The organism is Gloeocapsa sp. DLM2.Bin57 (assembly GCA_007693955.1).
Lineage (GTDB): Bacteria > Cyanobacteriota > Cyanobacteriia > Cyanobacteriales > Gloeocapsaceae > Gloeocapsa.
Genome location: RECR01000079.1, coordinates 1 through 51,432, shown reverse-complemented (window position 1 = coordinate 51,432; position 51,432 = coordinate 1). Strand labels below are relative to the sequence as shown.

Genomic DNA, 51,432 nt, shown 5'->3' with positions numbered 1-51,432 from the left:
TCTTCCTTGTCTCACCTTCGCCAGAATCTCATTGTCAAAAACCTACACCTGTGAGGAGATGGGGAGAGGGGGAGAGGGGGAGACTTCGGAGACTTCGGAGACGGGGGGAGTAGGGAGCTTCTGAGTATGTTATAGCAGTACCCAGGAGTCAGGAGACAGGAGACAGGAGTAAGAGGCTTGCTACGTCTAGGTTTCACGATTTTAGAATGTCCTAACTAATGTGAGTACTGCTATACATAGAAACAATAAAACCTAACCCCTAACCCCGTTACACCTAAATTTGTTGTTTTGTAAATATAATTACTCTGGCAATTAATTCAGGGTTAAAATAAGAATAGAAAAGCTTAAATATCGTTTCTAAATAGTAAGAAACCACTGAAAATGTCTTGATAGGATAAGGGATATAAAGTCAAGGCATTGTAAAAAAACTTAATAAAATATCGTAACAAAAAAGCGAAGGAGCAGCAACAAATCATGGTAAATACTATTAGTAGTGAAGCAACTGCGAGCAAAACAAAAGACAACGCTTTTATACTCTGGTTTGAAGACGTAGGATTAGAAGATATCTCCTTGGTAGGTGGTAAAAACGCTTCCCTAGGGGAAATGATCAGACAATTAATCACCAAAGGAATTAACGTACCGACAGGGTTTGCTACTACAGCTTATGCTTATCGCTATTTTATCAAAAAAGCAGGACTAGAAAAACAATTACGTCAACTCTTCTCTGATTTAGATATCGAAGACGTAAATAATCTCAGGGAACGTGGTAAACAAGCGCGATCGATGATGCTCAATACACCTTTCCCTAAAGAATTACAAGCGGCGATCGCTACGGCTTATTTTAACCTCTGCAGACGTTATGGGGAAGAACCAAAAATCAGTCCAGGATTAACCGCAGAAGAAAAAATCTACTGTCAACAACTTAGTTATAATACAGATGTAGCAGTAAGATCCAGCGCTACAGCAGAAGACTTACCAGATGCTAGCTTCGCAGGGCAACAAGAAACCTATCTCAACGTACACGGAGTTAGTAACGTTATTGAATCCTGTCATAAATGTTTTGCCTCAATCTTCACAGACAGGGCGATTTCTTACCGCACTAGTAAAGGTTTTGACCATTTTGAAGTAGCTCTTTCTGTAGGTGTGCAAAAAATGGTACGCTCAGATTTAGCTAGTTCAGGGGTAATGTTCTCTATCGACACGGAAACAGGATTTAATAACACCGTCTTTATCACCGCAGCCTATGGTTTAGGAGAGACAGTGGTTCAAGGTGCAGTTAATCCCGATGAATTTTTTGTCTTTAAACCCACCCTTAATCAAGGTTATCGCCCTATCCTCAAAAAACGTCTAGGTGGTAAAGAAATCAAAATGATTTATGACCTAGGTGGAGGTAAACAAACTAAAAACGTACCTGTATCCGTCTCAGAACGAGATAAATACGCGATCAATGATGAAGAAGTACTGCAACTAGCTAAATGGGCTTGTATCATTGAAGATCATTATTCCCAAATTCGCGGTGTTTACAGCCCGATGGATATTGAATGGGCTAAAGATGGTGAAACTAACCAATTATTTATCGTCCAAGCCCGTCCAGAAACAGTACAATCTCGTAAATCTAGTACCGTACTGAAAAACTACCAATTAAAAGAAACTAGCCCAATTCTAGTCACAGGTAGAGCAGTAGGAGAAATGATTGGTCAGGGTAAAGCTCGTGTTATCCTCGATGTAGATAAAATCGGCGAATTCCAAGCAGGAGAAGTACTCGTTACTAATAAAACTGACCCCGATTGGGAACCGATCATGAAAAAAGCTAGCGCGATCGTCACTAATCAAGGGGGAAGAACTTGTCACGCGGCGATTATCGCTCGGGAAATGGGAATACCCGCGATCGTTGGTTGTAACAACGCCACAGGAGTACTAAATACAGGGGATGAGATTACTATTTCCTGCGCTGAAGGTGAGGAAGGTAAAGTCTATGAAGGTTTATTATCCTTTGAAATCCTCGAAACCGCTGTAGATAACCTACCACGTACCCGTACTCAAATTTTAATGAACGTAGGTAATCCCGAAGAAGCTTTTAGTCTTGCTTCTATTCCCTGTGATGGAGTAGGTTTAGCTCGCTTAGAGTTTATCATCGCTAACCATATTCGGGTTCACCCCCTAGCTTTAGTACATTTTGACCAACTTGAGGATAAACTAGCTAAACAAGAAATAGAAAAGATAACTACTGGTTATCCAGTGAAAACCGATTTCTTTATCGATAAATTAGCTCAAGGTGTAGGCGCGATCGCCGCTGCTTTCTATCCCAAACCCGTCGTAGTGAGAATGTCTGACTTCAAGAGTAACGAATACGCTAATCTTTTAGGTGGTAAACAATTTGAACCCACAGAAGAAAACCCCATGATTGGTTGGCGTGGTGCATCACGTTATTACGATAAACAATATCGAGAAGCCTATGGGTTAGAATGTCTTGCTCTCAAACGTGTGCGCGATGAGATGGGTTTAACCAACGTTATCCCGATGATTCCTTTCTGTCGTACTCCTGAAGAAGGACGAAAAGTACTAGCAGAAATGGCTAAACATGGCTTAAAACGCGGTGAAAATGGCTTAGAAGTCTATGTCATGTGCGAAATACCTAGCAATGTTATCCTAGCTGATGAATTTAGCCAAATCTTCGACGGTTTCTCCATTGGATCTAATGATTTAACACAACTTACCCTCGGGTTGGATCGCGATTCTGCTTTAGTTGCTGATATTTTCGATGAACGTAACGCCGCGGTTAAAACTATGATTGAAATGGTGATTACTAAAGCTAAAGCTAATCAACGTAAAATCGGTATTTGTGGTCAAGCACCTAGTGACTATCCTGAATTTGCGCGCTTCTTGGTGGAATTGGGTATTGATTCTATCAGTTTAAACCCTGATTCAGTGCTGAAAACTCTCTTAGAAATAGCCGCAGTAGAAACAAGTCAAGGTTGACTAAAAGTACCTTTTGGCTTAGGATAAGCTCAATAATGCTGTTGGGGTACATTGTTTGTGCCCCTTCAACCATTGGTCACATTATAGTTTAGAGTGAATCATTGAGTCAAATAAGCTTAGGGGCGATTTGCCTAATTTTATTAGTATCTCAGGGAATTGCTACCCTGATTCTGCTGTCTCGTCTGCTACCAGGGTTAAGGCGTCAACCTCCTCTCCAACCCCAAAATCCTACACCTGAACAGTTGGCAAAGGTGAGTATAGTAGTTCCTACTCTCAATGAAGCTGCACGTCTAAATCCCTGTTTAGAGGGGTTAACTCGCCAAAGTTACGAAGTACGAGAGATTATTTTTGTAGATAGTAATTCTCAGGACGGCACTCCCGAAAAGGTTAAACAAGCTCAACGTAAAGATCCCCGCTTCCGTTTAATTAATGATCCTCCTTTACCTACGGGTTGGATCGGTCGCCCTTGGGCTTTACATAATGGCTTTTTAGCTAGTTCTCCTAAAAGTACCTGGATTTTGGGTATTGATGCTGATACCCAACCTCAACCCGGTTTGGTAGCTAGTTTAATTACTACTGCTGAAAGAGAAGGTTATGACTTGATTACTCTGGCTCCTCAATTTGTCCTAGAATATCCCTTAGAATGGTGGTTACAACCCGCTTTGTTGGTAACTCTACTCTATCGTGCTTTTAGCCCTGGAGGCGGTGAAACCATTCCTGAGCGCATTATGGCTAATGGACAATGTTTTTTCTGTCGTCGTTCAGTTTTAGAGGCTGTAGGGGGTTACCAAAGCGCTGCTAGTTCTTTTTGTGATGATGTTACTCTAGCTCGTTATATTGCCGCCGCTGGTTATCGCGTGGGCTTCGCTGACGGCTCTAATTTAATTAAGGTGAGAATGTATCAGGGTTTCCAGGAAACTTGGCAAGAATGGGGGCGATCGCTTGATCTCAAGGATGCTTGCTCTCCCCAATCTCTTTGGTCTGATCTTTGGCTTTTAGCTAATGTTCAAGCTCTACCTATTCCTATTTTAATCTTTTGTGCCATTTTATTGAGTTATGGGTTGAGTTTTCCCACTCTGATGGCTCTTTTTGCGCTTAACCTGTTTTTAATTATTTTACGCTTAGTAATTACTATTTCTATTACCAAATCTTATGCTAATCTTTCTTGGTGGTTTTGGCTCTCTCCTCTAGCTGATTGCTTAGCTTGGTGGCGAATTTTTCTCTCTGCTCGTCAAATTCCTCGCCAATGGCGTGGGAGAGTTTATGGATAATTGTTCCCACTTCCTAACCCGCTTCCTTCAGTCTGACAACTTTACGAGCATCCATAGTTAAATTGGGGCGCTTTAGTCCCCAACTTAATTTATTCAAAAGAAGGACGACGGCTATTGCGACGACTTTCACCACTATTACTGCGATTTTCCCGAGGTTTAGCCTTATTAACCCTCATTTCTCTACCCATCCATTCTGCCCCATCAAGGGTTTCAATAGCTTTTTCTTCTTCTTCGTCAGTTTCCATTTCTACAAAACCAAAACCTCGCATTTTACCAGTTTCAGGATCTGTAGGTAAATAGACTCTTTTTACTGTACCATAATCTTGAAAGACGTCTTTAAGATCTTCCTGAGTGACGTCATAGGATAAGTTTCCAACGTAGATTGACATATTCAGTCTCCAAACTCTAAAAAATAACCGTCAAGATTCTAGAGGTCGGAAACAAGCCTGTGGGAATAAATAAAACAAACACTGCAACCGATTCTATATATCTTTTAACAATTAAGCTAACACAATGTATTAGCTTTTGAAACAAAAATTAACAAAAGTTTTGAAAATTCAGAGTTTACGCAACCAAAGATAATGACGAGTACTCTGACTCAAAGGTGTTGTTAATTCTTGTATTGTTTCGATTTTACCAGATAAACTAGTTAAAGTTTTGAGTAATTCATTATTTTCCTCTTCGGACCAAAAACCGCGATAAAGAATAGCTTGACCTCCAGTTTTAAGTAGAGGTAAAGTATATTCTGTACAGACAGTAGCTGAGCCTACAGCCCTGATTAAAGCCAAATCATAAAAATTTTGATATTGTTTGTCTTTGGCTAACTCTTCAGCGCGAGAGGCGATCGCCGTTACATTAGTTAAACTCAAATGTTGAGAGAGGTTATTCAGGAAATTAACTTTTTTGCGGGTAGAATCGAGTAAAGCAACTTGCCAATCGGGAAAAGCGATGGCGATAGGGATACCAGGAAAACCTGCACCTGTACCAATATCGATAACTTGTAAAGGTTGAACAGTTGGGAAAGAAGGAGAGATTACCCCTGCTAAAGAATCCCAGAGGTGTTTTTCCCAGAAATCCCGAGGACTAGTAATTCGTGTCAAATTAAATTGACGATTACCCTCTAAAATCCCTTCATAAAGTTGTTGAAACTTTTGTTTTTGATAGGGAGTAGGTAACCAACCCAAAGTTTGCTCCCAAATTAAATCGAGTTCAGGTAATTTATCCATTAGTTACTATTGAAACTTGAGTTAACACGCCTTGTTTAATTTCCCAACATTGATCAGCGATCGCCAAAAAATCATTAACATCATGACTAACTACTAATAGAGTCCAATGTTGTTTTAACTTAGCCAACAACTTAGTCAACTGTCGTCGCATTGACCAATCTAAACCCGCTGTAGGCTCATCGAGTAAGAGAATATTGGGTTGACGAATCAATTGTACAGCTAAAGAGAGACGTCGTTGTTGTCCACCACTGAGAGAATGGGGGGAAGTTTCCCAAGAGAGATGATCCAGACTGACCTCTGTAAGTACTTGAGCGATTTGTTCTCTACGTATTTCAGGATGACCTAGACGCAATTCTTCAAAGATAGTGCTACCACAGAAATGACGTTCAGGAAATTGAAAAACAATACCGCTAAGTTGTTGCAACTCAGTTGAGTTTAACTCTTGAGTGCGCCAGAAAATTTGACCTTTACTCTTAGTAGCCAAACCCGCTAGTATTTCTAAAAGTGTGGTTTTACCCGAACCACTAGCACCGACAATCAAGCCTAGTTGTTGGGGGGCTAATTCTAGACTGACATTGTTCAGAATAGGAGTAGGACTAGCCACAGGATGATAAGATATATTCTTTAAATAAAGCATTACTAAGAAGTTAAGATATATTTTCCCCTAATTTGATGATATTATAATTAATAATATATGAAGACAAATTTAACTAAACTTGACTTTAATCAACCTTGTTAGATTTACTACAAAACGTACAAGAAATTATCAGACGTTGGTGGTCTGAATTTACCCTTCAGACTAAACTCATGGCGGCTGCAACACTCGTTGTCTCTCTAGTTATGAGTGGATTGACCTTTTGGGCTGTTAATAGTATTCAACAAGACGCTCGTCTCAATGATACTCGTTTTGGGAGAGATTTGGGGTTATTACTCTCAGCCAATGTAGCCCCTTTGATTGCAGAAGACAACTTAACAGAGGTAGCGAGATTTTCCAGTCGCTTTTTTGGAAGTACATCTAGTGTGCGTTACATTCTCTACGCTGATCAACAGGGGAGGATTTTCTATGGTATTCCTTTTTCTGATCAAGAAGTCAGGAATTCATTAAGAATCGAAAGAAGAATTCAATTACCCCCTAATTACGAGGAACATTCCGATTTTCCCTTAGTGCGTCAACATTTAACCCCTAATGGTCAAATTACTGATGTTTTTGTCCCCTTAAATCACGAAGGAAGATACTTAGGGGTGTTAGCTATTGGTATTAATCCTAATCCCAAAATGGTTATCTCTTCTAATTTAACCCGAGATGTAACTATTGCTGTATTTATTTCCATTTGGGCTATGGTTATTTTGGGTGCTGTTTTCAACGCTTTAACCATTACCAAACCTATTAAAGAGTTATTAGTAGGGGTTAAAAATATTACCGCGGGTAATTTCAAACAAAGGATTAATCTACCCCTGGGAGGGGAATTAGGAGAATTAATCATTAGTTTTAACGAAATGGCGGAGAAATTAGAGAGTTACGAAGAACAAAATATCGAAGAATTAACCGCAGAAAAAGCTAAATTAGAAACCTTAGTAGGGACGATCGCCGATGGAGCTGTTTTAATCGATACTAATCTCAATATGATTTTAGTCAATGATACAGCTAGACAAATTTTTGGTTGGGATAATCTGAATTTAATTGGTAAAAACGTCATCAACTTTCTTCCTGAAGAATTAACCAATCAGTTACAAGATACCTTAGATAAAATAGCCTCTGACACCATCACTCATACCCAACCAGAAGCGACAGATATAGCAACAGTTACCCCTACGAGTGGCGAGTTTCGCATTACCCTGAATCATCCTCATAAAAGAAGTTTACGAGTGTTATTAACCCAAGTTTTAGATCAATATCGGGAAGTTACTAAAGGGGTAGCAATGACGGTGCAAGATATTACTAAAGAAGTAGAACTCAACGAAGCAAAAAGTCAATTTATTAGTAATGTTTCCCACGAGTTAAGAACACCTTTATTTAATATAAAATCCTTTATTGAGACTTTATTTGAATATGGGGAAGATTTAACAGAAAATCAGCGTCGAGAGTTTTTAGAAACGGCGAATCATGAAACGGATCGTTTAAGTCGTTTAGTGAATGATGTGTTAGATTTATCCCGTTTAGAATCTTCTAAAATTTATCAATTTGACGCGATCGATTTAGGACAGTTGATTGAACAAACTCTGAGAACTTATCAACTCAACGCTAAAGATAAAGGAATTAATTTAACCCAAGAAATAGAACCACAATTACTCTGTGTTTGGGGTAACTATGACTTGTTATTACAAGTATTGACTAATTTAGTGGGGAATGCTTTAAAATTTACTAAATCTGGTGGTCAAGTAACTATACGCGCTTATCGAGTGCAAACTGTAGAAAAACCCCTAGTGAGAGTGGAGGTTTCTGATACTGGTATTGGTATAGATCAAGAGGATCAAGAGGCAATATTTGATCGCTTTTTCCGTGTAGAAAATCGTGTTCATACTTTAGAGGGAACGGGTTTAGGTCTTTCCATTGTCAGAAATATTATTGATAAACATAACACGACGATTCATTTAATTAGTGAAGTAGGCGTTGGTACAACTTTTTGGTTTGATTTAGTTGGTTATCAACAATATACTACCGTGAAAACTGAAGTAGAAGAATGTACAGAAGCTAAAATTTAAGATGATGTTCGCTAATTCCCGTTTTATCTCAGAAGAAGAATATCTTTTGCAAGAGTCTATCAGTCAAGTTAAACACGAATATAGACAAGGTATAATTTATGCTATGGCGGGAGCAAGTAATAATCATGTACTGATTGCTTTGAATATAGCTAGTTTACTTAAAAATCATCTTCGGGGTACGGGTTGTCGCACTTATATATCTGATACTAAAGTCAAAATAGAATCTCTCAATACATATTATTATCCAGATGTAATAGTTAGTTGTGATGAGAGCGATCGCAGTTTAGCTAATTTTTTACTTTATCCTTGTTTAATCATAGAAATATTATCAGAAACAACAGAAGCTTTTGACAGAGGAGATAAATTCGCCGATTATCGTCAGCTAGAATCTTTGCAAGAATATGTCTTAATCAGTCAAAAACAACCTTGTCTGGAATCTTTTCGGAGAAACTCCCAAAATCAATGGTTATTATCGGTTTATGGTAGTGGAGACAGAGTAAGATTAGAGACAGTTAAATTTGATTGTTTATTAAACGATATTTATGAAGACATCCAATTTTAAATTATGAAACCTTCTCTTCCTTACCAACCATTAATCTTAAGAATTTTACATGGTCTAAACGGTATATTTGTTATTCTAGCTATTATTACTGCTTTTTGGACTTATGACACTTATGATGGGCGATGGGGTAGAATTAATCTACCTAAGTACGAAGCTATTGAGGGTATTCATGGTACTTTTGGATTATGGGCTTTATTAGTTTTTCCTCTATTAGTTATCTATGTTTTTCGACGGGGTCATAAAAAGTTAATTCAATCTGATTTTGTCCCTAAAATTAGTCATAAAATTGGTCAGCCTCTTTGGTGGTACACCTTACATCGTTTAGTTAATACTTCAATAATTTTTGCTCTTAGTTTTGCCTTGTTTTCAGGTAAAATGATGTCTGAAAAATGGCTACCTCAAGGAGAATTAAATCATTTTTGGTATTATGCCCATTTACTCTCTTGGTTAATTATGGTATTGTTTATTTTGCTTCATTTGCTCATGATTGTTAAAATAGGTTCAACGCCTTTATTATTATCTATAATTGATTGGCATTTTCGTCCTGTGGATAATCCTCGCCATTGGCAAATCAGAAATATATTAAGTCGAACTTCTAGTAACAATTTATTTAAGCTATTAGAGGGGATAGTCTTAATAATTATCCTAGCTGCCTGGGTTATTTCTTGGTTAAAATAAAGTTATAAATTATCTTTTTTGTGCTATAAATCAATTATAGATAACCACTAGATTAACTTTCGTGACTGTAACTCCTATTACACCTGTTACCCCTATATTTGCTAGACATGAAACCTTCCACACTCGTTACGGATGGTTAAAAAAAGGATTTGACTTAGCTAGTGAAGATTCCAGCATTTTTAACGCTGATAATGCACCCCTACGGTTAGGAGTAGGTAAAAATATGGTTAGATCCATCCGTTATTGGTGTCACGCTTTTAAAGTTCTCGAAAATGATCAACCCACCCCATTTGGTAACCAATTACTCAGTGATCAAGGTTATGATCCCTATTTAGAAAATCCTGCTTCTTTATGGTTACTCCACTGGTATTTATTAAAACCAACTTGTCAAGCTGCTGCTTGGTATTATACCTTTAATTTATTTCGAGGAGGAGAATTTTACGAACAAGACTTAACACAAGGTTTAAAGTCATATCAAGAGAATTTAGGCAAAATAACCGCAGATTCATCCCTAAATAAAGATATTTCCTGCATTTTGCGGATGTATGTTCAACAAACTTCAAGCAAAGGATTAATTGAGGATTCCATTGATTGTCCTTTTAGTCAACTAGGGTTGATTCATACCGCGGGAGAAGCAAAGCGTTATACTTTCCGTATTGGTGCAAAAACCACTTTACCCGCAGACATTATCGTCGCTACCTGTTTAGAATATTCCAGTTTTGATCATTCTGGTGCTAAAACCTTAAATATTTCTCGGTTACTCTATGATGTCGGAAGTCCGGGAAGAGTATTTAAACTAACAGAAGAAGCATTATGTTCAGCCATTGAGAAGGTAGCTAGAGATAATCCCAAAATTACTTTATCAGATACCGCAGGCTTAATTCAACTATCCTTCCAAGCTGATGATCCTTTACAATTAGCTAAGGAGATTCTCGATCATTATTATGAGTAAGTACCTCTCTCAATACATTACTATTAACCGTCGTTATGCTCGTTCTGTCAACCTAGAACGCGATATCGATAGCTTAGAGATGCTAAAAGGGTATATTCCCACTGAAAGGGCTATAAATACCCTAAAACGCATCATTAATGGTCTGCAATCTCAGGAAGGAAACCGCGCTTGGACGATTACTAGTGTCTATGGTACAGGAAAATCAGCCTTAGCGCAATTTTTAGCATCTCTGTTAACTCAAGAGAATCATCAATTACGTAACAAAGCTTTAGAAATTGCCAAGCAGACATTAGGAGAAGCGAGTCAAGACTATCAAACCTTAGCTGAAAGTTTACCCCCAGGTGGTTATCTGCGCGCAGTAGCAACAGCAGAAAGAGAGTCAATCACTCATACCATCATTCGCGCTTTAAATAGGGGAATAGAAAGCTATTGGACAGCGGCAGAACGCCAAAACATCCCCATTATCACTAAATTAACAGATTTAACTCAAAAAATCAGCACAGGTAATCAGATTCCTAGTCAAGATGTACTCAGAGTTATTCAAGAACTCGCTAAAGCCTCAAAAGCAGGGATTTTTATAATTATTGATGAATTAGGTAAAAGTTTAGAATATGCTTCTTATAACCAAGGCGCAGAAGATTTATATTTATTACAACAAATCTCAGAATTACCCAAAGATCATGATTATCCCGTTTTTCTACTAGGAATCCTCCATCAAGCTTTTGCTGATTATAGTCAAAGATTAGCGACAATTCAGCGTAACGAATGGGCAAAAATACAAGGTCGCTTTGAAGATATCCCTTTTACTGAGTCAACTTCAGCGATGATGCGACTAATCGGACAAGGGATTGATCAAACCCAAGCTGAAGGCTTTCAATGCGCGATTCATAATACCGCCGGAGAATGGTTTAATAGCTTAAAAAATGTGCTGAAAGGAGAAGAAATAACTCAAGAAATATTATTCAAGGTTTACCCTTTACATCCTGTTTCCGCTTTAGCTTTACCTACTCTGTGTCAGCGTTTCGCCCAAAACGATCGCTCATTGTTTACATTTCTTACCAGTAGTGAACCTTTTAGTTTTAAAAACTTTCTCACTGAAACCACCATTGATCATGAACCTTTCCCTACCCTTAAACTAGATAGAGTCTATGACTATTTTATTGAAGCAGTGGGAGTAGGGTTAGCAAATCGTCCTAATTTACAGCGATGGGTAGAAATCCAAGATTTAATCACCGATTCTAAAAGTTTAGAACCTGATAGCTTACGAGTTTTAAAGGTTATTGGTATTTTAAACTTAATCACCACTACTGGTGCAAATCGGGCAACCCGTGAATTGGTAACCTTAGCCATGTGTGATAGTCCCACAGATTACCAACAACGGGAGTATTGGAGTATTGTAATTGATGATTTACTCACAAAAGGCATTATAACCCATTTTAGACAGTTAGACGAACTGAGAATCTGGCAAGGATCTGATTTTAACGTTGATAGCGCGGTTAGTACAGAAATCGCCCAAGCAAGGGGATCTTTAGTGGAATTATTAACCAGTTTACGTCCTCTTAATCCTTTAATTGCTCAACGTCATAGCTATAAAACAGGTACATTACGCTACTTTGAACGACGTTATCTAGATCATAGTCAAAACTTAAACCAGTTGCAGTTAAATAGTCCAGAAAGTGATGGTTTAATCGGTTATTGGTTGAGTGAACAAAATCCTGATCATGTTCCCGTGAATACAGCTGATGGTAAACCGTTTTTATTAGTGATTGGGGATAAGTTAGATTTACTACGCATTCGCACTCTTGAATATGCGGTTTTAAAGAAGATTCAGTCTCATTACCCTGAGTTGCAAACAGACGGAGTAGCTAGAAAAGAGGTACGCTATCGAGTCACAGAAGCAGAACAATTGCTAGATGATATCTTAACTCAAGCTTTTGATTTTTCCCTGAATCCTAACCCTAGTTGGGTACAAGGAAAACAATATACCTTCAAAGCGATCGCTGAGTTTAACTTAACTTTATCTCATGTCTGTGACCAAGTTTATCACCAAACACCCATTATCTGGAATGAGTTGATAAATCGCCGTGAATTAACCTCTCAAGGTACAAAAGCAAGAAGAGAATTAATCACAGCGATGATTGAACATCCCGAAAAGGAAAGGTTAGGTTTATCAGGTTATGGACCTGAAGTTAGTATCTATTATTCACTTTTAGCAGATACGGGTATTCATCGTCAAGTTTCGCTTAACTCTTGGGGTATCCATTCTCCGGAACCTTCATCAGGAATTAATTCATTTTGGCAAGCGATCGATGATTTTTGTACCAATGCAGTTGATAAACCCCAAACTTTAGATAAAATCTCTGATTTACTCGCACAACCTCCTTATGGTATTAAACAAGGGGCAATTCCTATTTTAATTGCAGCAGTAGTTCTTGATCATATCGATGATCTTGGCGTTTATCAAGACGGGACATTTATTCCTGTGCTAGGAGTAGAACATTTTGAGTTACTGGTAAAAGATCCTTCTCGTTTTGCGGTCAAATATTTTGAAGTTGTCGGTTTACGTTCAGCAGTTTTTAAAGAATTAGAGTCTATTTTACGTAACCCTAACCTGAAAAAAACAGGAAAATTGCGCAATGCAACCCTATTAACCGTGGTAACTCCTCTTTATCAGTTTGTTAAAAAGCTTCCTGCTTACACTAGACAAACTCAGGAATTAAGCAAGGAAGCATTAGCGGTACTCAAAGCCTTACAACAAACTATTGAACCCGATGAATTAATCTTTACTCAGCTTCCTCTTGCTTGTAATTTAGCCCCAATTGCTAGAGAAGATCATCATGATCAAGAAATTGCTAAAACTCTCCGTAGCAGATTAACTAAAGCCTTACGAGAAATTTATACCGCTTACGAAAAGTTATTAAGCAACTCTCAAAGCTTATTGTATGATGCTTTTGGGGTAGGAAGTAAGGAAACACAGTTAAGGGAAGATTTACGATTTAGAGCAAAATATTTAGCAGGAAAATGTATAGAACGTAATTTAAGAAGTTTTGTTCAAGTTGCCCTGGATGAGGATAAATCTGATAGCGAATGGTTAGAAGCTTTACTCATGGTAATAGCAGATAAACCCCCTGAATCATGGACAGATGAAAATGTAACCGCTTTTGAGATTAAGTTAGCAGATTTAGCGCGCCGATTTAAGAATATAGAAGCATTGCAAGATGAAACAAATAATTTAACCAATGTAAATGTTGGATTTAATAGTAAGCGAATCACTGTTACTAATCCTGATGGAGAAGAAATTCATCGTCTGGTTTGGGTTGATAATACGAATCGAGATACAATCGAAGAATATGTTGAGCAAATTTTAAATATCTTGCCCGATAATGAACAAATCCGCCAAGGAGTATTAGCAGGGTTAACCGAAAGGATCTTAAATAATCAGTCAGCAAAACAAGACAAAGAGTCTCAAAGGAATTGAATTTATTAAACCTAAACCCCACTCATTCCCAATCTAAATGTATGACGATATCTGTAAATTCCTGGCTAAAAACTTTAGTAGGGATTTAGCCCAATGGTTGATAGGTGAATCTATATCTCTGACAGAAATTCAACAAAGCTGAACTTAATGTAGAACCAATTCGCGCCGATAGTTTAATCTTTTTACAATCGGAAGATATTATACTCCACATTGAATTTCAAACCTCAGCTAGTGATAATATTCCCTTTCCTATGGCTGACTACTTCTTGAGGATTTATCGTCTTTTTCCACAAAAACGGATTTATCAGGTAGTAATCTATCTGCGTCAGACTAACTCGGAATTAGTCAAGAAAGATACTTTCAATTACCTGAAAATGCAACATCAGTATAATGTGATTCGTCTATGGGAAATACCAACAACAGATTTATTAAACTCCCCTGGATTACTACCTTTTGCGGTTTTATCAGGGGGAAAAAATCCTGAACAGGTATTGGAGACGGTAGCTAAAAGAATTGAAACCATAACAGATACTAGAGAAAGAAATAATTTAGCAGCATCCACAGCAATTATTGCAGGTTTGGTTTTAGATACAATGACAATAAAGAGATTATTGAAGGAAGAGATTATGAAAGAATCAGTAATTTATCAAGAAATAGAAGCGATCGGCGAAGCTAAGGGTTTACAACAAGGGTTACAACAAGGGTTACAACAAGAAGCGGCTAACCTAATTCTCAAATTACTAAAAAAACGTCTAGGGGAAATTTCTGAAGAGTTAACCACACAAATTAATAGTCTTAGTGTAGAAAAATTAGAAAGTCTCGGAGAAGCTTTGTTAGATTTTAACACTCAAGAGGATTTAGTTGATTGGTTGAAGCAAAATTAATCAGCCCAAAAAAACTTGGTCTTCTGAGGTTAACTTAGATCTTGTATCTGAAGGCAAAAGTTGCTGGTTGAGGTAGGGTGTCGGGGATTTTTTTCAGTATTTATACTTATAGTGCGAGTATGTTGCTCGCTTATATTTAGTTTGGGCGTTGAGGAAACCAGAGTACAGCCCTGATAATCCCTTGAGAAATTGATCGTCCTGTCACACCCTTAGTTATTTAATTCAGCTAAAAAGTAGGGTATATGAAATTTTCTAAATTTTTTTGGTAAAACTGTTAATTGGTTCTCTTTTTCGGGAATAATACAGTTATAAGTGAAAAACAATTATTTTCAATGCCAAAGCAAAAAGTCAGACATTTACTAGGTATTTCAGGTGGGAAGGATAGCGCAGCCTTAGCTATTCTACTCCATAAAGAAATTCCCGAGATGGAATATTTTTTTTGTGACACTCATAAAGAATTACCAGAGACATATGAATTTCTGGATCGTCTCAAAGCTAGATTAGGTATCAAAATTCACTATTTAAGTGCAGAAAGAGGTTTTGATCATTGGTTAGCCATTCATGATGGTTTATTACCATCTCCTAAGATGCGCTGGTGTACAGTCAAAATGAAAATCAAACCCCTAGAAGATTTTGTAGGAGAAGATGAAGCCATTAGTTATATTGGTATTCGCGCTGATGAAAATCGAGAAGGGTATATTTCCACCAAACCCAACATTAAACCAGTATTTCCCTTTAAAGAAAGAGGATTAGTTAAAGCCGATATTATTCGCTTACTCGAAGATAGTGGCATTGGTTTACCCGATTACTATCGCTGGAGGAGTCGTTCAGGCTGTTATTTCTGCTTCTTTCAACGCAAGTATGAATGGGTGATGTTAGCCCAAGAACACCCCGACTTATTCGCCCAAGCGGTTGAATATGAATCAAATCACAAAGACGGGAGAACCTATACTTGGACAGAAGGGGAAACCTTACTAGAACTTTTGCAAAGAAAAGAAGAAATTATCGCTAACCATGAAAAAGCGATGCAACGTGAACAAAAAGCCACACCCAATCGACCTTTAGCAGAAGCATTAGAACAAGTATTAGAAACAGAAGATGAGGAATTACCCTGTTTAATCTGTCATTTGTAAAGGAGTATTAATTGAACTTTAATGATTTACTGCTGAAAGCAGATGAAAAGACATTACAGCAATTATTAGGGAATGCAACTTTTAAACTATTGAAACTTTTAGAACCTGATTTAAACCCTAGTAAACTAAGAGAAATTTTATTAACTCTTTATACTCCCGCACAACTTTTACTGTCTAAAAAAAAGCGGGACTTACTGTTTGATTTAATCACTCCTGAACAAGGAAAAATACTTACTGTTCTTCTAAATGCACCTCAAGCTAAAAATGACTATCTAGCTTTAAAAAAACTGACAATTAAGGATAAATCAGAAAGCAAAAAATACTTATTAAACTTTTTTGAGATAGCTAATTATCCTCAAGAAAAAAATACCATAACAATACCATCAACCCAAGAAAATACTCCTAACTATGCTTTATTTACTCATCAAAGACAAGCAGCTAAAAAAGTTCAAAACTATTTAAGTAAATTTCCTCGTCGTGTTTTACTTCATTTACCTACAGGTGCAGGAAAAACTCGTACCGCCATGAATATCATAGCAGATCACCTTAGAAATAATGAACCAACCCTAGTAATTTGGTTAGCATATAGTGAGGAACTATGTGAACAAGCAGTCACAGAATTTCAAAAAGCCTGGAGTTTTTTAGGCAATCGAACTATTTCTACTTATCGTTTTTGGAGTAGCTATAATTTAGACTTAGAACAAGCCCAAGATGGTCTAATTGTAGCAGGATTAACTAAAGTTTATAACGCTCTTAAAAAAAGTATTAATTTTATCAATCAACTAGGGAGAAGTTGTTCATTAGTTGTCATCGATGAAGCCCATCAAGCGCTCGCTCAAACTTATAAACTAGTACTCGATGCTTTAGTTATCCCCTATGAAAACACAGGCTTATTAGGATTAACCGCTACTCCAGGACGCAGTTGGGTAGATATTGATCAAGATGCAGAATTAGCTAAATTCTTCGCTAAACAAAAAGTTACTTTAGAGATTGAAGGATACCCAAACCCCATCGATTATCTAGTTGACCAACAATATTTAGCTAAAGTTAATTATCGTCCCTTATTATCTACAACAGGTATCAAACTTAGTCCACGAGACTTAAATAAAATTAAGACAGCATTAGACATCCCTCCATCTATTCTTAATTCCTTAGCAGAAGATGAACAACGCAACCTCAGCATTATTCAGACAGTAGAAAAATTAGCCCAATATCATCAACGAATCATCGTTTTTACTATTTCTGTTGAACACGCCCATCTGATCAGTTCAATTTTACGGTGGAGAGGATTTGACGCTAATTGTCTAACTGCAAATACCCCCAAACCAGAAAGAGAACAGCTAATTAATAGCTTTAAAGACGAAACTAAACAACCCAAAATCTTGTGTAACTATGGTGTTTTAACTACAGGCTTTGATGCACCTAAAACTAGTGCTGCTATTATCGCGCGTCCTACTAAATCCCTGGTACTCTACAGTCAGATGGTAGGGAGGGCGATTCGAGGTGTCAAAGCAGGAGGAAACGCTACAGCTGAAATTGTTACGGTTATTGACCCTCAATTACCAGGTTTTAGTTCAGTAGCAGAGGCTTTTCACAATTGGGAAGATGTTTGGTGATATTTAACTAATTAAACAATTTTCAACTTATTTAGGAGACTAACTCAATGACTAACTTTCATAATATCGTCCCTCCTCATCTAGTAATCCAAGCGATGCGTGATAATGGCTATAAAAATGCGGCTTACGCTTTAGCAGAATTGATCGATAACGCTATTCAAGCCGGAGCATCTCAAGTAGAATTACTCTGTGGAGAAAAGAAACAACAGATTGAACAAAGAAAGCGTCCTCGAATTGACCAAATCGCTGTTTTAGATAATGGTTGTGGTATGGATGCTAAAATTTTACGCCTTGCTCTTCAATTTGGCAACGGAACTTATTTAGAGGAAAGTAAACATACAGGTATTGGACGTTTTGGTATGGGTTTACCTTCTTCTTCTATTTCTCAATGTCAACGGATAAACGTTTGGTCATGGCAAAATGGGGTAGAAAATGCTCTCTATACTTACCTTGATTTAGATGAAATTAATAGGCAACAAATGAGCGAAGTTCCTGAACCTATTTATAAACCAATTCCTAATATCTGGTATCGAGTTGGTAATCATTTTGGTCAAACTGGCACATTAATAGTCTGGTCACAAATAGATCGTTGTCTATGGCGAACAGGCAAAGCAATTATCGATAATTCTGAACTTTTAATCGGGAGAATGTATCGTAAATTTATCAATAATAATCAAGTCAATATTCGGATGGTAGCCTTTGATTTAGACGATGTAAATAAGATAATTTACGAAAAAAATGCCCTACCTAATGATCCTGGTTATTTAATGGAAAAAACCTCTTGTCCTCCTCCTTTTGATAATCAAGCGATGTTCCAACCTTGGGAGGGTGATACTTGTTATGAAGCGACTTTTGCTGTTAACTTTAAAGGTAAACAACATGAGGTTAAAGTGCGTTTTTCCTATGCTAAAGAAGAAGCGCGTCAAACTGAATCAGGTTCTAATCCAGGTAGTACCTCTTATGGAAAACACGCTAAGAAAAATATTGGTATTTCTATTGTGCGTGCAGGTAGAGAATTAGAACTTGATACAGGAGTAACTAATGGTTATGAACCAACAGAAAGATGGTGGGGGGTTGAAGTAGAATTTCCTCCAAGTCTTGATGATCTTTTCGGAGTTACTAATAATAAACAATCTGCACGAAATTTTACCGAGATTTTGCAGACAGATATTAAGTCTTTATCAGATGATGCTCAGAGTTTTAGTAAACTTAAAGAAGAGTTACAACAGAATGAAGATCCCAAAGAACCTCTGCTAGAAATAGCCCATAAAATTAATAGTCAATTAAGGATAATTCGTGGCTTATTAAAAGCACAAACTAAAGGAACTCGTAGCGGTGAAAAACGCCATGATCCCTATAAACCGCAAAAAATAGCTACAAGCGTTACGAAAGAACGTAAATCAGAAGGTTATCAAGGTAAAAGTGATCAAGATGAAAACTTACCTCAAGAAGAACGCAAACAAGTAATTAAAGAAACTTTACTAGAAGAGGGAATCAGTGAAAAACAAGCGGAGTTATTAGCAGCAACTACAGTAGAAAATGGCTTAAAATATCAATTTGCCAAAGGGTATCTTGACAGTCCAGCTTTTTTCTCTGTTAAACCAAGAGGTGGGGTAATCCTTATTACGTTAAATACCGATCATCCTGCTTATGACAATTTAGTAGATCTTTTAGAAAAAGATGTAGAAACAGATGATTTAGAAACCTTGCGTTCTCGATTAGTTAATGCTTTAGATGGGTTAGAATTATTATTAATGGCTTGGGCAAGATACGAAGATGAACAACCAGATGGCGAACGTAAAAATAAAGTTCAAGAAACCCGAATTGATTGGGGAAGAATTGCTAGAAGGTTTTTAGAAAATAAAGCATAGGTATGAGTTTACTGTGGCAAAAAATCGAAAATTTAAGTAAAAATGCCCAAAGAAAAGTTATTCTCGCTGCTCCTTTTATTAAAGTATCTGTCTTAAAACAAATCTTTAGTTATCTCAATCCAGGAATCAAGATTGACTGTGTAACAAGATGGCTACCTGAAGATATCTTAACAGGAGTTTGTGACTTAGAAATATGGCAAGTAATTCAAGCTTACCCCACTGCTTCTTTGTGGCTCAAAAGTGATTTACACGCTAAATATTATAGTTTTGATCAGCGATGTTTAGTGGGTTCAGCTAATTTAACTGCAAAAGGACTAGGTTTAGCTAATTTAGCTAATTTAGAACTGCTGGTTCAATTGTCCACTAATGAGCCTTATTTACAAGACTTTGAACAGGAATTATTTACAGGTGCTCTAGAAGTGACTGAGGATTGGTTTGATTCTTTTCAAGAAATGATAGTTAAATTAAAAGACATAAACCTGACTATTCCTTTAGCTGTAAATCAGTTAGTTATTGAGTCAACAATTTCTACTATTCCTTCAGAAGCTTGGCTACCTAAACTGAGAAATCCTGAAGAACTTTATCTAGCTTATTGTGGAGATTGGGATAATTTAACTACCATTGCTCGTGAAGCTGCAGAAAGGGATTTAAGTTCTCTGGCTATTATTTCTGGTCTCTCGAAAACAGCGTTTAAAGATTATATTGGAGCACTTTTATTGCAAAAACCAATTATTCAGCAACTAGATGTTTTTGTCAAAACTCCACAAAGATTTGGGGCTATTTGTAATTTATTGGCTTCTCTTCCTTGTCAAAATTTGCCTGATTTTAACCCTCAAAGAAACTGGCAAACCTTAATGCGTTGGTTACTATATTATTTGCCCGATCGCTATGGTGTTTCTATTCCTAATCACTCTGAAATTTTCTATCGCATATGACAACTAATCCTATCTATCTTGATTATCATTCAACTACTCCAGTTGACCCGAGAATCGCTCAATTAATGCTCTATTACCTAACTACTGCTTTTGGTAATGCTAGCAGTATTGATCATACCTATGGTGATGAAGCCGAAAAAGCGGTTAAAATTGCTCGTGGGTATATAGCTGATTTAATCAACGCTTCACCGAAAGAGATTATCTTTACCGATGGTGCAACTGAAAGTCTTAATTTAGCTATCCAGGGTACAATCAGGAGCAAATCTCCTCAAAAACTATCCCGTATTGCTCTTTCTCCTTTAGAACATAAAGCGGTAATAGATACCTGTGTAATGTTGCAAAAAAAAGGACTAGCTGAACTTATTTATCTGAAAGTAGATCAATTAGGGAGAATAGATTTAAAACACCTGGAGACTGTTTGTCAACAAGGTCTTGATCTACTTTGTGTTATGGCTGCTCACAACGAAATTGGCAATATTTACCCGATCGCCACTATCAGTCAAATTGCCCAAAAATATCATATTCCTTTTCTCTGTGATGCTTCCCAAGCAGTAGGTAAAATTCCTCTTAATTTTCGCGATTGGGGGATAACTTATTTAAGTATTTCTGCTCATAAATTTTATGGTCCTAAAGGAATTGGCGCATTAGTGGTGAAAAAAGGTTATAGTCTCGAACCGATTATTTATGGTGGGGGTCATCAACAGGGGAAGCGATCGGGTACTCTCAATGTTCCTGGTATTGTGGGTTTAGGGGAAGCTTGTCGCTTACGTCAATTAGAAATGGAGGAGGATGAGAGGGCGATCGCCTCTAAGCGGGATAGGTTACAAGCTTACTTACAAAGTAATATTCCTGAGTTAGTGGTCAATGGTGACACTAACCATCGTCTCGCAGGAAATCTGCATATTTCTGTACCAAATATTCCTAATAGTGCAGTTATTGCGCGAATTCGTTCTCAATTAGCTATTTCTACGGGCGCTGCTTGTACATCAGGTGTCCCGAGTCCTTCCCATGTTTTACGAGCAATGAGATTACCTGAAGCAGTTATCGATGGCGCTTTACGCATTGGTATTGGCAAGTTTACCACTGAGGAGGAGATCCACCAAGCAAGTATAATTCTTGAGAGAGCAATTAAATTAGTAATTTTTTCTTAATTCTATTCCCAAAAAATGTGTTAAGGTTTTAGCCATTTTTTCTACTTCTAGTTCAGATGTAGAGTAATTTATCTCTTTTTTTGTCCCATCAGGTAAAACCAGAAAAGATGTATAACTTTTATTGCCATCACTATATTCTTCACGTTCCATGACAACCGCTAGTTGAACAAGAAAAAATTCTTGACATACTTTTTGTTTTTGCGTTAAAGAATTAATAATAGCTACTTGAAACATCTTCTTATTTTTATCTAAAATGAAAAACTTTTTAAACAACCAATGCTTAATGAACAAAAAATCTATACAGGAGAAAATTAGGAGAAAAACTATTAACAATTTTAAGACACTAGTGGCAAAATTATCATTACCAATTAAGAGTAGTTTTTCCTGACGAAAAGAATTATGAATAAAATCATTTAACTCGTGATTTAACTTGTTAGCGTTTGTTAGGAAGTGATAACTTTCTAGTGGATAATCACCTTGACTTCCTGATAAATAAATAACATGATAAAAATTCTCACCTGAGCTAAGATTTGTTCTGGCAACTCTGGCATTTTGAACTTCTGTAATCAGTCTTGGTTGAGTTGAAATAAGACCCATGAGTCTAGAATATTCTACAGTACAGTCAACTCGTTCTGGGTTAAGTTTTTGACAGGTTATGGTTTCTGTTCCTGAGCGCCAAAGCATGATTATTAACAACAATACTAAAATAGATACAATTGTGTGTATAACCAGAAACACAACAGGTGGGAATGAGAAACTTTTTTCTCTAAATACAAGTTTTCTGGATGTATGTTCGGTTATTTCTATGAATGTTTTTTTTCCTTCTCTAAATGTTTTCTTTTTTTCTACTAAGCCATTTTTTCTTAATTCTATTCTCAAGAAATCAGTTAAAGTTTTAGCAATTTTTTCTACTTGTTCTTCATCTGAAGAAGAGTCTATTTCTGTTCTTGTTCCATCAGGTAAAATTAGGTAGAGATAATAAGTTTCATCTCCAGCACTATCTTTTTCAGGTTCTATCAAAACTTCCTGAATTTGCTCAAGGAAAAATTCTTTCTCTATTCTCTGTGTTTTTTTGAATTCATTAATTATAAATATTTGCAAGATATTCTTATTTTTATCGAAATGTATAACTGTTTGAAAGTATTTATTAATACACCAAAGGTTGGCATATACTATAAATATCAGATAAAGAATAGTCAAAAAAGATAATAGTATTGTGGTTACTACTCCTGAAGTCCAAGACCTAATAAAAGAAGCAACAGGAAAAATAATAAAGAAGAATGGAAATGGTACTATAAAAGCATTTATGAACATTAAAAAATAAGTAATAGAGACATTTCCATACTCTTTAAGTACAAGTTTTTCAGATGTGTGTTCGATAATTTTCATAAAGAAATCCTTGTTAGTAATTTTTTCTTAATTCTATTCCCAAGAAATCAGTGATAGTTCTAGCAATTGTTTCTACTTCTACTACTACTACTACTTCTTCTTCTTCTGATGAGAAGGAAGAATCTATTCGTTTTTTTGTTTCATCGGGTAAAATTAGGTATAAAACGTAAATATCAGGGCCATGAATATTTTTTTCAAGTTCTATAACAACTTTCTGAATTTGCTCAAGGAAAAACTCCTTAGCTATTTTGTGTGTTCTCTTTAAATTCTTAATAATAACTACTTGACAAATATTCTTATTTTTATCAAAAATTATCATTTCTTTAACTATAAAATTAAAAATACACCATAAGTCGAGCAATAATAGAAATAAAATCAAATAAAATAATGTACTAACTGTATTTAAGGTTTGGCGAAGATTATCATTTTTTATAACTAATGGCTGATTTTGATTACTAAGGTTTTGATTATTAATAAAATGATTTAACTTATTAGCATCTGTTGGAGAATTATTCTGTAATTGATAATTACCTTGACTTCCTGATAAATAAATAACATAATGAACACTGTCATCTTCACTATCAGTTTTTTCCTTGACGATAACTTCTTTGACTCCAGTCATAAGTCGTGGTTGAGTTGAAATACGTCCCATGAGTTTAGAATACTCTAAAGTACAGTCAGCTTGCGCTATGTATAATTTCCTACAGGTTATAGTTTCCACTCCTGAGTTCCCAAGTAATATAATAGATGCTAAAAATAATGCACACAACAAAGAATGAAAAGTCAGGAACAAAACAGTAGGAGCACTTTCTTCTTTAAGTACAAGTTTTCTGGAGGTGTGTTCAATAATTTTCATGGTTTTATACTTCTCGAAGAAGTAAAGAAGGTTTATACCAGGATAAATTGAGCGATTTTATTGACTGCTTCTTGAAGGGTAGCTTCTGGTGTAACTAAAGCAAAACGGACATAACCTTCTCCTGACTTACCAAAACCCAACCCGGGAGAAAGGGCGACTCCTGTAGATTCTACTAAAGAAGTACAAAAGCCGACAGAATCTGTAGTCCAGGGCTCGGGTAATTTTGCCCAGAGATAGAGGGTAGCAGAGGGTGTAGGTACATCCCAATGGATTTGCTGTAAAGCGTTGACCAGAAAATCCCGACGACGTCGAAAGGTGTTAACCGTATCTTGAATAATAGCAGGAGGACTTTGTAAAGCTGTGATCGCCCCTTGGAGAATACCGCTATACTGATTAAAGTCGATAACTGCTTTGATTTTCTTTAAAGCTTGGATAAGTTGGGGGTTACCAATGGCATAGCCGATACGAAAACCTCCCATATTATAGGATTTAGAAAAGGTAAAAAACTCGATACTCAAGCTTTTGTGAGGATCTGCTTGAAGAATCGAGGGAACAGAGATATTTTCGTCAAAAACCATATCTAGGTAGGGAAAATCGTGGACTAAGACTAGATCGTGATGACGACAAAAATCTACAGCTTCGCTGAAGAAATCCAGTGGGGCGATCGCCGTGGTAGGATTATGGGGATAACTCAAAATCATCATTTTACTTTGAGCTAGTACCGTAGATGGTATATCCTTAAATATAGGTAAGAACTTATTTTCCTCTAATAGAGGCATAGTGTAAACCTGACCACCTGCGAGATATACGCCTCCTGAGTGAGAGGGATAACCTGGATCTTGTAGGAGGGCGAAATCTCCAGGATTAAGGATAGCTAAAGGTAAATGGGCTGTTCCTTCTTGACACCCAATCAGGGGTAGAACCTCTGTTTCGGGGTCAATTGCTATTCCAAACCTATTGCTATACCATAATGCCACAGCTTGTCTAAATGCTTGTGTACCGCGATGGAGTAGATAACCGTGAGTGTTAGAATCGGGTAAAGCTTGGGCTATTACTTTGATTACCTCTGTAGGTGCAGATAAATCAGAAGAGCCAAGGGAAAGGTCAATAATAGTTTTACCCTTAGCTTGGGCTTGGGCTTTAGCCTGATCCATATCGGCAAAAACGTTATTTTGCAGGTTATCTAAACGAAGTGCAAATTTCATTTGATTAGATATAGGGTTCAAGAAACCCTTGTAATTGTTGTTTAGTGATCGCCCCTTCGTGAGTAGCAATTATAGCTGCATTTTTAAATAATCTTAAAGCTGGTACTCCTTCTACTTGACAATGGGCGACAGCTGCTTGATTTTTGTCTATTTCTAGTTTAATCACTATAACGCGATCGCCGTATTCTTTACTCACCCATTCAATGGAGGGAGATACTAAGCGACAAGGACCACACCAAGAAGCCCAAAAGTAAGCCAAGACTGGTTGTTCTGATTTGATTACTTCTTGAAAGTTGGCTGAATCTTCGATTATTTGTACGGTACTCACGATAAGTATTTAGGTAGTTTTTTTTACATTTTAACAAAAATTAGCAGCTAAGGAAGCCAAGGATATTGACGAAAATCTGGGGGACGTTTTTCCAGAAAAGCTTGTTTACCTTCTGCACCTTCTGCGGTCATATAATAGAGTAGAGTAGCGTTACCTGCTAACTCTTGTAAACCTGCTTGACCATCACAATCGGCGTTAAAAGCTGCTTTGAGACAACGGATAGCGATGGGACTTTTGCTAAGTATTTCTTTAGCCCAATTAATTCCCTCGCTTTCTAGTTGTTCTACGGGGACAACGGTATTAACTAAACCCATAGCTAAAGCCTCTTGGGCGTTATATTGACGACAGAGAAACCAAATTTCCCTCGCTTTTTTTTGTCCTACTATTCTCGCTAAATAACTCGCCCCAAAACCACCATCAAAGCTACCCACTTTTGGTCCTGTTTGACCGAAAATAGCGTTATCTGCAGCAATGGTCAAATCACAAATCAAGTGTAAGACGTGACCTCCACCAATGGCGTAACCCGCGACTAAGGCGATAACTACTTTAGGGATGGATCTAATTAAGCGTTGTAAATCTAACACGTTGAGACGAGGTGTTCCCTCTTCGTCGATATATCCACCTGTTCCCCTAACGCTTTGATCTCCTCCCGAACAAAAGGCGTATTTACCGTCGGTGTGTGGACCTGCGCCAGTTAATAATACTACTCCTATGCTTTGGTCTTCTCTAGCGTCACAAAAAGCGTCATAGAGTTCCCAAACGGTTTTTGGTCTAAAGGCGTTTCTTTTTTCGGGACGATTGATGGTGATTTTGGCGATACCATCTTGTTTATGATAGAGTATGTCTGCGTAGGTTTTAACTATCTGCCATTGTGTTGTCATAGATTTTTACAATTATCCTTTATTCGTTCATATTACGATAAGTTGCCACCGCTGAAGGAGAAATACGATTTAAATAGCGGAAGATCCAATATTTGAGGATAGTATCTAAAATAACGGGAAAGGTAGCGATAAACAAGTAGTTAAATTCGCGATTTTCCGGTAAACCTAGATGTTCAGCGATTCTTTCTAAAACTATTTCCCAACCATGGGGAGAGTGGTAACCAACAAAAATATCTGTTAAGAGAATAATTAAGAAGGCTTTAGCTGAGTCACTTAATCCATAAACAACATCATCCATAAAAGATTTAACAACCGCTATATCTTTTTTACTAGTCACTAACATTAAAATAAACGCAATCAAAGAACAAAGATCAGCAAAAACATTAGCTAAAGCATTCGTACCTTTATTTTGATATTCTCTAGCGATTTCTTGGGCTTTTATTTCTAAGAGTTCTTCTTTTTGTTCTTCTGATAGTTTGCTTCTTGTCCCCATCAGTTCTTGAAAATGTAGTCTTTCTTCATAGGTTTGCAACTCTCTAAAGGCTTCTTCCTCGTATTCATAATTAAGAAACAATACTTCTTCATGATTGACACTATATCTTTCTACTAGAGGGTAAATAAAGAACTGTTTAGTAATTTGATGAGTCAATAAGGGAATAATAATTAAAAGCAAAAAGAATCTAACCGATATATAAGCTTTGTAACGAGAGCTACGGAATTTATTTAAGACTTGTTCTTCGGTTTGTTCTGACTGAGGATCTATTTGTTGTTTCAGTCTTTTTAAAGTTGTTAAAAAAGAACGTGGTAGAACACTAGTTTGATTAGCTTTTGATTCAAATTTTGGTTTAATTACCGTTAAACTTGTGTTAAGATTAAGAGGAGATATTCCCCGATAGCGGAGGAGGTAATAGTCAATTAATTTAAGTTTTTCTAAAACTTCGTAATTATCAGGATCTTGTTTAGCGTTATTAATTTTACTAAAAGCTTTGCTCATTTGGAATTCATTCAGACGAACTTGAGCAAAATTGAGATGACGCTTAATCTCCTTATCAAAATAACGTAAAACACTCTCACTATAATTACTAGAGTTATGAGAAACTTTTTTATTATTAAAATGATCCGATTCGATTGCTTTAACGATTAAAATAGACTGGTAAGCTTCCTCTAAAGCTCGATAGGGTTTATTAGCCAACCATTGTCTAGTATTATTAATAACATTGGGAAATTGCATAGAAATTAATTAGTGAACAATGTCTGATTCTTGTCTGTGGATTAGTGGAACAAGTCGCAGTGGTAAAACTACGCGCTTAGTCAAAGAATTCCAAAATTGGGTAAATAAGAAACTAGCTTATGATTCTAGCAAAAACTCACCTCAAAGTCGTTTAAAACCATTGACTAGTACTGCATTAGTATTAGCTAGCAATAGTGAACGACGCAATCATTTAACCGAGGAACTCTCTAACGCTGTTGGTGGTAGTTACCCTGTACTGTGTAAAACACCTCTAGGTTTTATTAGTGAGCAATTAATCTTATTTTGGCCCTTATTATTAAAACCCCTACAGCTAAAACCTCAATTCCCCTTAAGACTTCGTCCTGAGACAGAACAAGAATTAGCGACTTTATTATGGTGTCCTTACCTGAGTTTAGAGCAAAAACAACTAATGGGGGGTGAATCACGTCTAGTACGTCGTCTCTTAGATTTGTTACAATTAGCGGGAGCTAGTGGTACACCATTAGAGAGTATTCCCGAAATAGTTAATCAGGGTTTTGACTCCTCTCTAATAATCGAACCAGAATTAATTGGTAAGTTGTTATTAAATTGGCGTCAGTGGTGTTTAGAAAGAGGATTATTAACCTATGGGTTGATTTATGATTTATATTGGTCTTATTTATTACCTCAGCAGGAATATCGCCAATATTTAACTAAATATGAGGCTATTTTTGCTGATGATTTAGATGATTATCCCGCTATTGCTAGAGACTTATTAGAATTTTGGTTAGAGCAAGGTAAAGCAGGTATATTTACTTATAATCCTGCTGGTCAGGTGAGACAAGGGTTAAATGCAGATCCAGAATATTTACAAGGTTTGAGCGATCGCTGTGTTCAAGAAAAATTAGAAAGGGAGTTTCCCTATGAGATTGTATCTTTAGAAGACAAATACGAACATCAACTTTCTGAGCGTTGGCGACTAATACAGACAACTTCTAGAGCAGAATTATTACGTCAAGTCAGTGCAATAATTATCACCAAAGTAACTAAAGAAGGGGTAAAACCAGGAGAAATAGCGGTTATAGCACCAGGTTTAGACGAAATAGGGCGTTATACTTTGATAGAAATCTTATCTCATCATCAGATACCTGTAGAAGCTCTAAACGAACAACGTCCCCTGAGTAGTTCCCCCGTGGTAAGAGCTTTATTAACTCTCTTAGGGTTAGTATATCCGAGTTTAGGAACTTTAATCAAGACAGAAGCCTGCCGCGAAGCGGATCCCTTCGGGATCGCCGAGATGTTAGTAGTAATCAGCTCTAATCTAGATCCAGTCAGAGCAGGTTTACTAGCTGATTATTGTTATCAAGTAGATCCAGATAACCCCAAATTATTGCCAATAGAGGTTTTTCCCCGTTGGGATCGTCTCGGTGCGCGCGCTACTTATGGTTATGAAGGTATAATTAACTGGATTAGTCAACAAAAGCAACGGGTAGAGAGGGAAAAAATTACCCCAATCGGGATAATTAATCAAGGTATAGCAGATTTCTTTCGTAATAGAGAAGATCTCAACTACGAGAAACTAGCAGTCTTAAGAAAGTTTGTAGAAACAGCACAACATTATTGGGAAGTCGATCGCCGTTTGAGAGAAAATGAAACTAAAGGAAGAAGTTTAACAGAAACTATCGCTGATTTTAGGCAACTCTTAGGTAGTGAGACTATCACCGCTAACCCCTATCCTAGGTTAGTAACTAGTAATGAACAGGGTAAGATAACACTAGCGACGATTTTTCAATATCGTTCCCTTGGTAGTCAACACCGTTGGCAATTTTGGTTAGATATAGGATCTCCCTTATGGAGTAAAGGTGGTTCAGCGATGTTATGGGGTGCCCCCTTATTTTGGCGTTCCCCCAACCCCCAAGCAGAATCAGACTTAGATACAGAGAGACTAGAGAGAATTTTTCAAGATTTACAAGCAAGAGCAACCGAGGGTATCTATTTATGTCATAGTGAATTAAATATCAATGGTTCAGAACAGTCAGGTCCGTTGTTACCATTGATTTATAAAATATCACAATGAACTATTATGAGTTTACAATTAAGGGTTTATGTACCCGAACACCCATTAATTAAACACTGGTTAGCAGTAGCGCGCGATCGTTCTACTCCTTCAATACTATTTAAAACTGCGATGAATGAATTAGGACGTTGGTTAACCTATGAAGCTACCCGTCACTGGTTACCCACCCTAGAAACTACCGTAGAAACCCCTCTGAGTGAATCGGAAGCTACCCTGATTAATCCTGAAATTCCCATCGCAGTTGTCCCCATTTTACGAGCAGGTTTAGCTATCCTAGAAGGTGCACAAAGTTTATTACCCTTAGCTTCTATTTATCACCTAGGGTTAGTCAGAGACGAAGAAACCCTACAACCTAGTTGTTATCTCAATAAACTTCCTGATACTTTTAAGAGTGAGACTAGGGTGTTAATTTTAGAGCCAATGTTAGCCACAGGAGGTTCAATTATGACAGCGATGTCAGAAATCACTAGTCGTGGAGTTGATCCCGACTTAATCCGTATTGTTTCTGTAGTTGCTTCGCCACCTGCACTGCAAAGTCTTAGTCAAGCTTATCCAAGTTTACAAATTTATACAGCGACGATTGATCCAGGGATTAACAGTCGGGGTTATATTGTTCCTGGGTTAGGAGATGCAGGCGATCGCGCTTTTGGCACTTAATAGCTAAATTGTTACGTCTTGTCAAGATTGCTGGGAAGATTAGCTAATTATAGAGCTGACTCTAATCTTAAATTTAAGCTACTTATCGGTAAAACGAAACATTTTAAAGACATTATTGATTAAATCCTTAAAATGTGATAGTCTTAAAAAGATCGGTATTGCACCGTGCTTGAGGCGCTAAAACAAGTGGGAGTGCTTTTAGCCCAAGACTTGTTATTAAAAAGCTTTCTCAACGTCTCCCCAGACGTAAAATTGTCAAACAGGAAGTGCTAGAAAAGTTTTTCTAGCTTTGAGGGATACCTCCTTTTGAGTAGAAATACTTAAAAGCTATTGCTGGTAAAATACGGCTTTGTGTCGTGTTTTATCGCCTAAATGTATCAGAAGAATATTTTCATTAGGAGTTTAGCCATGGCTATATCAGATACCCAAGTTTACGTTGCTTTAGTGGTAGCTTTAATTCCCGCAATTTTAGCTTTCCGTTTATCTACCGAACTATATAAATAATTGAGTTCCAGGAGGGTTAATCAACCCTCCCTCAAGGTTGATGTTTTAAACAACTTGACAAGATTAATTAACTATGGTTAAAAGATTGTTTAGAATCTCTCACACACATCAACTACCTTACAATGAACGCACAGCAACCTTGGTCCTTACCTCCCGAAAAACCCAAGCAAAAAAGACGTAGAAGCTATGATCAACAAAGTCAAGCGCAAAAAGCTTTAGCTAAAGAAGTCAGCGCTAAATTATTTGTTAATACTATTTTAACCTTAATAACTACTGCTAGTTTAGTCAGATTAGTTCCTTATTATTTATCCCAACAAGCTAAATTACAAGAAGTAAAAGCAGAGATTCAAGACACCCAAACCAGAGTAAATCAACTAAACCAAGAATTTAGCTATTACTTTGATGCTCAACAATCTCAATCTTTAATTAAGAGATATACTGTCAAAGTAGATCCTAGTGAACTGCGTCTTTTCTTAATCAGGGAAGATGCTAATTTAAACGACGAAGCCAAGTAAATAAATGCTTTAAAAATCTTTGTATCAATAAATTTTGAGAATATTTTTCTTTAGTCAAACTAAGTGCAACCTTACTATTAACCTCTGCTAAAGTAGGGTAAATATGAATACCACTCAAAGCCGAGATTTTTAAACCATTAGACATAGCTAAAACGATTTCGGCGATTAATTCTCCAGCTTGAGGACCTACTAAATGTGCTCCGAGAATTTCGCCATTATTCCTAGTAATAATCTTAACAAATCCCGAGGTATTCCCTTCGGTTTGAGCGCGATCGACTTCTGCAAATGAATGTTTTAAGATATAGACATCATTACCATAGAGTTGACGCGCTTCTTGTTCACCTAAACCAACCCTAGCTACTTCAGGATCAGTGAAAGTCGCCCAAGGTATAACTCGATAGTTTATTTTACTCAAGGGTAAAAACAGAGCATTTTTAATCACCACAGTAGCTTCTAAAGCAGCTACATGAGTAAAACGATAACCTCCAATCACATCACCACAAGCGTAAATTTTCCGGTTAGTGGTTTGTAATTTCCGATTAACTTTAATCCCATCTTGGTTAAATTCTACTCCCGCGCTAGGTAAATCTAGGGATTCTAGGTTAGGGAGACGTCCTGTAGCCACCAGAATAGCATCTACAGTAATAGTAGTAGAATCAGTAACTAACTCTTTTTGTCCATTAACCAGATTAACCCGTTTAACCCGAGTTTCTTTAAGGATAGTTATACCCTCTTGGCGTAATTGTTCTTCAACAACTCTAGCTACTTCGGGTTCTTCTTTACTTAAAAGTTGTGCATCAGACTGAATAATAGTAACTTTAATCCCGAGACGATGCAAAGCTTGTCCTAATTCACAACCAATTGGACCTCCCCCAATAATCCCTAAAGAAGAAGGAGGGTTAGTGAGTGAGAAAACCTCCTCATTAGTCAGATAACCCGCCTCTACCAGTCCAGGAATGGGGGGAATAGCGGGACGTGAACCAGTAGCTATGACGAAAGCTCTAGCGGTGAGTTGACGCTGATTAACAACAAAGGTTTGAGAGTTAATAAATTTCCCCGAACCAAAGATCACCTCTACTCCGAGATTTTCAAATCTAGTGGGGGAGTCTTGGGGTTCAATAGTTGAGATAACTTCTTGAACGTAATTAATAACCTCAGTAAAATTAATCTCAGGGTTAGGGTTGTTAATACCAAAACGATGACTCTGATTAACTGTATAAGCGACACGGGAAGCGTGGATTAGGGATTTACTAGGTACACATCCATACCAGAGACAATCTCCCCCTAAGCGGTTTTTTTCCACTAAAGCGACTTTAGCTTTGAGTTGACTCGCAGCACTCGCGACTACTAGTCCTCCCGATCCTCCGCCAATAACTACTAGGTCATAATCAACCATTGGAAGCTCATTTTAACTGTTGCTGCTCCTGATTATAACCAAGATAAGGTACATTTAACTAAAGCTTGATTATCTTCTTTAAGCTAGATGACAGAAAAACTCAAAAAAAAGCAATCTAATTATCTTCTACTGATTCCTTATATAAGTCCTCAATTAGGTACTTTATTCAAGGGGTTTGCTTGTACTATTATATTTACCCTAGGTTGGCCAGCTTTAGCTTGGTTAGTGGGAGATATCAGTAAACATATTGGTAATAAAGATATCCAAGGGATGATGCAAGTCGCCGGAATTGGGGCCTTAATTCTGTTTATTCGAGCTTTGGTACAATATGGTCAAGATGTATTTATGGCTCAAGTTGCTCTCCAAACCGTTAGGGATCTTCGCGTTAATGTTTATCGTCACTTACATAGTTTGAGTCTAGATTATTTTGCTGCGAGTAAAACGGGAGATTTATCCTATCGACTTACTGAAGACGTCGATCGCATTGGGGAGGTGATTAACCAACTTTTCCACAGATTTATCCCTTCTGTTTTACAAATAATCGCTGTCTTGACTTATATGTTTTACCTGAATTGGAACTTAACTCTAGCGGTTTTAGTTGTAGCCCCTTTAATGGCTTTATTGGTTACTGTTTTTGGGGCAAAGTTATTAAAATTTGCGCGACGTAGTCAGGGAAGTACTTCTAATTTATCTTCATTACTAACAGAAGTTTTTAGTGGTATGCGATTAATTCAGGCTTTTAACGCTCATGAGTACGAAATAGGACGTTTTGAGCGTGAAGCTGAAGAAAATCGTCAGATTAGTATGTTAAGGGAAAAATTTAAGGCTTTTCAGTTGGTGCTAGTAGGTTTTTTAGAGGGAATGAGTGTAATCCTTTTATTCTTCCTAGCAACTCTACTGATAGCCAATACTGATTTTACAGTAATTGATTTTATTGTATATGTAACCGCTGTGTTTATGCTAATTGACCCCATTACGATTACTACCAATAATTATAATGATTTTAAACAGGGTGAGGCTTCTGTAGATCGCATTTTTGAATTGTTCGCGATTCAACCCCAAGTCTTTGATCAACCAGAAGCAATTACCCTACCTCCTATCAAAGGTCGGGTAAAATATCATAACCTCAGTTTTGCTTATGATTCTCATCAAAGGGTTTTAAATAATCTCAATTTTAGCGTTGAACCAGGAGAAATGATCGCTTTAGTGGGCTCTTCTGGTGCGGGTAAAACGACTATTATTAATATGCTCTTGCGTTTCTATAACCCTAGTGATGGTGAAATTTTAGTTGATAATATTGACATTTCCCAGGTTACCCTAGAAAGCTTACGCAGTCAAATAGGAGTCGTACCTCAAGAAACGATTCTTTTTTCAGGTACGATCGCTGATAATATTGCTTTTGGTTATAGTAAATTCGATTTAGCTGATGTAGAATATGCTGCTAAAATCGCTAATGCTCATGGATTTATTTCCGAATTTCCTCAGAATTATTATACTTATGTTGGGGAAAGAGGGGTTAATCTTTCTGGTGGACAACGTCAAAGATTGGCGATCGCCCGTGCTATTTTCCGTAATCCACGTATTTTAATCTTAGATGAGGCTACTTCTTCTCTAGATTCTGAGTCTGAAACCTTGGTACAAGAAGCTTTAGAGCGCATTATGGATAATCGGACTGTTTTTGTCATTGCTCACCGTTTAGCCACTGTTAGACGCGCTAACCGCATCTTAGTCTTAGAAAAAGGGCGTATAATTGAAGAAGGTACTCATCAACAATTATTAGCCCAACAAGGACGTTATGCTAGTTTCCATGCTCAACAGTTTTCTCGCTGATTTAAGCAGGAAACCAGTTTAACTCCTGTTTATACTTAGATAATTCTCGCAAGTACTCGGCTAAGTGTTTACCATTAAGAGGATTAAGTAGATAATTAGCCAATTCTTGTTCATAATTAGCAGAACTTACCCCATTTCCTGCTTGTTTACTCAGAGCAACAATAGGTACTTTCACTAAAGCAGGTATTTGGCGGATTTTTTTTGCCCATTTTTTCGCTAAGTCAGAAGGTATTTGACTGTGAATTAAGATTAAATCTAGGGGATTTTCCCATAATTTAGGAGTTAACGCTTCTGGTGTAGAAATACAGCTTAAAAAGACTCGATTGACAGTACATAGTTTTTGTAATTGTAATAATTCTGTCAAAGGTTGAGCTATCGCAATTACCCTCACTAAATATTCGTCATCGATATGATTACTACTATTACACAAATCACAATGAGGAATATCATAAGCTGAAGCTACAGGAATAGGAATAGGCAGATTACAGCGGGCACATTCTCCTATAAAAAAAGAACCATCTAAAAAGTCTTTAAAACGATATCTATCTCCTTGTAGATATAATTCTAAATAATCTTTTCTTTGACGCAGTTGTTGCCAAAATGCTATAAAATCTTGATGATAACCGCGATATTGATAAACCAACCCTTTAAAATAAAGTGGTCCAGAAACAGGACTAATAATTGTTTTACCTCTACTAATAAAATAAGCCATATAAGCCTGTAGTTGATCAAATGTCTTCAGGTTTTCCCATGGACTAGATTTGACAGGTTCAATTATGAGTTTTTCTCGGTTATTATACTCACTAAAAATTAGACTATTTTTACTTTGTTTTTGTCTATTATTTAAGGCGTTTTGAGCATCTTGTAGTAAAGTATCTGCTTGAGTATCACTCTGAGGAATTGTACTAGCTATCCCTAAACTAATGGTTAGATATTCTTTTTGACCAAGTTTAATTTGTAAAGCTTGTACTTGTTGACGCATTTTTTCGGCTAGTTTAACAGCTTTTACACCATCAAGACTAGGAAGAATAATGATAAATTCTTCGGCTTCATTTTTAACTATTAAATTTGGTTGCTCTTGACAAGTGCTAGTAATAACCCTAGCAATTTGTTTAAAACAAATTTTCTCATCTTGTTCTCCCCAAATATGTTGATATTTTTCCCAACCATCTATTTTACCGATAATTATCGATAAAGGTTGCTTTAATTGAGTCATTTCTTGCCATTTTTGCTGCAAATAACCTTCTAGTTGACAAGCACTTTTTAAACCTGTTAGTTGCTCTACACAGGTACTGTTTTCTAGCTTTTGATAGTCTGTTTTTAACTTATAAAAACTCTCTACTTGCTCAATATTGACGCCAATTTGTTTAGCGATAATAGAAAGGAGTTTTATTTCTGAGTCTTCCCATTGATGAGATTTAGCGCAGTGATTAACTAATAATAATCCCCAAAGTTTGGGCATAACGTGATGATCATCGGGTAAAATGATTGGAGCTACTAGTTTAGCTTTAACTTCAAAGAAAGACTCTAATAAATTTTCAATATGACTATTAATTTGGAGTTTTCCTTGCGTAAATTCGTTTAATTCTTGTTTAGTGAAAAAATGTCCCATCATCCAATCTTTCATGCTAGGATAATCAGGGTTGAGAGCTTCTTCTAAAACTTTTAATTCACCTGTCTTGGTGTATTTCCATAACATCACTCGATCAGCGTTAAGAGCTTCTTTGATGTCTGTCACCGTTTTTTTCCAGGTTTTACCTAGCAGTTGCCATGCTGAATCATCAGTAACTTGTGCTATAATATCTGGGGTATGGTTATGATCGCCAATTTCGTGACAAATACCATAGGGAATCTCTAAATGGCAATGACGACAATACCAAGATAGATTCCCGTCTATAATCTGACACAGAAGGGGTGAAGCGCAAAAAGGACATAGATGTTGACTAGACATAAAGATTAGCAACAACCTATAGTTGTTTATTAATTTTGTTTTATTAAACCAGTTAACCTTATTATCTAGGAAATCTAGGAAATATTACTGATAAATAGAAAATCTTATTATTAGTCAATAAAATTTTAAAAAAGTTAATAGTATTTTTAGGGCAATACTTTTAGTTGTATTTAGCTTACAAAAATAGCTTTTGACAATAAGGCTAGAATGTAGGTGAGACAAGGTAGATAAGGGGTAAAAGTAGATAAGGGAGAATATGAGACAATTTAATAAATTTTCAGGAATAATCATAGCCCTAATCATTATTTTATTATGGTCAGGTTCTCTATTATTATTTCTTCGGGGTAATCTTTCTCGATTTAATCTACTACAAATTGTGATAGGGATTTGGTGGCAAACTTTTTTATATACTGGTTTATTTATTAATGGTCATGAAGCTATTCACGGTTTAGTTTATCCTAGTAATCTTAAGTTAAATAATTTTATTGGTTCATTATCTGTTTCATTATATGCTTGTTTTGCCTATGATCAACTCAGGGAAAAGCATTGGTTACATCATCATTATCCAGCTTCTGAACTAGATCCTGATTTTCACGATGGCAAAAATAGCCAATTTTGGGCTTGGTATTGGCACTTTTTTAAAGGTTATTGGAGTTGGTGGAGAATAGGGTTATTAATAAGTATTTTTAGCTTAATAAGTTATCTAGTCAAAATTGCCCTTCTTCAACTAGTCTTATTTATTTTCTTACCATCTTTATTGAGTTCATTACAATTATTTTATTTTGGTACTTTTTTACCGCATCGTCATCATCAAGTTACAAGCACTTACCTACCAATGTTCTGGTCATTAATTACTTGTTACCATTTTGGTTACCATCAAGAACATCATGATCACCCCGAGATACCCTGGTGGAAATTACCAGATCTAATTAGTAATACTTGATAGTAGTGGTAAAATGATTCTCAGAAAAAAGTAATCTTAGCTGAAAATGACTAAATCAATCGTTGAACTTTTAGAAGAACTTCCTCAAGATAATCTAACTACCAAAGTCTTAAAAGCACTTGATTTTATTGTACCTGGTCAATGGGAAAATATTACTAATTTTGACCAAATGATTCAGTCTGAACTCAAAATTGAGAAACCCCAAAAAATCGCCAGGATTCGTCAAACAGCTATAGAATTGTACGAAGATAAAAAAAATGGCTATCAAACGGCGATTTGGTTATATCAAACCATCGATAAAACCGATAGAGTGATCGCTGCTGCTGCTTTAGCTGATAAAATTGGGGATACCTTTAGTTTTATTCCCTTTATAAGTAAACTCACTCCCGCTTCTGATACAGTGCAAAGCGTCGATTTAAAAATGAAGCTAGCTACAGAATTGATCGCTTACATGAAAATGAACGGAATTACCCTAAATCCTCTCAAATTTGGTCAAACTGTGGTAGAAAATTACCGTAATGAAGCCTTAATGCGTATGGTAGCTTTAGTCAGTATTGACGCTGTTTTACCTCTAGGTCCTGATTTCTTAAGAAAAATTAAAGCTAAAACCGATGCAGAAGAAAAATCGGTACTTGACAATAACCCTGCTAAAGGAGTAATTAAAGACTTAGTACCGGATCAAGATCCCCAGAATTTTATCGATCGCACTTTTGATAGTGTAGGTACATGGATGGATGGCTTAACTCAAAAATTTGGTTTAGATAAACAAATGCTCGGGAATAAATTCAGCAGTTTTGTCGAATTAAGCGATGATAAGTTAGACTATCTAGCTGCTTTTCTTGATGCTAGTACTAATATTATGGAACATACCGGAACTCAGACAGTAGCTCGCCATGTCATTCGACGTGCGTACAATCAATACCTCCAAGAGATAGCTAAATAATAGGGAACAGAGGAGGGAGTGTGGTTCGTGTGGGGAGAGGGAGGAGACGGGGAGACTTCGGAGTATAATATATAGGAATAATAACACCATTCAACCGTTCTACCTAATACCGAACCCCTAAACCGTTCCTCCTTTCCTCTTAACATGTGTGTGTGTTAAATTTTAAGTAAAATTAAGCCCTTAAGCAGCTTAAAATAAGAGAGGGAGAATAGTAGAGAGAGTGAACACAGAGAATGAACAAAACCATTATTGTGATTAATGCAGAAATCCAGGAAGAAGGCAAAATAGTACCTATTTCACCTGCAACAGAAACAATGGTTAGTTCTCTGAAAAAAGCGATTAACAGTAGTAAGATTAACACAGAAATTTGTATCATGGCAGCTGCTAGCTTATGGTCAGAATCTCTACCTCCTCAACCAGAAGAGACTATTTATTGTCCTTTAACTATAGAGTTACCAGAATCATTTGTCTTTCCCGCTCAAAGAATATATCAACGTTGTAAAAATGTAGTCGGTTTACGTCAGTGGGTAGCAACAGAATTAGGGTATAGAATCATCACAGAGAAATCGGGATATTCAGACTTTTGGTTACCTGTGATTGTCACCAGCAAAGGATTTATCTATGGAGAAGTTATCGGTGAAGGTGTTATCCCCTATTCCTGTGAACAACCCGTTGACTTACCCGATCAATTACGTCAACCTTTATATCAATTAGCTTACCAGCTTTTAAGTAATTTAGATGCTCCTAGTGCGGTGTATTTGTTACAATTTAGTCTCCAAGACGGAGAGATTATCTTTAATCGACTTTGGCCCTTTCCTGCAGCCCCTGCTTTAGCGAGTTTACGAGTACAAGAACCAGATTTATATACCTGTCATTGGTATTGTTTGACTAATCAACCTATTCCCGAAATAATCGTTAAATTGTTACAATAAAGACGAAATTATTGGGAAAAAAGGAAACAGCACAGATGCAAATTCAGACAACAACAACGCCTCAACTTGATTGGACTGGAGATGCTTTAGCCATAGGATTATGGGAAAATCAAACAGAATTGACTACAGAATTAGCTCAATTAGATAGTAAATTAGCAGGAGGAATTCAAGAGTTAATCGCTGAGACAGAGTTTACAGGAAAGAGTAATACTACAGCGGTGACTCGTATGGTCCCTAAAAGTCCGATTCGTAAACTGATTTTAGTAGGTCTTGGGGAAAAAGATAAAGCAACATTAGATACTCTCAGAAGAGCCACAGCAGCGATCGCCCGTGTAGCTAAAGCAGAGAAAATCAAAAAACTTGGGATTAGTTTACCATTCGTTAAAGATAACCCTTCTCAAACCGCCCAAGTAATCACAGAGGGCATAATTTTAACTCTACATCAAGATGATCGCTTCAAATCAGAGCAAAAAGCCGCAGAAGATCTCAAACTAACCGAAGTTGACTTATTGGGATTAGGAGAACAACCAGAAGCGATCGCCACAGCCCAACAGATTTGCGCAGGGGTGATTTTAGCCCGAGAATTGGTAGCAGCGCCAGCTAATATAGTTAATCCTTTAACCATGGCTGAAAAAGCCACAACAATAGCTCAAGAATACGGTTTAGAGTTAAAAATCTTAGAACAATCCGAATGTGAAGAATTGGGTATGGGTAGTTTTCTAGGGGTAGCCAAAGCTTCAGATTTACCCCCTAAATTTATTCACCTTACCTATAAACCTCAAGGTACTCCTAAACGGAAATTAGCGATTATTGGTAAAGGTTTAACCTTTGATTCAGGTGGTTTAAATATCAAGGGTGTAGGTAGTGGTATCGAGACGATGAAGATGGATATGGGGGGTTCAGGTGCTACTCTAGGAGCAGCTTTGGCGATTGGAGCACTTAAACCCGATGTAGAGGTACATTTTATTACAGCTGTAACAGAAAATATGATTAGTGGTAAAGCCATGCACCCAGGAGATATTCTTACCGCTTCTAATGGTAAAACTATCGAGGTGAATAATACCGACGCCGAAGGGCGTTTAACCTTAGCAGATGCCTTGGTATATACAGAAAAATTGGGGGTAGATGCGATCGTTGATTTAGCTACCCTCACAGGTGCTTGTGTAGTTGCTTTAGGAGATCATATCTCAGGATTATGGAGTACTGCTCCTGAAATTACTCAAGAAATCCTGACAGCAGCAGATTTAGCAGGGGAAAAATTCTGGGAAATGCCTTTAGAAGATGCTTATTTTGATGGCTTAAAATCTCCTCTAGCGGATCTGAAAAATACAGGACCTCGTGCAGGTGGAGCAATTACCGCAGCTTTATTTCTCAAACAATTTGTTAAGGAAACTCCCTGGGTTCATCTCGATATTGCAGGTCCTGTTTGGGCTGATAAGGATAATGGAGTAGATAATGCAGGGGCAACGGGTTTTCCTGTGCGTACCCTAGTTAATTGGGTTTGTGGTAGTTAAGTTCTGAAATTCCTCTAGGGATAACAGTTTAATGCGGGGATGATTAGCTATTGACGATCGCATCGCGGGGGTATTGTACCCCCAAGTAGCTAAAAATAAACCTACTCCCTCTAAGTTAGGCTGTTGTTCTACTAATTCTAGGGCTTTGAGTCTATCTTCGACAAACCAAAGCTGACTAGGTTGACAGTTATGTTTAGCTAACAACTGGGTTAGGGTTTGGTATTTAGGTTGTTTGATTTCTTTACCAATAATTGACTCAGGAGGTAGTTGTACTCCTACTTGCTCTAGTAAGGCTTTAATGAAGCGTCCTTCTTTGGTGCTAACGATATAGACCTCTATATCTCTTTCCTGGAGTAGAGATTTGACCTTATGGATTACTCCAGGATAAAATCGCTGTAAAGCTAACCAACTGTCTAAATCTGACGCAATTAGGCGATCGCGTACTTGATCTAAAGCCGTGGCGATCGCCCCTTTATCTAGATTTTCTTGAGTGACTATTGCTTTACTTACTGCTGACCAATTTTCTACTAGACTTGCTTCGGATATACCCAAAGTCAGAGCGCGTAGTAACAGCGGCATTTCCCAGCCCGTCTCAATAACAGGGCGTAAACGCCTAAAAGCTGGTTCAAGTTGAGAGTTAATTTCCAAACTATCCCAAATCTTTTGATAGGCTAGCCTACTACTATAAAAATATTCAGCTATCCCATCACAGAGGACTCCATCAAAGTCTAAAGCAAGTATTAACATATTAATTAGTCAATTCGGTATTAAACTCATTAAATGAGCGACGCTTTAATTGTACCGATTCGGAGCGAGGTAGTAAATCAAATACTTTCCTAAGCACATCATCTACCTCTTCATAGGGTATTTGTCCTTGGGCGTTGAAGACTACTTTACCTTGTTGATCAAGTATTACTGTTTGAGGGACTCCTCCTTGATAATAATAGCCTGGTTCAGAGGGACTATAGTTAGCTTTTAGGGGTAGGGCATCTACGGTTACAGGAATGATGCTAGCTGCTCTACCATAAAATTCTTGTATTCTTGAGACTACTATAGAATATTGTTTGCAATCGCTACTATCATCTACGTAGAATACTAGCACTGCGGGCATTTCCCTTTCTAGAGTTTGAGCTAAAGTCAAGCGAGGAGGTACTAAAGAACCATTACCCGCGTAGAGAATATAGATATTCCCATCATAGTTATCATCATTGATACCTGCAGATACAGGTGATTGTATCAAACAAAAACAACAGAGGATGACAATTAAAAACTTGATTAAATTCATTTGCTAATCGAGAACCTTCACATCTAATCTTCTCACAAACCAGCCTTAAAAAAATAACCCCTAACTTAGGGGCTATTAATTTAACTATTTAAAGTGTTTTTACAGAGCGTTACCACGAGGTAGAACTTCTTCAGGGAAGACAAATTGTTCGTGGGGTTGGTCAAATGGAGCCATCCAAGCTCTTAGACCTTCGTTTAGTAAGATGTTTTTGGTATAAAAGGTTTCAAACTCGGGATCTTCTGCTGCTCTGATTTCTTGGGATACGAAGTCATAGGCTCTTAGGTTTAATCCTAATCCTACTACTCCTACCGCACTCATCCATAATCCAGTTACTGGGACAAACAACATGAAGAAGTGTAACCAGCGTTTGTTAGAGAAAGCGATACCAAAGATTTGAGACCAGAAGCGGTTCGCAGTTACCATGGAGTAGGTTTCTTCTGCTTGAGTAGGGCTGAAAGCGCGGAAGGTATCAGCTTGATCGCTATCTTCAAACAAGGTGTTTTCTACTGTTGCTCCATGAATGGCGCAGAGTAATGCTCCACCGAGGATACCTGCTACTCCCATCATGTGGAAGGGATTTAAGGTCCAGTTGTGGAAACCTTGGAAGAAGAGGATAAAGCGGAAGATTCCTGCTACTCCGAAGCTAGGCGCAAAAAACCAGCTAGATTGTCCTAGAGGGTACATTAAGAAGACGCTGACGAATACGGCGATAGGTCCGCTGAAGGCGATCGCGTTGTAGGGACGAATACCTACTAGACGAGCGATTTCAAACTGACGTAACATGAAGCCGATTAGTCCAAATGCGCCGTGAAGGGCGACAAAGGGCCATAATCCTCCTAATTGACACCAACGGGTGAAGTTCCAGTTAGCTTCAGGTCCCCAAAGGAACAATAAAGAATGTCCCATGCTGTCTGCGGGAGTCGATACCGCTACGGTTAAGAAGTTACAACCTTCGAGGTAGGAGCTTGCTAAACCGTGGGTGTACCATGATGTCACAAATGTTGTTCCGGTTAACCAACCACCTAGAGCCATATAAGCACAGGGGAAGAGTAATATTCCCGACCAACCGATAAATACGAAGCGATCGCGTTTTAGCCAGTCATCGACTGAGTCAAACCAGCCTCTCTCTTGAGATACACGTCCAACTGCTATAGTCATAAAGTGTTTTCCTTGTTTTATTTTTGGACAAATAGGATAGCAATAACTCTCACAAAGCTTCTATTTTTGATTAGAATAGATCACAATTGTGAGAATTGTTTACTTTTCTTAACTTATCTTATCTTAGACCAAATTTTAAGAATTGTCAAAATTTTCACCAAATAAAGCTAAAATTTCTCTGTTGAGTTACTTTAAACTATGTTAACAATCGATGTAATGCTCAAAAATAGCCCCCTACCTCTTTCTGTGCAAAAAAAAGAAGCAGAAGTAGCCCAATCTCTTTACCAACAATTGCTAGAAGCGATGAAAAGTTCTGAGGTTACGGTAATTGAACTTAATTGTGAGAAAGAACCTAATAAAACCATCGCTATATTAAGCGATCAAATTAGTGCGGTAATTATGTCAGAAAAATCAGGATCAGCTAACGCTAGTAGAGGGGCTGGTTTCTTCGCTACCGTAACAGAATAATGAAAAATCCGGGTATAACAGTTAAGAATCTCAGCTTCAGTTGGTATCAGGGAGCAAAGGTGTTAGACTCTTGTTCTTTACAAGTTCCTCAAGGTGAGTTTTGGATGCTGTTGGGTAATAATGGTAGTGGCAAATCAACTTTATTACGTCTGTTGGGTGGGCTTTTAACACCTGATCACGGAGAGTTGGCTACTATTAAACCCCTCGGTTTTGTCTTTCAAAACCCCGATCATCAGTTGGTTATGCCTACTGTAGCTGCTGATATCGCTTTTGGGTTAGTAGAGGAGAATTTATCTATCTCTCAAACCCAAGCTAGGGTAAGGGAGGCTCTCACTGCAGTTAATCTGTTACACTTAGAAACTCGCCCTATCTACGCTCTCAGTGGAGGGCAAAAACAACGTATCGCTATTGCAGGGGCGATCGCTCGTCATTGTCAAGTTTTACTGTTAGATGAGCCTACCGCTTTATTAGATGGGGATACACAGTTAGAATTAGTCGCCGGAGTGCGTAATTTAGTTAAAACTCATGGTCTGACTGCTCTTTGGGTGACTCATCGTCTCGAAGAATTAGATTATTGTGACGGAGCTTTTTTACTAGCAGATGGTCGTGTGATCGCTCAAGGCGATCCTCAACCCCTCAAACAGCGCATGATCCAAATTACGGCTCTAGAATCCTAAAATTTTTGTTAAGATTGCAGAATCAGAGTTTTAAATAACTATTATATAATCTGCAAATACTATGAATTACTCAACTAGACAACCGTTGCTCTTAGTTGACGGTTACAACATCATTGGTGCTTGGCAAAATCTCCAGAGAACACGCGATCGCGATGGTTTAGAATCAGCTCGTCAAGATTTAATTGGCATCATCATTGACTATAGCGTTTACCAGGGTTTGAAAACTGAGATTATCTTTGATTCTCATTTACAGAGAACACCTAAACAAAAAGAACAACATGGAGCAAATGTATCGGTTTATTATACTGCTTTTGCTCAAACAGCAGACACCTATATAGAGAGGATTTGTGCAGCTTTTAGCCGTGCTCATCTTCCTACCATTCCTCGTCTGATTGTAGCTACATCAGATCGAGCCCAGAGACTAACTGCGGTTGGTTATGGTGCTGAATGGTTTTCCGCAGAAAAATTTAAACTAGAAGTAGAAGCTACTGCTTCTCAAGTAAAAAGAAAAAATCGCCCTAGGAATAACCCCAAAGGGCGTTTTTTAGTTAACAGTCTTGATCCGAAAACTCAAGCTTTACTCTCTCAATGGAGACACGGAAAATAATCAAAAAAATTTTTAGCAAAACTCTTGACATCTTTTTTAAAATAGCCTATATTAATAAAGGTGTGCAAGACAAGCCCCCATCGTCTAGAGGACTAGGACACCTCCCTTTCACGGAGGCGACAGGGATTCGAATTCCCTTGGGGGTATTAATTATATCAAAAAACTCATAGGAAGTGCAGGAAGAGGATTTCGAAGCGATACGCCACATGGTGCGCCAGATTTCTAAATCTTATATAGCACTGATTTAGGTTTAGGAAAAATGATTATGTTAGTCATCGAAGATCTGTATCAGAGGCCCTCTCGGCATTTACCTTACATATAGCGCTACGCACTCTTGCATTCATGCACTCATGCAGAGGAAGGCAAAAGGCAAGAGGCATTCATAAAGTATGATATATAGGAATAACAGCACCTAAAACCGTTCCACCGTTCCACCTAATATAGGTTTCAGGACTTGAAAATGTCAAACACTCCGGATGCGTACTGCTAGATCATAACTGGTATGGTTATCATTTTTTTGTAATGCAAAAGCATTGACAAACCTTTAATAAGCGTGTTTAGATATTGATGACTATCTTTGTTGAACATCTAAATGAGTGATTTACCTCTTCTAATTCATATTGGTTATCCTAAAACCGCTTCAAGTTGGCTACAAGCTGATATTTTTAATAATCAAAATACTGGTTTTTGCGTTCCCTGGTTAAATCAAGAAGGACTCTGTAACAAAGCTACTGATTTATTCATTAATTGTGATGTTTTTTCCCAAACAGCTGCTGCTGATTTTTTCCTACCTCCTTTGACAACAATAGATGAACAACTTATACCCGTTCTTTCTAACGAGTTTTTAAGTGGTTGTTTTTTCTTCACTCCTCCTAATTATACTCCTTCTTTACCTAGGGAAATACCAGAAAGATTACACTGTGTGTTTCCTAATGCCAAAGTACTAATTATGATTAGAGAACAAAAGTCTATGTTAGTTTCAGCTTATAGACAAATGTTAATTATGGGACATAGTTTAACTATCGAAGAGTTTATTAACACTGGGGATAAAAATATCACTAAACATCCTACTGTAGGTAATTTAGAAAACCTTAAATTTGACGAATTAATCGAGAAATATCAACAGGTTTTTACTCCAGAAAATGTTCTGGTTTTACCTCTAGAAATACTGATTAAAGATAAAAGCATTTTCTTTAAAAATATCTATAATTTTTTAAAAATATCTGAACGAGAAATTAATAATGAAGAAACTAAAAACGTTGGTTTAAAGGGAGGTAAGTTAACTATCTTAAGAATACTTAATTCTCCTATATCTTTGCTGAGAAATAATTCTTATCTTAGTAGTTTAATCTTTAGAATAAATTATAAACTAGCCGAAGTTGCTGACCCATTTATCCCTAAAAAAATCCATGATTCAGTGGAAAAGAAAGTTAAAAACTATGTTAAAGAAACAGTAGGGACTTATTATCAAGAAAGTAATCAAAAAACTAGCCAAATCATTGGGATTGATTTAGCTAAATTAGGATATACTTGTTAATGAAAATCCTCTATGACCATACTATGTTCACTCTGCAAAGATTCGGGGGAATTTCTCGTATTTTTGTGGAGTTAATGCGAGAATTATCTCTATTTTCTGATTGTGAGATAAGTTGGTATCGGGGTTGGCATAAAGACGGTTATGATATTAGTGACTTTCAACAGCGATTGAGTCGTTATTGGTCTTTTGCGGGAGGAAATCAACCTAAACTTAATCAAATTGGTTGGCAACTATTTAACCTCACTAGTAAACAACAAGAATTATATCATCCTAGTTATTATGATACTAGTTTGTTAGAGGTAGTTAAGGCTCAAAAATTAGTCATTACTATTCATGACATGATTTTGGAAAAGTTCCTCTCAGATTTAACGAGATTTCAACCCCAAATAGCAGCTAAAAAAGAACTAGTAGCTAAAGCTGATTTAATCTTAGTTAACTCCCTCAATACCCAACAAGATTTAGAAGAAATCCTAGCAGTAGATAGAAAGAAAATTGTCTTGACTCCTTGGGCTACACGTATCGGAGAAATTATATCTAAACCCTTACCAGAATTAAATAAAGGTAAACCCTACTTCTTATACGTGGGGACGAGATCAAAGTATAAAAATTTTGAGATTTTAGTTAAAGCTTTTGCGCAAAATGATTATTTAAATAATAACTTTCGAGTAATTTGTTTTGGGGGAACAAGTGATTTTACCAGTACAGAAAAAACTCTTATAGCCGAACATAATTTACTAGATAATTTTAGCTATTTAGCTGGAGATGATACAGTCTTAAAAACATTATATCAACAAGCCGTAGCCTTAGTCTATACTAGTTCTTATGAAGGTTTTGGGTTACCATTATTAGAAGCGATGGAGTGTAATTGTCCTGTGATTTGTTCTCCTGTGTCTTCTCTTCCTGAAGTAGTAGGAGATAACGCTATCTTTTTTGAGACTAATTCTGTAGAAGGATTAGCTATAGCTTTAACTACAGTGGTAGAAGATAACACTCTGCGTCAAGAATTAATCCAAAATGGCAAAGAACGCGCTAAACTATTCTCTTGGCAAAAAACGGCTAAACTAACCTTAGAAGCATATCAACAGCTTTAGGGAGATAACTAAATCGTGTCACTATGGACTAAATTAAAATCTCTGATTCGTAAACCTGAACCTACTAAGGTAGTTAATTGGCCCGATTGGGAGGGAATATTAACAACTAATCCGACTCTCTGGGAAGAAGCTAAACAAAAAGCAACTACAGATGTGTTAATTGCTACTTCTGTGGGAGGACTTTTACCAATGTCTCTACCAGAAAGTCTCTTAGCAGTAGCATTGACTCTGCGAGGGGCTAAAGTACATATTTTATTATGCGATGAATTTTTACCCGCTTGTTTGAATCTACAAAAAATAGATATTCCTGAAACGGTTATCGAAAATTATCAGTTAAAGACGGTTAAATGTAAGGATTGTTATCAAGCGGGAAGAAAATTTTATGAACCTTTGGGGTTACAGATTCATCGCTATAGCGAGTTGGTAAGTGAAACAGAAAAGGAAAAAGCTAAAGCGATCGCCCAAACTATACCCCTAACAGAAATTCCCGCTTATTGCTTAAATAATTGGCAAATTGGGGAACACGCCTACGCTGGTGCATTACGCTATTTTGCTAGTGGTAATCTGGAAAATGAACCCCATAGCGAAGTAATAGTACGCCGTTATTTTGAAGGTGCTATATTAACAGCCCAGGCTACTAATAATCTCTTACAACAACATCAATTTGAGGTAGCTTGTTTTAATCATGGTATTTATCTACCCCATGGGATAATTGGTGAGGTTTGTCGTCAACCCCATGGAGATATTCAACCAGTCAGGGTAGTTAACTGGAATGTAGCTTATCGTAAAAAATGCTTTATCTTTAGTCATGGCGACACTTATCATCAGACGATGTTATCAGAACCAGTAGAAACTTGGTCAGACTTACCCTGGAATGAGACGATGGAAGCACAAATTATCGCTTATCTTCGTAGTCGTTGGTCCGGGAGTCGTGATTGGATTTGGTTTCACGAAAAACCCGACGCAGAGATAGAAAAAATAGCCCAAGAAATAGGTTTAGATTTAACAAAACCCATCATTGGCTTACTTACTAATGTTATGTGGGATGCACAATTACATTATCGGGCTAATGCTTTTCCCAATATGCTGAGTTGGGTATTAGCAACGATTAAATATTTTTCTCAACGTCAGGATTTACAATTATTAATTCGGATTCACCCGGCTGAAATTCGGGGTACTCTCCCTTCTCGACAACCTTTATTACCCGAAATTAACAAAGTTTGGTCTCAATTACCCCCTAATGTCTTTATTATCCCTCCAGAAAGTCCCGTTAGTACTTACGCGGCGATGTTGCAATGTGACTCGGTGATTATCTATGGAACTAAAACAGGAGTGGAGTTAACTAGCTTTGGGATACCTGTAATCGTCGGTGGGGAAGCTTGGATTAAAGGAAAGGGAATTACTCTTGATCCTCCTACTCCTGAAGCTTATTTTACTACTCTCGATACCTTACCCCTTAAGCAAAAATTAACCTCAGAAACTTTGATGAGGGCGCGCAAATACGCTTATCATTTCTTTTTTAGACGTATGATACCTATAAAATTAATGCAGCCTGTTCCTGGAAAACCACCCTATAGAATTAATGTGGCTAATCTAGATCAATTATTACCTAGTGTTGACCCAGGTTTAGATGTTATCTGTGAAGGAATTCTCACCGAGTCTCCCTTTATTTATCCTGCTGAAAAATTAGGAATAGATGATTAGGATGAATCTAGGGCTTTTGGGTAGCTTAAAATGGAGGATTAAACAGGTTTTTGCCCCTAAACCACCTGTATCACCCGAGGATTGGCAAAAATGCCGGGAAGTTTTCCAGCAACGTTCCCAACAACAACTTATTAAACCTGTCATGGAGAGACCAAGTCAAGCGGTGGTGTCTGTGGTGATTGGTAGTTATAATCGCCGTAATTTCCTAGAAAAAGCGATCGATAGTGTTCGTAATAATCAGATTAAAGTGCCCCATGAAATAATCGTCATTGATGGCGGATCTACTGATGGGGCTTTAGAATGGTTAATCCAACAAAAGGATATAATTACTATTGTACAGCACAATCGCGGTGAATTTCGCGGTCAACCTATCCAACGTCGTAGTTGGGGTTATTTTATGAATTTGGGCTTTAAAATTGCCCAAGGTAAGTATATCCTGATGATTAGCGATGATTGTCTCTTACTTCCTAATGCGGTTAATCTTGGCTTAGATAAGTTTGCAGAAATGGAAAAAGCTAACCGTCAAGTGGGTGGAGTCGCTTTTTATTTCCGTAATTGGCCCGATGAACAACAATACTATGTACAAACTTCTCTAGGAGGTAAATTAGCTATTAATCACGGAATGTACCTTAGAGAAGCTTTAGCAACAGTAGGTTGGGTAGAAGAAAATCAGTATATCTTTTATAAGGCAGATAGTGATTTGTGTCTGAAAATGTGGTTAGATGGTTATGAAATTGTAGATTGTCCCGGGGCTTTTGTTGAACATTATTATGACCCCTCTGAGGAAGTCAGACAAAGTAATAATGCTGTGTTAGACTACGATCGCGATGTCTATCTCAAACGTTGGCACAATATCTATTATCATCCCCATTGGCAAGAATTGCGCGACAAAATAACTCTAGATTATCAAGATAGCGATCGCACTGCGGAGAAAAATTGGTTATGAATAACATAGAATTATCAATAGTTTTAGGAACTTATAACCGATTAGATTTACTGCAAAAAGCTATAGATAGTATTCAAGCAGAAACCGCCACACCTTATCAAGTTTATATCACCGACGCAGGTTCAACAGATGGGACAATAGCCTATTTAGAAAGTATCGCTTCTGAAACAATTATCCCTATTTTTGTCGGTGAAAAACTCGGTCAAGCTAAAGCTTATAATGATGTTTTTGCTAAGATTAATACTCCCTATGTTTGTTGGTTAAGTGATGATAATGTTATCGTTAATCAGGGTTTAGATGTAGCGGTTGAGATTTTAAAAGATAATCCTAATCTAGGTATGGTAGCCTTAAAAACCCAAGATCAACAAGGTCCATTTGCAGATTGTCCCTATATTGGGGGTGTATCTAGTATAGGTATTTTAAATGTTAATCAGGGGATGTTGCCCACCAAAGTTTTAAAAGCGGTAGGAGGATTTTCTGAAGAATTTCGCGACTATGGAATAGATCCAGATTTAACCGCTAAAGTCCTCTTTCTAGGTTATGATTTAGCCTATACTAAAGCGATCGCTATTCATCACTATCGTAACTGGGGAGAAAGTAAAGATTCTCCTGAATATCAACAATTATTAGTTAAACAAGAAAAATATAAGCAACTTTATCAAGAAACTTATGCTAAATACTCTCAACCAAGTTTATTTTGGCAGGTCAAAAAATTACTCTGGTTGTTTATGCGTAGAGGGTTAGGAGTCCAAAAGCATTTTAACTCAGATCAGCCCCTATTTTTACAACTAATTACTAGAGATTGGCATAATATTATGACTAGTCGTTATATTAGTATTCTCGACCCTCTATATACCAAAGATAAACCTTATTACCTGGTACAACATTGTCCTAATATAGCGCTACGCACAGAGAAGAGAGAATAGAAGATTGAAAAATTAGGCATTCATGGAAGAGGTAAGAGGAGGGGTACTCATTTTAGTTTTATGCAACCTAAAAACATTCAGACGTATTACGTACTTTGTCTCCCTGTCTTAAAATTGACAAAAGCGATAGACAGGCAACTCTCCAGACAATTCTCTCTGTATCGGCTTTTAACATTGAAAATTTTGATTTTTGCCTCAAAGCCCTGAGATCCTACGAACAAGGGCAAGCTGATTTTTCTGACTATTTAATTCAAAAGATTGCTGCAAAAAATGGATATACAAAACTGCTAACCTTTGCTCAAAAAGCCCCTCGGGAAAAAGGGTTTCAAGGTGTTTTTTGACCGAAGTGATTATTGAGTAGATCGCAATCGCAGAACTCAAAGTAAAGGTTTAGCACCATATATACCTAAAAAACGGGCCAGGAGGGATTCGAACCCCCGACACCGTGGTCCGTAGCCACGTG

The 51,432-nt window shown here is 37.2% G+C and carries 44 protein-coding genes, 1 tRNA gene and 1 pseudogene; 32 read left to right on the top strand and 14 right to left on the bottom strand.

The annotated features are described in order from the left end of the window. The first annotated feature begins 474 nt into the window (after positions 1 to 474). Complete coding sequence (locus EA365_10440; GenBank protein ID TVQ44386.1) at positions 475 to 2,979, top strand: phosphoenolpyruvate synthase; 2,505 nt, start codon at positions 475 to 477, stop codon at positions 2,977 to 2,979. 101 nt (positions 2,980 to 3,080) lie between these two features. Then, a complete protein-coding gene (locus EA365_10435) occupies positions 3,081 to 4,250 on the top strand; it encodes a glycosyltransferase (GenBank protein TVQ44385.1) in 1,170 nt (389 codons plus the stop codon). Between the two features lie 89 nt (positions 4,251 to 4,339). On the opposite strand, the gene EA365_10430 is transcribed toward EA365_10435, so the two are convergent. The 3 genes from EA365_10430 to EA365_10420 all read right to left on the bottom strand — a co-directional run bounded on the left by EA365_10430 (position 4,340) and on the right by EA365_10420 (position 6,113). After that, the gene (locus EA365_10430) at positions 4,340 to 4,639 is read right to left on the bottom strand and encodes an RNA-binding protein (protein ID TVQ44384.1); all 300 of its coding nucleotides are present in this window, start codon (positions 4,637 to 4,639) and stop codon (positions 4,340 to 4,342) included. 168 nt (positions 4,640 to 4,807) lie between these two features. Next, positions 4,808 to 5,476 carry a 16S rRNA (guanine(527)-N(7))-methyltransferase RsmG gene (gene rsmG, locus EA365_10425; GenBank protein ID TVQ44383.1) on the bottom strand — a complete coding sequence of 223 codons (669 nt, stop codon included), beginning with the start codon at positions 5,474 to 5,476 and terminating at the stop codon, positions 4,808 to 4,810. Continuing rightward, positions 5,469 to 6,113 (bottom strand): ABC transporter ATP-binding protein, encoded by a 645-nt coding sequence (locus EA365_10420; GenBank protein ID TVQ44382.1) that lies wholly within the window; start codon positions 6,111 to 6,113, stop codon positions 5,469 to 5,471. Before EA365_10420 ends, rsmG begins: the two co-directional genes overlap by 8 nt. A gap of 170 nt (positions 6,114 to 6,283) precedes the next feature. On the opposite strand from EA365_10420, the gene EA365_10415 reads away from it, so the two are divergent. The 11 genes and pseudogenes from EA365_10415 (at position 6,284) to EA365_10365 (ending at position 21,439) form a co-directional block, all read left to right on the top strand. Beyond that, a complete protein-coding gene (locus EA365_10415) occupies positions 6,284 to 8,179 on the top strand; it encodes a PAS domain S-box protein (protein ID TVQ44389.1) in 1,896 nt (631 codons plus the stop codon). 4 nt (positions 8,180 to 8,183) lie between these two features. Further along, complete coding sequence (locus tag EA365_10410) at positions 8,184 to 8,741, top strand: Uma2 family endonuclease (GenBank protein ID TVQ44388.1); 558 nt, start codon at positions 8,184 to 8,186, stop codon at positions 8,739 to 8,741. 3 nt (positions 8,742 to 8,744) lie between these two features. Further along, positions 8,745 to 9,419, top strand: coding sequence for a cytochrome b/b6 domain-containing protein (locus EA365_10405; protein ID TVQ44381.1), 675 nt, complete (start codon positions 8,745 to 8,747; stop codon positions 9,417 to 9,419). 40 nt (positions 9,420 to 9,459) lie between these two features. Continuing rightward, positions 9,460 to 10,371 (top strand): DUF4007 family protein, encoded by a 912-nt coding sequence (locus EA365_10400; GenBank protein TVQ44380.1) that lies wholly within the window; start codon positions 9,460 to 9,462, stop codon positions 10,369 to 10,371. After that, positions 10,364 to 13,849 carry a hypothetical protein gene (locus EA365_10395; protein ID TVQ44379.1) on the top strand — a complete coding sequence of 1,162 codons (3,486 nt, stop codon included), beginning with the start codon at positions 10,364 to 10,366 and terminating at the stop codon, positions 13,847 to 13,849. Before EA365_10400 ends, EA365_10395 begins: the two co-directional genes overlap by 8 nt. A gap of 37 nt (positions 13,850 to 13,886) precedes the next feature. After that, a pseudogene (locus EA365_10390) lies at positions 13,887 to 14,733 on the top strand (Rpn family recombination-promoting nuclease/putative transposase). A 332-nt stretch (positions 14,734 to 15,065) separates the two neighbouring features. Beyond that, entirely contained in the window at positions 15,066 to 15,866 is an 801-nt protein-coding gene (locus tag EA365_10385) for a phosphoadenosine phosphosulfate reductase (protein TVQ44378.1), read from the top strand. An 11-nt stretch (positions 15,867 to 15,877) separates the two neighbouring features. Then, complete coding sequence (locus EA365_10380; GenBank protein TVQ44377.1) at positions 15,878 to 17,482, top strand: DEAD/DEAH box helicase; 1,605 nt, start codon at positions 15,878 to 15,880, stop codon at positions 17,480 to 17,482. 47 nt (positions 17,483 to 17,529) lie between these two features. Beyond that, positions 17,530 to 19,353: an ATP-binding protein gene (locus EA365_10375; protein ID TVQ44376.1), complete on the top strand. Its 1,824-nt coding sequence runs from the start codon at positions 17,530 to 17,532 to the stop codon at positions 19,351 to 19,353. A gap of 191 nt (positions 19,354 to 19,544) precedes the next feature. Continuing rightward, positions 19,545 to 20,288, top strand: a complete 744-nt coding sequence (locus EA365_10370; protein TVQ44387.1) for a hypothetical protein — start codon at positions 19,545 to 19,547, stop codon at positions 20,286 to 20,288. Continuing rightward, on the top strand, positions 20,285 to 21,439 hold the full coding sequence (locus EA365_10365) for a cysteine desulfurase (protein TVQ44375.1): 1,155 nt from the start codon (positions 20,285 to 20,287) through the stop codon (positions 21,437 to 21,439). Before EA365_10370 ends, EA365_10365 begins: the two co-directional genes overlap by 4 nt. On the opposite strand, the gene EA365_10360 is transcribed toward EA365_10365, so the two are convergent. From EA365_10360 to EA365_10335, 6 genes are read right to left on the bottom strand one after another with little or no spacing between them, the layout of a single operon-like run. Continuing rightward, entirely contained in the window at positions 21,422 to 22,828 is a 1,407-nt protein-coding gene (locus EA365_10360) for a hypothetical protein (protein ID TVQ44374.1), read from the bottom strand. The two genes, EA365_10365 and EA365_10360, sit on opposite strands and share 18 nt — an antisense overlap. A 13-nt stretch (positions 22,829 to 22,841) precedes the next feature. Beyond that, positions 22,842 to 23,684, bottom strand: a complete 843-nt coding sequence (locus EA365_10355; protein TVQ44373.1) for a hypothetical protein — start codon at positions 23,682 to 23,684, stop codon at positions 22,842 to 22,844. A gap of 32 nt (positions 23,685 to 23,716) precedes the next feature. Then, positions 23,717 to 24,889, bottom strand: a complete 1,173-nt coding sequence (locus EA365_10350) for an LL-diaminopimelate aminotransferase (protein TVQ44372.1) — start codon at positions 24,887 to 24,889, stop codon at positions 23,717 to 23,719. 4 nt (positions 24,890 to 24,893) lie between these two features. After that, a complete protein-coding gene (locus EA365_10345) occupies positions 24,894 to 25,217 on the bottom strand; it encodes a thioredoxin (protein ID TVQ44371.1) in 324 nt (107 codons plus the stop codon). Between the two features lie 47 nt (positions 25,218 to 25,264). Next, a complete protein-coding gene (gene menB / locus EA365_10340; GenBank protein TVQ44370.1) occupies positions 25,265 to 26,098 on the bottom strand; it encodes a 1,4-dihydroxy-2-naphthoyl-CoA synthase in 834 nt (277 codons plus the stop codon). Between the two features lie 19 nt (positions 26,099 to 26,117). Beyond that, a complete protein-coding gene (locus EA365_10335) occupies positions 26,118 to 27,329 on the bottom strand; it encodes a proton extrusion protein PcxA (protein ID TVQ44369.1) in 1,212 nt (403 codons plus the stop codon). A 19-nt stretch (positions 27,330 to 27,348) separates the two neighbouring features. Between EA365_10335 and EA365_10330 the strand changes: the two genes are divergently transcribed. From EA365_10330 to EA365_10315, 4 genes are all read left to right on the top strand, one after another. After that, complete coding sequence (locus EA365_10330) at positions 27,349 to 29,385, top strand: recombinase family protein (protein TVQ44368.1); 2,037 nt, start codon at positions 27,349 to 27,351, stop codon at positions 29,383 to 29,385. Positions 29,386 to 29,391: 6 nt separating this feature from the next. Further along, the gene (locus EA365_10325) at positions 29,392 to 30,042 is read left to right on the top strand and encodes a uracil phosphoribosyltransferase (protein ID TVQ44367.1); all 651 of its coding nucleotides are present in this window, start codon (positions 29,392 to 29,394) and stop codon (positions 30,040 to 30,042) included. 408 nt (positions 30,043 to 30,450) lie between these two features. Continuing rightward, on the top strand, positions 30,451 to 30,546 hold the full coding sequence (locus tag EA365_10320; protein TVQ44366.1) for a photosystem I reaction center subunit XII: 96 nt from the start codon (positions 30,451 to 30,453) through the stop codon (positions 30,544 to 30,546). A gap of 122 nt (positions 30,547 to 30,668) precedes the next feature. Further along, entirely contained in the window at positions 30,669 to 31,061 is a 393-nt protein-coding gene (locus tag EA365_10315; GenBank protein TVQ44365.1) for a hypothetical protein, read from the top strand. Here the strand turns inward: EA365_10315 and EA365_10310 are convergent. Continuing rightward, entirely contained in the window at positions 31,036 to 32,457 is a 1,422-nt protein-coding gene (locus EA365_10310; protein ID TVQ44364.1) for a pyridine nucleotide-disulfide oxidoreductase, read from the bottom strand. The genes EA365_10315 and EA365_10310 overlap by 26 nt on opposite strands. Before the next feature lie 87 nt (positions 32,458 to 32,544). On the opposite strand from EA365_10310, the gene EA365_10305 reads away from it, so the two are divergent. Beyond that, on the top strand, positions 32,545 to 34,287 hold the full coding sequence (locus EA365_10305; protein TVQ44363.1) for an ABC transporter ATP-binding protein: 1,743 nt from the start codon (positions 32,545 to 32,547) through the stop codon (positions 34,285 to 34,287). Between the two features lies 1 nt (position 34,288). Here the strand turns inward: EA365_10305 and EA365_10300 are convergent, their stop codons facing one another. Next, entirely contained in the window at positions 34,289 to 36,238 is a 1,950-nt protein-coding gene (locus EA365_10300; GenBank protein TVQ44362.1) for a diguanylate cyclase, read from the bottom strand. A gap of 256 nt (positions 36,239 to 36,494) precedes the next feature. Here EA365_10300 and EA365_10295 point away from each other — a divergent pair, with 256 nt between their 5' ends. From EA365_10295 to EA365_10280, 4 genes are all read left to right on the top strand, one after another. Next, positions 36,495 to 37,181 carry a beta-carotene ketolase gene (locus tag EA365_10295; protein TVQ44361.1) on the top strand — a complete coding sequence of 229 codons (687 nt, stop codon included), beginning with the start codon at positions 36,495 to 36,497 and terminating at the stop codon, positions 37,179 to 37,181. 46 nt (positions 37,182 to 37,227) lie between these two features. After that, the gene (locus EA365_10290; protein ID TVQ44360.1) at positions 37,228 to 38,124 is read left to right on the top strand and encodes a hypothetical protein; all 897 of its coding nucleotides are present in this window, start codon (positions 37,228 to 37,230) and stop codon (positions 38,122 to 38,124) included. Between the two features lie 233 nt (positions 38,125 to 38,357). Further along, positions 38,358 to 39,056 (top strand): hypothetical protein, encoded by a 699-nt coding sequence (locus EA365_10285; protein ID TVQ44359.1) that lies wholly within the window; start codon positions 38,358 to 38,360, stop codon positions 39,054 to 39,056. Between the two features lie 35 nt (positions 39,057 to 39,091). Then, positions 39,092 to 40,570 (top strand): leucyl aminopeptidase, encoded by a 1,479-nt coding sequence (locus EA365_10280; GenBank protein TVQ44358.1) that lies wholly within the window; start codon positions 39,092 to 39,094, stop codon positions 40,568 to 40,570. Here EA365_10280 and EA365_10275 read toward each other — a convergent pair. The 3 genes from EA365_10275 to psbD form a co-directional block, all read right to left on the bottom strand. After that, positions 40,544 to 41,317 carry an HAD family hydrolase gene (locus tag EA365_10275; protein ID TVQ44357.1) on the bottom strand — a complete coding sequence of 258 codons (774 nt, stop codon included), beginning with the start codon at positions 41,315 to 41,317 and terminating at the stop codon, positions 40,544 to 40,546. The two genes, EA365_10280 and EA365_10275, sit on opposite strands and share 27 nt — an antisense overlap. A gap of 1 nt (position 41,318) precedes the next feature. Next, positions 41,319 to 41,855 carry a thioredoxin family protein gene (locus tag EA365_10270; protein ID TVQ44356.1) on the bottom strand — a complete coding sequence of 179 codons (537 nt, stop codon included), beginning with the start codon at positions 41,853 to 41,855 and terminating at the stop codon, positions 41,319 to 41,321. Between the two features lie 99 nt (positions 41,856 to 41,954). Further along, positions 41,955 to 43,013: a photosystem II D2 protein (photosystem q(a) protein) gene (gene psbD, locus EA365_10265; GenBank protein ID TVQ44355.1), complete on the bottom strand. Its 1,059-nt coding sequence runs from the start codon at positions 43,011 to 43,013 to the stop codon at positions 41,955 to 41,957. 198 nt (positions 43,014 to 43,211) lie between these two features. On the opposite strand from psbD, the gene EA365_10260 reads away from it, so the two are divergent. The 10 genes from EA365_10260 to EA365_10215 all read left to right on the top strand — a co-directional run bounded on the left by EA365_10260 (position 43,212) and on the right by EA365_10215 (position 51,310). Further along, on the top strand, positions 43,212 to 43,481 hold the full coding sequence (locus tag EA365_10260; GenBank protein TVQ44354.1) for a hypothetical protein: 270 nt from the start codon (positions 43,212 to 43,214) through the stop codon (positions 43,479 to 43,481). After that, positions 43,481 to 44,158 (top strand): ATP-binding cassette domain-containing protein, encoded by a 678-nt coding sequence (locus EA365_10255; protein ID TVQ44353.1) that lies wholly within the window; start codon positions 43,481 to 43,483, stop codon positions 44,156 to 44,158. The genes EA365_10260 and EA365_10255 overlap by 1 nt, the downstream gene beginning before the upstream one ends. Positions 44,159 to 44,219: 61 nt before the next feature. Beyond that, entirely contained in the window at positions 44,220 to 44,765 is a 546-nt protein-coding gene (locus EA365_10250) for an NYN domain-containing protein (protein ID TVQ44352.1), read from the top strand. Between the two features lie 73 nt (positions 44,766 to 44,838). Then, positions 44,839 to 44,911 (top strand) — tRNA-Glu (locus EA365_10245). A 446-nt stretch (positions 44,912 to 45,357) separates the two neighbouring features. Then, the gene (locus tag EA365_10240; protein ID TVQ44351.1) at positions 45,358 to 46,302 is read left to right on the top strand and encodes a hypothetical protein; all 945 of its coding nucleotides are present in this window, start codon (positions 45,358 to 45,360) and stop codon (positions 46,300 to 46,302) included. After that, positions 46,302 to 47,393 carry a glycosyltransferase family 1 protein gene (locus tag EA365_10235; GenBank protein ID TVQ44350.1) on the top strand — a complete coding sequence of 364 codons (1,092 nt, stop codon included), beginning with the start codon at positions 46,302 to 46,304 and terminating at the stop codon, positions 47,391 to 47,393. The genes EA365_10240 and EA365_10235 overlap by 1 nt, the downstream gene beginning before the upstream one ends. Before the next feature lie 15 nt (positions 47,394 to 47,408). Further along, positions 47,409 to 49,097 carry a capsule biosynthesis protein gene (locus EA365_10230; protein TVQ44349.1) on the top strand — a complete coding sequence of 563 codons (1,689 nt, stop codon included), beginning with the start codon at positions 47,409 to 47,411 and terminating at the stop codon, positions 49,095 to 49,097. Between the two features lies 1 nt (position 49,098). Continuing rightward, positions 49,099 to 50,043 (top strand): glycosyltransferase, encoded by a 945-nt coding sequence (locus tag EA365_10225; protein TVQ44348.1) that lies wholly within the window; start codon positions 49,099 to 49,101, stop codon positions 50,041 to 50,043. Beyond that, on the top strand, positions 50,040 to 50,969 hold the full coding sequence (locus EA365_10220) for a glycosyltransferase (protein ID TVQ44347.1): 930 nt from the start codon (positions 50,040 to 50,042) through the stop codon (positions 50,967 to 50,969). Before EA365_10225 ends, EA365_10220 begins: the two co-directional genes overlap by 4 nt. 95 nt (positions 50,970 to 51,064) lie before the next feature. Continuing rightward, complete coding sequence (locus EA365_10215) at positions 51,065 to 51,310, top strand: hypothetical protein (protein ID TVQ44346.1); 246 nt, start codon at positions 51,065 to 51,067, stop codon at positions 51,308 to 51,310. Positions 51,311 to 51,432: the final 122 nt, after the last annotated feature.

Excerpts from the sequence above, each read along its gene's own strand:
- EA365_10305 (TVQ44363.1), top strand. The coding sequence starts at position 32,545 with ATGACAGAAAAACTCAAAAAAAAGCAATCTAATTATCTTCTACTGATT.
- EA365_10355 (TVQ44373.1), bottom strand. The coding sequence starts at position 23,684 with ATGAAAATTATTGAACACACCTCCAGAAAACTTGTACTTAAAGAAGAA.
- menB (TVQ44370.1), bottom strand. The coding sequence starts at position 26,098 with ATGACAACACAATGGCAGATAGTTAAAACCTACGCAGACATACTCTAT.
- EA365_10410 (TVQ44388.1), top strand. The coding sequence starts at position 8,184 with ATGTTCGCTAATTCCCGTTTTATCTCAGAAGAAGAATATCTTTTGCAA.
- EA365_10290 (TVQ44360.1), top strand. The coding sequence starts at position 37,228 with ATGACTAAATCAATCGTTGAACTTTTAGAAGAACTTCCTCAAGATAAT.
- EA365_10335 (TVQ44369.1), bottom strand. The coding sequence starts at position 27,329 with ATGCAATTTCCCAATGTTATTAATAATACTAGACAATGGTTGGCTAAT.
- EA365_10325 (TVQ44367.1), top strand. The coding sequence starts at position 29,392 with ATGAGTTTACAATTAAGGGTTTATGTACCCGAACACCCATTAATTAAA.
- EA365_10300 (TVQ44362.1), bottom strand. The coding sequence starts at position 36,238 with ATGTCTAGTCAACATCTATGTCCTTTTTGCGCTTCACCCCTTCTGTGT.
- EA365_10375 (TVQ44376.1), top strand. The coding sequence starts at position 17,530 with ATGACTAACTTTCATAATATCGTCCCTCCTCATCTAGTAATCCAAGCG.
- EA365_10275 (TVQ44357.1), bottom strand. The coding sequence starts at position 41,317 with ATGTTAATACTTGCTTTAGACTTTGATGGAGTCCTCTGTGATGGGATA.
- EA365_10255 (TVQ44353.1), top strand. The coding sequence starts at position 43,481 with ATGAAAAATCCGGGTATAACAGTTAAGAATCTCAGCTTCAGTTGGTAT.
- EA365_10220 (TVQ44347.1), top strand. The coding sequence starts at position 50,040 with ATGAATAACATAGAATTATCAATAGTTTTAGGAACTTATAACCGATTA.
- EA365_10395 (TVQ44379.1), top strand. The coding sequence starts at position 10,364 with ATGAGTAAGTACCTCTCTCAATACATTACTATTAACCGTCGTTATGCT.
- EA365_10430 (TVQ44384.1), bottom strand. The coding sequence starts at position 4,639 with ATGTCAATCTACGTTGGAAACTTATCCTATGACGTCACTCAGGAAGAT.
- rsmG (TVQ44383.1), bottom strand. The coding sequence starts at position 5,476 with ATGGATAAATTACCTGAACTCGATTTAATTTGGGAGCAAACTTTGGGT.
- EA365_10440 (TVQ44386.1), top strand. The coding sequence starts at position 475 with ATGGTAAATACTATTAGTAGTGAAGCAACTGCGAGCAAAACAAAAGAC.
- EA365_10360 (TVQ44374.1), bottom strand. The coding sequence starts at position 22,828 with ATGAAAATTATCGAACACACATCTGAAAAACTTGTACTTAAAGAGTAT.
- EA365_10350 (TVQ44372.1), bottom strand. The coding sequence starts at position 24,889 with ATGAAATTTGCACTTCGTTTAGATAACCTGCAAAATAACGTTTTTGCC.
- EA365_10330 (TVQ44368.1), top strand. The coding sequence starts at position 27,349 with ATGTCTGATTCTTGTCTGTGGATTAGTGGAACAAGTCGCAGTGGTAAA.
- EA365_10295 (TVQ44361.1), top strand. The coding sequence starts at position 36,495 with ATGAGACAATTTAATAAATTTTCAGGAATAATCATAGCCCTAATCATT.
- EA365_10280 (TVQ44358.1), top strand. The coding sequence starts at position 39,092 with ATGCAAATTCAGACAACAACAACGCCTCAACTTGATTGGACTGGAGAT.
- EA365_10315 (TVQ44365.1), top strand. The coding sequence starts at position 30,669 with ATGAACGCACAGCAACCTTGGTCCTTACCTCCCGAAAAACCCAAGCAA.
- EA365_10270 (TVQ44356.1), bottom strand. The coding sequence starts at position 41,855 with ATGAATTTAATCAAGTTTTTAATTGTCATCCTCTGTTGTTTTTGTTTG.
- EA365_10320 (TVQ44366.1), top strand. The coding sequence starts at position 30,451 with ATGGCTATATCAGATACCCAAGTTTACGTTGCTTTAGTGGTAGCTTTA.
- EA365_10235 (TVQ44350.1), top strand. The coding sequence starts at position 46,302 with ATGAAAATCCTCTATGACCATACTATGTTCACTCTGCAAAGATTCGGG.
- EA365_10405 (TVQ44381.1), top strand. The coding sequence starts at position 8,745 with ATGAAACCTTCTCTTCCTTACCAACCATTAATCTTAAGAATTTTACAT.
- EA365_10250 (TVQ44352.1), top strand. The coding sequence starts at position 44,220 with ATGAATTACTCAACTAGACAACCGTTGCTCTTAGTTGACGGTTACAAC.
- EA365_10225 (TVQ44348.1), top strand. The coding sequence starts at position 49,099 with ATGAATCTAGGGCTTTTGGGTAGCTTAAAATGGAGGATTAAACAGGTT.
- EA365_10260 (TVQ44354.1), top strand. The coding sequence starts at position 43,212 with ATGTTAACAATCGATGTAATGCTCAAAAATAGCCCCCTACCTCTTTCT.
- psbD (TVQ44355.1), bottom strand. The coding sequence starts at position 43,013 with ATGACTATAGCAGTTGGACGTGTATCTCAAGAGAGAGGCTGGTTTGAC.
- EA365_10415 (TVQ44389.1), top strand. The coding sequence starts at position 6,284 with ATGGCGGCTGCAACACTCGTTGTCTCTCTAGTTATGAGTGGATTGACC.
- EA365_10365 (TVQ44375.1), top strand. The coding sequence starts at position 20,285 with ATGACAACTAATCCTATCTATCTTGATTATCATTCAACTACTCCAGTT.
- EA365_10420 (TVQ44382.1), bottom strand. The coding sequence starts at position 6,113 with ATGCTTTATTTAAAGAATATATCTTATCATCCTGTGGCTAGTCCTACT.
- EA365_10385 (TVQ44378.1), top strand. The coding sequence starts at position 15,066 with ATGCCAAAGCAAAAAGTCAGACATTTACTAGGTATTTCAGGTGGGAAG.
- EA365_10285 (TVQ44359.1), top strand. The coding sequence starts at position 38,358 with ATGAACAAAACCATTATTGTGATTAATGCAGAAATCCAGGAAGAAGGC.
- EA365_10310 (TVQ44364.1), bottom strand. The coding sequence starts at position 32,457 with ATGGTTGATTATGACCTAGTAGTTATTGGCGGAGGATCGGGAGGACTA.
- EA365_10240 (TVQ44351.1), top strand. The coding sequence starts at position 45,358 with ATGAGTGATTTACCTCTTCTAATTCATATTGGTTATCCTAAAACCGCT.